This is a genomic window from Agarivorans sp. D1326, from assembly GCF_056958115.1.
Genome location: NZ_JBTWEN010000007.1, coordinates 114,675 through 172,345, shown reverse-complemented (window position 1 = coordinate 172,345; position 57,671 = coordinate 114,675). Strand labels below are relative to the sequence as shown.

Genomic DNA, 57,671 nt, shown 5'->3' with positions numbered 1-57,671 from the left:
ACTGCCGACGGTAGCGCCGGACCAAGCGGTAAAGCCGGGTTTAAAGCTGAATCTGGGCGCTATCACCTTTATGTTTCCCATGCTTGCCCTTGGGCCAACCGCACCATGATATTTCGCAAGCTTAAAGGCTTGGAAGAGATGATTGATTACTCGGTGGTGCATTGGTTTATGGGCGAACACGGTTGGACATTCGCGCCTGGCGAAGGTGTGGTTGCCGATCCGATTAACAGCGCCGAGCTGTTACATCAAGTGTATACCGCAGCTGATGCTAACTACTCTGGTCGAGTGACGGTGCCAATTTTATGGGACAAGCAACAGCAGACCATAGTGTCTAACGAGTCTGCCGACATCATCCGTATGTTCAATTCAGCCTTTGATGATCTTGGTGCCAAGCAAGGTGACTACTACCCAGAAGCGCTACGCGAAGAGATTGATGCTGTTAATCAGCGTATTTACGACACCGTTAACAATGGTGTGTATAAAGCGGGTTTTGCAACTAGCCAAGAAGCCTACGAAGAAGCCGTATTCCCCTTGTTTGAGAGCTTAGATTTTTTAGAGCAAACTTTGTCAAACAATCGCTATTTATTGGGCGAACAACTCACCGAGGCAGATTGGCGCTTATTCACCACCTTGATTCGTTTTGATGCGGTGTATGTGGGGCATTTTAAGTGCAACTTAAAGCGAATAGTTGATTACCCAAATATTGATGGCTACATGCGCGAGCTTTATCAAATTGAAGGGGTTGCAGATACCATTCATTTTGACCATATCAAGCGGCACTACTATGAAAGCCACAGTACGATTAACCCCACTGGAGTAGTGCCTGTTGGTCCTATCTTACAATTAGATAAGCCTCATAATCGTGGCTAAGTTGAGCAAGATCTAGTGAATAGTCAGTGCCTTAAAAGGGCATTGACTATACTTAGCCAAAGCGTTTACGAATGAGACAGTTGGTGAGCATTTTAGGTCGATTTTTCTGTGTGTTTTTGTTGCTGCTAGCGCCCGCTGGGGCTCTCGCCAAGCAAAAGATTCTGGTGATAGAAAGTTATCACCAAGAATATGCATGGGATAAAAGTTACATAGAAGGCTTAGAGTCGGTACTTGGCGAACATTATCAACTCACTTATTTTCAAATGGATACTAAGCGGCTTCCGGTTACCCGTCACCGCAGTCGTGGCGAGTTAGCTTGGCAGCGCTACTTAGATGTAAAACCCGATCTAGTTATTTTAGGTGACGATAATGCGCTAAAGTACCTCGGTTCGCGGTTTGCCAAAACCTTGGTGCCGGTGGTGTATTTAGGCATTAATAATAATCCTCGCCGTTATCACGTTCATCAGCGGCACAATATTACCGGTGTTTTAGAGCGACCCTTAATCAAGCGCTCAATCTCTAGCATTAAGCCGTTATTTCCGAATGACTTAAATCGCATGCTTATTCTGTTTGATGACGGCACCACCGCTAAAACGGTACTGCAGGAGATGTTTGGCGGCGATACGCAATTGCGAGTGTCTGGAGTTGATGTAGAGTTGCGATTAATTAGCCGTTGGGACACATGGCAGCAAGCGGTTATTACTGCAAAAGATGAAGGCTTTGATGCAATAGCCTTTGGCCTTTATCACACCTTGAGAGACGAGCGAAACAAATATGTAGATGCAAATGAAGTATTGAAGTGGTCGTCGCAGCATACACCGCTGCCTCCTTTCGGCTTTTGGGATTTTGCCGTGGGCAAAGATAAAACCATTGGCGGCTTAGTACTGTTTGGTTACGAGCAAGGACGCATTGCCGGCGAGTTGGCCCATACAATATTAACGACCGATGTAGAGCCACACACCCTTGGGCCTAAAACCGCTGAAAAAGGCCGGTATTTGTTTAGCCGCAGCGAGTTAGAGCGCCATCAAATGACCTTACCGAGAAAAATGGCCAATAAAGCCAACTTTGTTGAATAAGCCCGTTGCTTCACAATTAGTTTAGCTATTGGAATAAAAAATCAGAGATAGTTAACTCTGACCATTTGTTCAGTTTGCGTTAGTTGTTATTTGATATTATGTTTAATTTTTGTGCGTTATGTTAACGAGAGGCTAAGTGGTTAGCTTATCCATTGCTTGTTATGTGGTTTCAGTATTTACAAGCAAGATACTTTATCAATGTGAATACTCTTTACATCCATTGCTCAAATAGTAAAAAAGGAACTTAACTATGAGAAGACTCAGCACATTAGCTGTTTTATGTACTACTAGTTTGCTTTATGCCTGTGGTGGCTCAAGTGATTCTGGTACACCAGATCCTGCTCCTGCGCCCGGTCCAACCACCGCATTTTCTATTAGCGTAGATGCCCCACCCAGTTTAGTGACAGTAAGCACTGGCGGATTTAGTTTATTCTCTAAGGCCTATGCAGACAGTGTTGATAACTTAGAAAAAGACAACTTTGCGGTAGCGATTATTGATGCAGACGGCAATGTGATTGAAACGGTAGAGCTAGCCGATGACCAGTGGTCTAGAGAGCCTGATGGCACTTATGTGATTACTTTACCAGGTGGTGAGCGTTTAGATTGTGTTGTACTGATTGACCTTGATGGAACACCAGCCCTGCAGCTTAATCAGCCACTACCTAGCGATAACTTGTTTGCGCCAACTACTTCAGAGGAATTCCAAGTAGATTTAAGCTCAACAGCCGCCTACCGTGCAGTGGTGGAACAAATTGCCGCTGCCAGTACCTCTGCCTCCGACTGGGGGGAGTTTGCCTCGGCAGTGCCGTCTGGTGATGAGCTGGCCAGCAATGTAGACATTGCCCAACAATTAGTGGCCAGTGTGATTGAGGAAGTACGTGAAGAAATCAATCAAGCAATTATTGATTCTGGCAATGATTTTACGTTAGAAGACATTTTGGAAGACCCGGCGATTCTAGAGCTTGCCGATAATGTTGTTGATCGCATTGAAACTGAAACAGAAGCTGCCGACACCAATGTAGCCGAAGTGCTTCAACAAGGTGTGTGGTGGGTTTATGCTGAAAAGTTTGATGGCGACTTAGAGTTTGAGGCTGGTAAAGTAAGCTTTGACGGTTTAACTACTTCAGAGCAGATTTATCTATGGAATGTGAATAGTGATGAAGCGCTAGACTTAACTACGCCAGATGATAATTATTCAAACACTATCGACAATACAGATAGCAGCCAGTATGAAGTAGATCGCTGGATACTGGGTAGTGAAGGTTGGTTAGAAGACTTTGACATGCCTTTGTTCCGCAGCGCTACAGAGAGCGCAGCTGTTATAACTAACGCTGGCCTGCAATCTGATACTAGCCTAGACCGTGACATCTCCTTAAAGCAAATAGACCTAGCGGATAGCCCTATTCGAGCCTTTGCGGCAACTGAAGATGCTAGTGACTTACTGTTGTTAATTCCAAGTAATGCAACCTTCAGTGACGGTGCAACAGCTTACCTTGGCTCAGAAACTTTAACAGAAGATCGCTACCGCATTTTCAACTGGGGCTGTGATAATCAAGAAGACGAATTCTGTAACCGTATTTATCGCAATATGGGAGGCGGTGCAGAAGAAAGTGCTCCAACGGAGATCTCAGCGCTGTTTTCTGCAGAACCTGCTGAAGCCAATGATTATGGCATGCAAGGTGTGTGGATGACGCCTACCCAAGAGGGTAATACCAGTGTTTTAGCCGAGTTCGTACAGGATGAAGCTAATACCGTTAACTTCTATAAGATTTTCCATAACGATCAAACTACAGAAAAGCTCGCTTTTAGCACTACTTGGTCTTTGCAAACGGTTCACGGGCAAGAGTTAGTTAGAGTTAGCTTACCAATCGCCTTAGTTGCTTTTGGTGCTGATATTGATGACTTAGAGATTTTTTATACTGTAGCAGAGGGCTTGGTTCGTCGAGGTAATGTAGAAACAGCTGGAATGCCTAACTTTTATTTGTTTAATCAGCAAGCCATTGAAGAGATGGCGGCAGCGCTTGACCGAGACACTTGTGATGTTGAACAGATAGAAGAAACGTTTACCGAACAACAGTTTGGGAGCTTCTTTAATACTTGTGACTATATTTCGGCGCAACAAGTTTCCCCCATTTTATATGCTGGGCGTATCGTTCGGGTTAGAGGGAGCGATGGAACAACCCGAGCTTACGAGTTTAATCAAGATGGAACTGTCAATTTCTACAAGGCGGGTTTACTCAGTGGTGAGCTGAGTTACAGCATTACCGATCAAGATTTTATTAAGTTGAGTTACAGTGAAAACGACTACGATTTATTGGTGTTAGTAGAAACGTTTGACCAAGTGGATGAAGTGTCGGTAGCAGTATTTTCCAATGAAGCTGATATAGGCACCGAAGCATGGTATTACAAAGGCAAAGTGGTAGAGCGTAACGCAGGTGTTGAGTATTGTACCTCTGGTGATTCTGACTGGGATGATGAGAATGAAGTGCCGTTTGAAGGCACCGAAAAAGTGTTCAGCGACTACCTAGATGCAGTATCAGAGTGCATTGAAACGATTGGTGGTCGAAGTGCTAAATTTAGCGCAGACTCCTTAATGGGCAATGCCTTGGCAGCAACTGATGATGATGAAGAGTCTTACTATATCTTCGGAGATACAGAGAGTAGTAATGCCGGTTGGTACAATGGTGAACTTCGCGAACTGGTTGAAGAGTTTAGTGTACCAATGGAATGGCAGGTGAGTGAGGACGGAGAACTAAACTTACGCCTGAATGCTGAGGCTCTATTTGGCTTAACTGTAGAAGAAACCACTACCATCATTGCCACCGATGGAGTTGAAATGGCGCTTAAGATCTTTGCGCAACAAAGTACTTGGGCTGAAGACTTTCCATACATGAGTGAAGATGAAGGAGAAGTGTGGACCGATATACGGACACTTATTAGAGCCAGCGATGTACCTGCTTTACCATAAGGTAGCAGCTTGTTAATAAAAAACGGCCATAAAGGCCGTTTTTTATTGGTTTAGAAAAGGCAGCTTCCAGCGGCTTTGACTACGCTCAATAGATAACCTGAGCTCTGGATAACAAGCCGGTTTCTAGCGGCTACTTTTACTTATTTCGGTGTTGAAGCTACTTGCAATAGGCTAGCTATTGGCGCGCAGCTTCGCCTTGAACTAAGCAAAACTATCTCGCCAGAAACATTAAGCTAGATTAGGTACTAGGTTGCGGAGTAATCCTCACTTCCTTATCCCAAGTTCAGGTTAAATAAGCGGCTGGGGCGCTATCTACTTGCCGCCGGATAGCGTAGAATCCTGCTGGTTTTTCAGCCTGTTGGCTGTAGGTTTACTTTATTTGGGATCTATCCATGACTAATAACGATATTCTTCGTCGTCTTCGCTACTGTTTTAATTTTAACGATAACAAGATGATTGCCATTTTTGCGCAAGCTGAGTTAACAGTGAGCCGCGCAGAAGTGAGTGATTGGTTGAAAAAAGATGATGACGCCGCTTATCGCAATTTGAATGATAAAACCCTAGCGATTTTTCTTAACGGCTTAATTAACGAAAAACGCGGTAAGCGCGAAGGCCCGCAACCCGAGCCAGAAAAGCGCCTTAACAATAATCTCATTTTGATGAAGTTAAAGATCGCTTTAAACCTGAAAGCAGAAGATATGTTAGAGGTACTAGGGCTAACCGGTTTTCAGCTAAGCAAACATGAATTAAGTGCTTTTTTCCGCAAACCCGATCATAAGCATTACCGCCTGTGTAAAGATCAAATCATGCGTAACTTCTTACACGGTATGCAGCTTAAATACCGCGCTAATCCAGACGAAGCCCCTGATTTTGAGTGGGACGAAGAGTAGTCTTCAGATAAATAAAAAAGCCGAGCTTAGCTCGGCTTTTTTGTGAGTAAATATTGGCTTAGTAGTAAGTATCGCTTTCGCTATGAAACTGCTCATCATCGGGAAATAGGTCGTGGTAGGCGCGGGTATGCAAGTTGCCGGTATGCTGGTCGCGAACCAATGCGACATTGTTTCTTTCATCTAAGGTGTCTATTAGGGCTTCACCGTTGTCGTAAATACAACGCATGCCTACTTTGAAAATATGCTGGCTCATGGTGCTGACTCCTCGTTCAAAGGTTCAGCTTATATAACGTTGCCATAAGACGTTTCGATCGACCTATTGGTGATTTTTGCCAATAAAAAGGGCGAGCCTTGGCTCACCCTTTTTGGCATAGACAGTTTGTTTATGCGGTTTGTGCTTGATTTAGCTCGGTGTCTTGGTTAGCTAATTGTGGGTCGTCTCGGTCGGTTACGGTTAAGGTAACCAAAGCCGCTACTACCATAGATGCACCACCTAATACCAAGGCCATCATTGAGTCGCCACCAAAGAATTCGCGGGTGAAGTAACCTAAGATACCGGCCGCCAAAATTTGTGGAATAACAATAAAGAAGTTAAATACGCCCATAAAAAAGCCCATTTTTTTGCTAGGTAAAGAACCCGCTAAAATGGCGTAAGGCATACATAAAATACTCGCCCAGGCAAAACCAATACCTACCATGTTAAGCATTAACATTTTTGGATCGTTAATAAAGTACATGCCGGCTAAGCTTACGCCGCCCAAGGTTAAACATAGGGCGTGCACTACTTTTCGACTGCTGCGTGCAGCTAACCAAGGTAGCGCAAAGGCAGCCAAAGCACTAACACCGTTATACATGGCAAAACATAAGCCTACCCAGTCTGCACCTTCGTTATAAAGGGCTGAAGAGGTATCGGTGGCGCCGTAAACGCTGCTAGTTACCGCCGAGGTGGTGTAGATCCACATGGCAAATAGAGCAAACCATGAGAAGAACTGCACTACGGCTAATTGGCGCATGGTTGTAGGCATTTTCTTCACATCGGCCCAAACTTCGGCAAAGCCTTCGCGCGTTTCTTGATCTTGTTCTGGCTCTGCGCCTTCAAAGCGCTCCATTTCTTCTGGGCTGTATTCTTTGGTTTTGAGAACGGTCCATAAAACAGCACCAAAAAATACCACGGCACCAGCATAAAATGAGATTTTAACCGATGGCGGAATAACCCCTTCTGGGGCAGTGTTGGCAATGCCGAACCAGTTCGCCAGTACATACGGCATGGCAGAGGCAATTACTGAACCCACACCAATAAAGAAGGTTTGCACCGCAAAGCCTTGAGTGCGCTGTTCTGAAGGAAGGTTATCAGCAACTAAAGCGCGAAACGGTTCCATTGAAACGTTAATCGAGGCATCAAGTATCCACAACATGCCTGCTGCCATCCAAAGATAAGGCGAGTTAGGCATAATGATTAATGCGAGAGAAGACATGATCGCGCCAGCTAAAAAGTAGGGGCGACGACGACCTAAACCATTCCATGTTCTATCACTCATATAACCGATAATCGGTTGAATAAGTAATCCTGTTACTGGCGCAGCTAGCCACAAAATTGGGATTTGATCGATGCTAGCGCCTAGGGTTTCAAAGATTCGACTTACGTTGGCATTTTGTAAACCAAAGCCAAATTGAATACCTAGGAAACCGAAACTCATGTTCCAGATTTGCCAAAAGTGTAATTTTGGTTTGTTTGTATTCATGGACTTACCTAATGGTGAGAAGGGTTTTTATCTGGTCTAACCAGACGGTTCGAAAGTTGCCGAGATTGTGAATACAAAAGGTGATTTAATCCACAAAAATTAAGTGATCTGTGTCACGTTAATGGTTGAAAGTGTTTTCAAAATCACATTTTTAGGTGTTTTTAGCTAATTTTTATTGGCTTTTCGAATCAATATTCTGGGTTTGGGCTTCTACTTAGAGGCTTATCACGGCATTTGCTCGGTATCTGCTGTTTTCTTGCAAGCTGGCTCACAAAGCAACCACTCCTTTTTAGAATATTTACTCAAACTCTGTTTAGCTAATAAATGTTAATAAAATGTAACCGTTAAAGGTTTGGTAAATGCGAAACTCCCAACAACTAATCTCAGCTCCTAATAGCTTAATCGCGGCGAATGGAGAACTTAGCTTTGGTCACTTTAACGGTCCGGTTAGCCAGTTGGGTTTGGCAAATTTTGTATATACCAATGTGATGGACAAACCTGCGTCGTTTTGGGCAAAGCATTTTCATTACAAGCAGTTTCAGTTTGTGAGCATTAATTGCGATGAATACATTTTGGGCTTTGCCTTGGCAGATATTCGCTACCTGGGCAGTGGCTTTTGTTACGTGTTTCATATCCCTAGCCAAACCTTGCAAGAGCACACCTGGCTTAAGCCTTGTGGCATGGGTTACGGCACCCAGCCAAGCCCGGTAAATAGTTTGGCTTATCTAAAAGGTAAACATTCACTACAGATTCAAATAGTTGAGGGGCAATGGCACATCCGCGCCAACACACCGTTTTTAGAAGCCGAGTTAACAATAACTCCAGCCAATCAGCAACAATGCATGGCCATGTGCGGCCCTACTGGCTATTCCGGTTGGACTTATACCCAAAAGCAAAATGCTTTACCGGTGGCTGGCCATTTGTTGGTAAACGGTAAAACACAGAATTTAGCGACAGCTTTAGGCGCTTATGATTTCTCGGCGGGCTATATGCGCCGAGAAACCTCTTGGCGCTGGGCCAGCTTTTCTGCTCGTTTAAACCAGACCTGCATTGGCTTAAACCTCGCCGCAGGGGTAAACGAAACCGGCTGTAATGAAAATGCCTTATGGATTGATGGAGAGAAGCACTTGCTTGACCCGGTGCATTTTAGCTTTAAACGCAGCCTAGCAAGTGAAACTAGCAAGCCACATCAGCCTTGGCACATTTACTCAGCCGACGGTCGAGTAAATCTTAGGTTTACTCCCTTAAATTGCCGCCAAGAACGTTTAAACCTGTGGTTGCTTAAGAGCAACTTTCGGCAATATATGGGGCATTTTAGCGGCACACTAGTATGCCAACATGGCCAAACACACCAACTACAAGACGTATTAGGCTTAACCGAAGATCACTTTGCTCGTTGGTAGCGATATAAGGAAAGTAAATGGATTTTGCTATGTTAATCGCTCACCCCGAATACTTGTTAATGGCTTTAGCACCGCTGTTTTTGTTGTGTATGGGGCTAGAGTGGTATTGGGGAAATGTGCGGCAAAAGCTGCCATTGTCGGCTCAGTATCAGCCTAAAGAGTTGTTGTGTAATCTGGTGTTGGCGGGCATGCATCAACTCAGTGATATTTTAATGGGTTTGCTGGTTAGCCAAATATACTTAAGCCTGTTTGGCTGGCGGCTGTTCGATATAAATATGACAGCGCTAAGTTTTGTTGGCTTATTTATCGCTCAGGATTTTTGTTATTACTGGTTCCACCGCGCTAGCCATCGAGTACGTTGGATGTGGGCGGCCCATGTGGTTCACCATAGTTCCGAGAATATGAATTTTAGCACCGCCTTTCGCCAAAGCTTAATGTACCCACTAGCCGGAATGTGGCTATTTTGGTTACCGCTGGTAATTATTGGGTTTGCGCCGCATTGGGTAGTGTTTGTTGTACTGCTTAACTTGGGTTTACAGTTTTTTGTTCATACTCAAGCAGTTAAGAAGTTGGGCCCCTTGGAATGGATATTTAACACTCCATCTCATCACCGCGTACACCATGGGCGCAACCCGCAATATATAGATAAAAACTATGCGGGAGTTCTAATTATCTGGGACAGGCTGTTTGGCAGTTTTGAGCCAGAACTTGAAACCGTTGACTACGGCATTACACAGCCAGTGAACAGTTTTAACCCCATCGTAGTTACTTTTAGCGAGTGGCGCTGCATGTTTATCCAAGCCAGTGCGCCGGGCTTAAGCATCGCTCAACGCTGGCGTTTATTGTTTGCGCCACCGGCCAAACAAAGCAAAGAGTAATTTTTTAACAACTCGGCTTGATCTTAAGTTTCGCTTAACTATAATAAGTTTCGATTCGAAACTTAGCTAATGGCATTATGATCAAACGAAACACTCAGCAGCGCCGTCGCCTTATCTTAGATCGCCTCGCCGACCTCGGCGAAGTGAAGGTTGATGAACTTGCTCACGCTTTTGAAACCTCAGAAGTTACGATTCGAAAGGATTTAGCTAGTCTAGAAGCTAACGGCTTGTTACTAAGACGTTATGGCGGTGCAGTGCCTATTCCTAAAGAATTGATAAACGAACCGCACGACGAGCAAGTATCCAAGCAAAAACAGGCGATTGCCCAGTCTGCTGCAGGCTTAATTCGTGATCATAATCGAATAATTATCGACAGTGGCAGCACTACCGCTGCGCTACTGCCAGAGCTTTCAGAAAAAGAAGGTTTGGTGGTAATGACGAATTCTTTGAGCATTGCTGGCGCCTTACGAGAATTAGAAAACGAGCCGACACTTTTGATGACCGGTGGCACCTGGGACACTCATTCAGAAGCGTTTCAGGGCCAAGTGGCCGAGCAAGTATTACGTGCTTACGACTTCGACCAATTGTTTATTGGCGCAGATGGCATCGATGTAGCGCGAGGATCGACTACCTTTAATGAATTAGTCGGTTTAAGCCAAGTAATGGCCGAGGTCGCCCGCGAAGTCGTGGTACTGGCCGAGTCCAATAAAATTGGCAGAAAAATTCATAACCTAGAGTTGGCATGGTCGAAGATCTCAACTTTAGTAACAGACAATCAGCTAGAGCCTAGCGTGGCTGAGCAAATCCGTGCTCAGGGCGTTAATGTGGTAATAGCCCAATAACTTTATCGACAAGGAAATAACTATGTGTGGAATTGTAGGAGCGGTAGCTCAGCGTGATGTAGCAGATATTTTGGTTGAGGGACTACGCCGCCTAGAATACCGTGGTTACGACTCATCGGGTGTGGCAACTATCACTGCCGATGGCGAATTAAGTCGAGTGCGCCGCTTAGGTAAAGTGCAAGAACTCGCCGATGCCTTAGAAGGCAACCCTGTACTTGGCGGCACCGGTATTGCACATACCCGTTGGGCCACCCACGGTGAGCCTAGTGAGCGTAATGCTCACCCACATGTTTCATGTGAAACCATTGCTGTTGTGCACAATGGTATCATTGAAAATCACGCCGAGCTTCGTGAGCAGCTTATTGCCAAAGGTTACACCTTTGCCTCAGATACCGACACCGAAGTGATTGTTCACTTGGTTGAACACAAGATTAAACATCACCAAAGTTTGGTAGAAGCGGTGCAATCGGCAGTAGCCGAGTTAGAAGGTGCCTACGGCATGGTGATCGCCGATAAACGCGATCCAAGCCGTTTAGTGGTAGCACGCTCTGGCAGCCCACTGGTTATTGGTTACGGTGTTGGTGAAAACTTCATTGCATCTGACCAACTAGCATTACTACCGGTAACTCGCCGTTTTGCCTTCTTAGAAGAAGGTGACGTAGCCGAAGTTACTCGCCAAGGCGTAAGTATTTTTGATGAGAATGGCGAGCCGGTAGAGCGCGAAATTAGTGAGTCTACTGCATCACACGATGCCGGAGATAAAGGCCAATATCGCCACTACATGTTAAAAGAAACTTACGAGCAGCCAATTGCGATTCAACGTACTTTAGAAGGTCGCTTACAAGCAGGCAAAGTGCTAGACAGTGCTTTTGGTCCTAAAGCTGCTGAGATTCTACCTACCATTGAGCATGTGCAAATTATTGCTTGTGGTACTTCTTACAACTCAGGCATGGTAGCGCGCTACTGGTTTGAAGAATTGGCCGGTATTCCATGTAACGTAGAGATTGCCTCAGAGTTTCGTTATCGCAGGTCATTTACGCCTAAAAACAGCTTGCTGGTTACCCTTTCGCAAAGTGGTGAAACGGCCGATACGCTGGCAGCATTGCGCTTAGCTAAAGAACAAGGCTACACCTCTAGCTTAACCATTTGTAATGTTGATGGTTCATCTTTAGTGCGTGAATCAGACATGGCTTATTTGATGAAAGCCGGCACCGAAATTGGCGTTGCTTCAACCAAAGCCTTCACGGTTCAGCTTGCTGGATTATTAATGCTGGTAGCGGCGATTGGTCGTAACAAAGATGTATCAGCAGACTTGGAGGCGCGCATTGTGGGTGCACTGCAATCGCTACCGGCCAAAATTGAACAAGCATTAACGCTAGATGGTGCCATTGAAGAGCTAGCCGAAGATTTTGCCGACAAGCACCACAGTTTATTCCTTGGTCGCGGTACTCAATACCCAATTGCCATGGAAGGTGCGCTTAAGCTAAAAGAGATTTCTTACATTCACGCCGAAGCTTACGCCGCGGGCGAGTTAAAGCATGGCCCACTCGCGCTAATTGACGCAGAAATGCCAATTATTGTGGTGGCGCCTAACAACGAATTGTTAGAAAAGCTTAAATCAAACGTTGAAGAAGTTCGTGCTCGTGGCGGTATCTTGTATGTATTCGCCGATAAAGACGCGAAGTTTGAAAGCGACGAAACCATGCGCGTGATTAATGTTCCACATGTCGATGAGCTAATTGCACCTATCGTGTACACCTTGCCAATGCAGTTGTTGTCTTACCACGTAGCCCTGATTAAAGGCACCGACGTAGACCAACCTAGGAACTTAGCTAAATCGGTAACGGTTGAGTAAAGCTACTTAAACTGAGCTTAAAAAAGCCCCGCTATGTTAATGCTAGCAGGGCTTTTTTGTATGGGGTGAACAATCAAGTTTGAACGTTTCGAGCGAGTTAGCGTGGTTGTCATTAACGTGAGTAGTGGTTGATGCGTAATAAGGAATTTATGCCAAAAGTAACATTGAAAGGCTTCATCATCGTTCCTGAATCGGAGCTTGAAATCGTTAAAAGTGAGTTGGTAAATCACAAGCGCCTTAGCTTGGAAGAGCCTGGTTGTATTAGGTTTGATGTTACTGAAAGCTTGGAAAATCCACTTCGCTTTGATGTTTACGAAGAGTTTCGAGATAAGTCTGCATTTGAGCACCATCAAGCCAGAGTGAAAGCATCTCACTGGGGTAAAGTGACAGTAAATGTTGAACGGCATTATCAGATGGTAGAGTAGAAACGTAACCAAGTATTTAGGAGCGCCTGCGCAACGCGTGCCGGTTTCGCTTCGCCCAAAGTTTGAATAAAAGAGGTTAGAGTTATTATAAATAGCGCAAGCTGCTCTGGCTTATTATCCGCTCCTTTTCAAATGTCCATTCGTGCCTAAGGTAGGTAACTGGCCATGAAACTGTCGTTTTTTTTCAATCTTAACTCTGCCGTAATGACTAATATTTGTGGCATCCGAAAGCGAGACATTTCTTAGGAAATGGATTACGGCTTTCATGTATATCAGCAGACGTTAGGCAAAAACGATGTTAGAAATTAAACCAGTTGAAAACCAACAACAACTTAGCAAACTAAAGCAAGATTATTTTGCTCAATCAACGGCTCCGCTCGATGGTATGTGGCACTTTGGCTTTGCGCCTATGGCTGCTCATTTTGCGTTTTATGAGCATGAGGCATTAGTAGGCTACTGTTGCATTAATGGCGAAGGCTATATGCTGCAGTTCTATTTAGCACCAAACGCTAACAGCGATGCTAAAGAGCTATTTACCTTAATTGCGGAGCAAAATAGTGCAGTAATTGGTGAAGTAAAAGGCGCATTTGTGAGTACTGCAGAGCCTCAATACTTGTCGCTTTGCTTTGACAACTCGTCGGCATTTACCGTGAATGCGCTGATGTATCAGCAAGTGCAGCGAGGCACCATGAGTAATCAGAGCGCGCTTAAGCTCACATTGGCTCAGCCAGAGCAACTTGATCAGTTTGTTGAATTTGCAGCAAGCAATATTGGTGCTCCAGAGCAGTGGTTGAGCGGATACTTTGGCAACTTAATCAAGCGTAATGAGCTGTTTGGTTACTGGCTTGAAGGCGAATTACTGGCAACGGGTGAGTGTCGTTTGTTTGATGAATACCAAACTGATTACGCTGACTTAGGTATGATTGTTGCTCAATCTCAGCGTGGAAAAGGTATTGCTACCCAAGTACTTAGCAGCTTGGTTACGATTGCTAATGAGCGCGGTTTAAGCCCTATGTGCTCCACCGAACGTGTTAATACTGGGGCACAAAAAGCAATTAAACGGGCAGGCTTAACACCGCTAAACCGTATTATTCAAATTGAGTTTGACCAACAGTAAACCAACAAACCCTTGCAGGTAGTTAGTAAGGGTATTTGTGATATGTGGCTACCAAGCTTATATTGTTGTGAGCCCTTTAAAATAGGCGGAGAGCGGCATGATTCATTGGTTACAGCCACCACAGTCGTTAATTGTTGCTAAATATGTTGAATGCTATTGGTTAATCGAAAAAACGCCAGACTCTACTGCTTACCAGTATCCTAAACTGAATCCAGATCCTTCGGCGCATTTAATCATTTCCCCGCCGAGCCAAACGTATCATTACGATCTAAACCCAGGTATCGCTGTGGGTGAAGGCAGTCATTGCTTGTATCCACACCAACAAACCTTGGCGTTAGATCACTCAAAACCCTTTGTTCACCTTGGAGTAAAGTTTCATGTTGGTGCGCTATATAGTGCGCCTCATTTCACTGCTCATCCGCTGGCACTTGATAAGGTGGAGCCTGTTAAAGACTCAAGGTTGTTCAAACAGCTAGGTATAGATGAGAACGCATTGATTGAATTGGCGCGAGATAATGCAGAACGATGCGGTAAACACTTAGATTCTCTGCTTGAGTCATGGCTAGCAGGGAGCAATGAGGATCAGCACAGTAAAATTACCCGTAAAGCCCTGCAATATCTGGATAAAAGCGCAATTTCAGATCTAGGTGAGCAACTTTACTGCTCGCAGCGAACCTTGGAGAGAAGCTTTCAGCGGGTAACTGGGCTAACGCTTAAACAATGCCAATCGATGAATCGCTTGGAGGCGATGTTGGAGTATGTATACCAGCGTGAATCAGCAGAGCTAGATTGGGTAGATATCGCGTTTAGGTTTGGCTTTAGCGACCAACCTCATTTGATTCGACATCTCAAAAAGCAGTTAGGCTTTACGCCAAAAAACTATGAAAAAGAGCGTGGCTTAACCATTGATGTTTATGGTGGGGTGAGTTCTGCTGCTAGTTCTGAACAAAAGGAATAAATAATAAGGAACTGAGTTACTTTACATCGCTTGGTGAGGGAGCCAATTTTGTTGTATCCCAAGCTGCGTTTCCTTAGCCTAGTTTAATGGCTTGCAACACCTGCTTTATTAACCCTCAGGCTTTACCTAAACTCAATCTAACAGTTGTTCTCAATATGACGCTCTCGCCCTTTCTAAATATATATAATACAATTTAAGTCTTTGTTTTATAATAAATTGATCGCTTGTCTTAATTAGTATAGAGTTCCGCTCACTAATATTAAAAGTAATAATAATGAGAGCGCGTGGTGCAAAGGAACTTATCAAAAACAGGGATGTTAGTGGCGTTATTAGCTGTGTGTTTTCCACTTAGTGCAGCTAATTATTATGTTGCTACTAACGGCAACGACGCAAACGCAGGCACCTTGGCCAGCCCTTTTTTAACGCTTGCTAAAGCCGCTGAGCTGGCGCAAGCCGGTGACGTGGTAAACATTAGAGCAGGTAGTTACCACGAAGTATTACGCCCTAGCCATTCTGGCACTGCTGATCAGCCGATTGTATTTCAGCCTTATCAAGATGAGAAAGTGATTATTACCGCCATGGAAGCGGTGAATGGTTGGTCACTAGACGCTGAAAATATTTACGTTGCCGACGTAGGCTGGGATTTAGGCCAGTCTAATTTTGTTATGCAAGGCAACACTGCAATGGATTTGGCGCGTTGGCCAAATAATATTGATGGTGACCCTTTTACCCAAAACTCTTTAAGAAATACCGGTGGTAGCGGCAGCGATGTTGCCAATAACGCCTATCTAGATTACGCACCGGGCATCCCCGATGCGGATTGGTCGAAAGGCGGTTCGCTATATTTTTACGGAGATAAGCCGGGCTCTGGTTGGACAACGTGGCGCGCATTTATTACTAGTAGCACTCCTACCCAAGTGAGTTTTGAACTGGATAAAAACCCTACTTGGATCCGCACTTTTCATGCCCCTGACGACGGTGGCGACTTTTTTCTGCAGGGGATTAAACAAGCCTTAGATTACCAAAACGAATGGTACTTTGATGCTGATACTAAAAAGCTGTATGTGCAGCTACCCAATGGTGAAATGCCTAGCGAAAACCAAGTACAGATGCGTAAACGTGAACAAACCATCGATTTATCTGCGCGCAGTTACATTCATATTAAAAACTTGGCGGTGTTTGGTGGGTCTATCGAGATTACTAATGGCGCATCCAATAACCATATTTACGGTGTAACTAGTTTGTACGGTAACTATACCTTGGGTGTAGTTAGTGGATTTTCTTCGAATAATCAGAGCATTAATATCCGTAGCGATTGGGGAAAATATAACTCGCTAAACAATGTTATCGAAAAAAGTGAAATTGGTTTTGGTTCGGGCACTGGCATTTATGATTCGGCTGAAAATACCCAAATTATTAACTCTTACATTCATGATTTTAATTACTTGGGTAACTACGACGCGATTATTAATGCCCGTGGCGGTAACAATACTAAGGTACTTAACAATACCATTACTCGCGCTGGGCGCGATGCGATTCAAGCTTTTAATAACAATGCTGAGTATGCCTATAACGATGTGTCGCGCAGTAACTTGATTGCTGATGATTGTGGCTTGTTTTACACCGTGGGTGGCCCAAGCAACAGCGAAATTCACCATAACTGGCTGCATGATGCTTATTCATCGGGTAGTAAAAGCAAAGCGGCGGGTATTTATTTAGATAACGACGCGGCCGGTTTTGAGGTTCACCACAACGTAATTTGGAATACCGAGTGGTCGAATATTCAAATTAACTGGAATGGCACCGACATTAACATTTACAACAATACTTTATGGAACGGCAGTGCCACCATGGGCGCGTGGCATAAAGAGGGAACTGAGTTTTCTAATGTAAATGTATGGAATAACTTGTCGGATAAAAGCTCGTGGGAGCCGCAATCGGATAAACAAAATAACCTAACGGTGGCTGACTCGCCGTTTGAGGATTATGAAAATGGAGACTTTCGCCTTAAAGCTAACGCTAGCCCCATCGATGTGGGCAGGGTGATATCGGGCATTACCGACGATGTATTAGATGGTAAACCCGATGTAGGCGCTTATGAGCGTGGTGGCGACAATGCTAATTGGGTGGCCGGTATTGATTGGGATCGTAAGCTGGGCCCTACAGGTAATGGCTGTTACGGCCTGCCTGGAGAAGATTGCCTTGATCCCGAAGTGAGCCTGCCTTTAGTTAACTTTGTTGTTTCAAATGTTGAGCTTAACGAAGGCCAAGAAATAACGCTAAGGCTTAATCTATCTAAGGCCGCAGCCACCTATCCGGTAATGATTCCCTATCAACTAAGCGGCACTGCCGACAGTAACGATCATAACCTAAGCGCTGGTGATATCACGATTAATGCTGGAACCGAAGGTTTGTTAAAGGTGCAGGCTCTTGCCGATGCATTGCTTGAGGGTGATGAAACCTTGGTGATAACTTTGCAAGCACCTAGCAACGCACTGTTAGGTGAAAATAATACAGTTGTTGTAACCATTAAGGACCAAACTGTAGACCCAGACCCAGACCCAGACCCAGACCCAGACCCAGACCCAGACCCAGACCCAGACCCAGACCAGCCTAGCCAAGGTTCAGAAAGTGGTGGAGGCAGCAGTGGGTATGAGATGGTATTGTTGTTACTACTGGCGACATGGCGTTTGAGTAAACGGATTAATCAGCCATAGTTAAAAAGAGCTAAGCGAGCATGGCCTGCATGTTGTGTTGGTTAATTAGAGGTTGGCATTGTATGAAAAATTGGGCGTATCTCATCGCAACACTGCCATGCTATGTATTTGCTGCAGATGTGCATATCGATGTAGTGGGGGTAAGTTCGGCAGAAGGGCAAATAGTGCTTAGAGTATGGGACTCTAGTGAAAGCTACTTAAAGCAGCCTATTTTTAGTAAAACCGTGCCAGTAAAAAATGTGGCTAACGGTGAGTTACGCATTAGCGTGAGTGAGCCCCTTCCTGCCGAGTGTGCGATAAACGTTTATCATGATAAAAATGCTAACGGAGTTCTTGATACCAATTGGTTTGGCATTCCCAAAGAGCCGACTGGAATGAGTAACAACCCCAAGGGAAAATTTGGCCCACCAAGCTACCAAGAAGCTAAAATTAAACTAACTGGGCAAGAGCAGGTAATTCGAATTAAAATTGAAGAAATTTGAGCAATTGCTTATTGTTGGTTCATAGCGATTAGCAGATCGCCTCTTCACTAAATTGGGCTGCAGGATGCAGCTTCAACGCAACAAGGATAGTAATGAGAAATCCTCTAGGCTTTTGCCTTGGCATATTTGCCCTGTTTACCTTGGCTGCTTGTTCTAGCAAAACCGTGATTCCAAGTGGTGAGCGAGAGGCTGTGCGACAGCAAGTTGAGCAACAAGCCAAAACGGCTATTGAGCGCTTGGTGGCACTAAATCCCGACCTACAGCAAGAACTCGACCAAGCCGAAGGCTACTTCTCCTCTGAGCTATCTAGCTTTAAGGTGCCGGTGTTAGGCAAGTCCAGCGGCTTGGGTGCTCTTTACAACAAGCAAGACGACAGCATTACCTATATGGACGTGGAGCGCTACGATGTAGGCGTGGGCCTGGGTTTAAGCTCCTATTACATTATTGGCTTGTTCGAAGATCAGCAGAGTATAGACGCCTTTACTCAAGGTGGTTGGGGCACTGGCGTGTCGGCAGAATGGCGTTTGGGGGAAAGCGGCCAAACTTATGCTAGTACCATAGAAGTGAACCAACACAACATTCCAGCATATGTGGTGAACGATAGCGGAGCTAATGTTTCGGGCTCTGCGGTATTGGTGAATTTATCGCGTAATGAAGAACTTACCGATAGCGGCTTAAATAAAACCACTTTACCCATGCGCGATACTAAATCGCCTGGTAGCCAAACTGAGCACTCGCCACGAAAATGGGACCGAGTATTGCCATTTTATGGGCAGCGAGTGATTGATTTGGGCTACGATCTTCCCTTGCCTATTGGCATTAGTTTTATCTATGTTGATACCTATCAGCACATGGATCTCGATGAGTTAGAAGTGGGTGCTGGTGGCAGTGGTGCTAACGTACCCATCGATTTTGTCGCCTTTAGCGATAATGATAACCACACCCAAACGCCACAGATTAAAGTGGATGCTTGGATATTTCCTTTTATGAATGTGTTTGGCACCTTTGGCCGAATTACCGGCGAAGCCAATGTTAATTTTGCGCTAAACGGTGATGATTTACTGGAGCAGCTAGAAATAGACTGTTCCGGCATTATTAGCCACCCTGCTTGTCGCGTATTAGAAGGTAAAGAAACGGTGCCGTTTAATGTGAATGTAGACGTAGACGGCTATAGCTATAGTGTCGGTACGGTATTAGCCGGCGGTTGGCGCTCTTACTTTTTGGCAGTACCGCTTACCTTTACCTATGCCGATATGGACAGAACCAACAGCGACGGTATTGTGTTTAGCGCTGTGCCGCGGGCTGGCAAATTGTTCCAGTTTGAAGATGACCGCAGTTTAGCGGTATATGGCGGCGTAAGTTACCTAGATAGCGAATTACGCATCGACGGTAACCAGCCAATTCCCGGCACGGATCTCTCTATCGACTACAAAATTCGCCAAGAAAATACCGATAAATGGCAGGGTCTAGTGGGCGCTAACTTCAACTTTAATGCTTATTGGTCAGCCATGTTTGAATATGTAGGTTTTGGTGGCGATCGTCGCCAGTTTATTGCTGGTTTAAATCGTAGGTTTTAGTTCGCTTAGCTGAGCGCTTATGCTTGGCAGCGCTGAATTTGGTTGTACTTGATGAACAGCCACTTGTTCACATTGGTTAAACTGCATAAAAACGTTAAGTTCTTTGCTTAAGGCTTCGCTAAACTTGGCTATGTTTTTAAGGCTTGGTTCCAACACCAAGTTGTAAATGTGCAAGGTGCGAGTTTGGCGCTCGGCTTTGCAATCCATTCTTGCGACTAGTTGGCCTTCCCACAAAATAGGTAAACAAAAATAGCCGTATTGGCGCTTGGCTTTTGGCACATAGCATTCGATAAGATAATCGAAGTTAAACAGCTGCTGCAGACGTTTACGTTGAATTACCAGATTGTCGAAGGGCGACAAAATCTTTAGTTTGCTGCGAGCCAGCGGTTTGTTGAGTAAGCTTAAGCTGTTTTCTAGCGCGTAATAAATTTGCCCAGCAACCGCTACTTTAATGACCTCACCGTTTAATAACATGTCATTTAAGCAATGATTCAAGGGGCCTTTTAGGTTCTTAAGTAAATAGCTCATCTCGCTTACCAGACCAATGCCGTTAGCACTCAAGTAGCGCTGGATTAAGTGCCTGCAATATTCTTGCTGGCTAGGAATGCGGGTATCTGTGTTGCTTGGCAACACTTTATCGGTAAGTTGATAAACCTTATGAAAGTTATGGCGATAAGGCACCATTAAGTCGCCTTGCATAAACAAACATTCCAAGGCTTGTTTTGCCGGCTTACTTGCCCAATCAGCAGTCTTTTTTCCCTGATGTTCAAAGTCTTTGGCCATGAGTGGGCCTTCATCGGCAATTCGCTTTAACACCGCATCCATTAAGCCGTGGTTTTTTTGATACCAGTGCTTTTGTTGGCCATTGGCAAAAGCCTGTTTACGTAGCAAGCTAAAGCGATAATCGCGCATCGGCAAATACGCCGCTGCATGTGACAAGTATTCAAATACCTGGTGCTTACGCATTAGGGTATCGAGATGACTTAACTGATAGCGAGGGTTACGGCACCATAAAGTATGGTGATGAGCGCGCTGAATGACCGATATAGTGTCTATTTGCACGTAACCTAGCTGCTCTATCGCCGCTAGGCTGGACTCAAGCGCCGAGCCTTTGGTGTTAGCAGATGGCAAGCGCTGAGAGTGTAAAACCAGTTTTCTGGCTTGTTGTAGTGAGAGCTTTTCGGTCATGGGCAACGCTTAAGTGGTAACAATAGCAACAGCTTAGCCTGCCTTACGTTGCTAAGCTATGGCAAACCAAGCGCTAGCCTTGGTTTATTTTAGCTGAATGTAGCTGCTTATTTGCTTGTCTTCTATCCAGTTTTTGGTGGTTTCGTTGAAAGACAAAAAATGCGCTGAGTTTAGGTGATCGTCAAAGGCTTGTTGGTGTTGGTAAACCTCGTAGAGATAAACCTGATTGGTGTTCTCTGTTGATTGGCACACATCAAACTGCAAGCAGCCCGGTTCTTGTTTCAAAGAGGTAGCTGCATTGGCCAGCATCTCTGGCAAGAACTTGTCTAAATATGCTGGTTTAATTGAGAACAGCACAGTGATCACGTACATGGTTGATCTCCAGATGGTTGATTTATAACTTACCCTTGTAGGCGTTTTGTAAGTACTCGACTTGCTGTTGGCTTAAGTAATTGACTTGCTGTTGGCCCAGCAAGAGTTGTAGTTTGCAGCTTTCTTCGAGCTCTTCCATAGCATACATCGCTTTTTCTGGGCTATCGGCGGCTACTATTGGTCCGTGATTGGCCATTAATACGCCACGGTAATTAGCTGCTTGCTGCTTCAGGGCATCCACCAAATCGATGCTGCCCGGCGGATGATAATCAACCATAGCAATTGCTCCTAAACGCATTCGCAAATAAGGAGTAAGCGCAGGGATTGCGTCACTTTTGTTTAAGCCTTTTAAGCAGGACACTGCCGTAGCGTAAGAGCTGTGCAAGTGCAGCACGCAGCGCATGGCGGACTGCTGTTGATAAAAACATTGATGCAGCAAAAACTCCTTAGATGCTGGCTTGCCACTCACTAAATCTCCTTTGGCATCCAAAACCGATAAGTCGTCGTATTCAAGAAAGCCAAAACATGAATTAGTAGGGGTGACAACAAAACCGTGGTCTAGGGCAATGCTCATATTGGCGGAGGCGCCGCCAGTAAGCCCGCGTTGAAAAATCGACAATCCAAACTTAATAATGCAACGTTTGGCTTGGTCCAGTTGCTGGGCTTGGTTCATGCTTGCGCTCCCAATTGTTGAATTAAGCTCACAGCTTGGTTAAAGAAGTGTTTGTCGCCAAAGTTGCCAGACTTTAAGGCAAGGCTAATAGCACGCTGATCGTTAGACTGCATAACTGGAACGCCCGGGCAAATGGATGGCCCTATGTTAAAACTGCTTATGTTTAAGGCGCCCACCACTGCGCCAGAGGTCTCGCCGCCTGCTACCACAATATTGCTGGCTTTAGATTGCACCGCCGTTTGCGCTAGTAGGTTCTCAATTTTCTCGGCAATGTTTTGCTGGCCCAGTAACTGTTGAGTTTGGCTTACTTGTTCTGGTGCTTGCGAGGAGTAAACCAATACTGCTGGAGCCTGTTGCTGGCGTATCCAGTCCAATATGTGCTTTAGCTTAAGTTCACCTTTGGCCAGCTTCACGGGATCAACACAAAATTGCGGTAAAGCGTTGGCCTCGGCAATTTGTTCTCGAGTTGCCTTGGAGCATGAGCCTGCAATTATCAGCACCGGTTGAAGTAAGGGTTTTACCGCGCACTGATGTTGCTGGGAAAGCGAGTGTCCTCGCGCTGTTAATAGCTGCGCCATGTATTCAGCTAAGCCAGAACCGCCAGTTAGCAGCATTGCTGGTTGTTGGGCGATGAGTTGAGCTATTTGCGATAAATGTTGTTGATTGATGCAGTCACAAATTAAGTAACGTGCCTGTTGCTGGCTTGGGTTTAGTTGCTTTGCATTTAAATCATCAATACTTAGGTGTTCAATGGCTTGCTGATAAGCAGTGGAAACTTGTGGCCTAAGTAGCTCGGCTACCCGCGAATCGCCCATTGGCGTGAGCGGGTGGTCTTTTAATGGGCTATCACTAAGCAATTGCTGATAAACAAACAAATGCCCCTGATAAACGGTTCTGCCATTCGCTGGTAAGGCTGGGCAAATAATGGCTTGAGCTAAGTTTAGTCGCGCTAACAGGGCATCGATGACTGGGCCAATGTTACCTTTTGCCGTGGAGTCAAAGGTGGAGCAATATTTGAAGTAGAAGTATTGGCAGCCCTGTTCAAGCAAAAAATCTAAGGCTTGCAGGCTTTGCTCGAGCGCTTGTTCCACCGCTACGGTGCGGGTTTTTAAGGCTAGCACAATCGCGTCACTATTAAGGGTTTGCTTGTGAATGCTGGCTAAGTTATTGATTTGAATGCAGCTCATGCCACCTTTCACTAAAAAGCTGGCCATGTCGGAGGCGCCGGTGAAGTCATCAGCAATAACGCCGAGTAGCGGTTTTGTTGCCATTGCTTAATCCCTTAAGTACAAAAACTAATCGCAGTATAGATTGATGAATAACTTAATGTATACATTAATTTGTGTAATAATCCCAAAATCAATAGAGAATTTGGCTCTAACTAATCACTTACTGGAAGAGTAAATCGATGTCTGTAACTACCAAACGCCAAGACCTACCGCTCGCTCAGGTGGCTTATCAAACCTTGCGCGAGTTAATTTTGAACAATGAGTTTAAAGTGGGAACTCAATACCTAGAAAAAGTATTGGTAGAGCGTTTGAATATTAGTCGAACCCCAGTGAGGGAAGCTTGCGTGCGCTTAGAGCGGGAAGGTTTAATTGAGATTCAGCCGCGCCATGGTATTCGGGTTAAGCCTATTTCACCTGATGATATGCGTGATATCTACGAAATTCTCACCGCTTTAGAGTCGCAAGCGATTGGCACCTTGGCGAGCAAGGGTCTAAGCGAGCAACAATTACAACGTTTAGAAAAAACTACTGCAAGAATGGCCGAGGCTCTGCAGCAGGATAACTTAGAAGCTTGGGCCGAAGCGGATGAAGAATTTCACCACACCCTATTGGATCTCACCGACAACCAACGGCTAAAAGATGTGGTATTACAGTTTTGGGGGCAGGCACACCGAGTACGCTTTGTTACCTTGCACCTGCGTGATACGCCACATGATTCAACCAAAGATCATAGTGAAGTGGTGCAGGCTATTCGCGAGCGCGACCCAATTAAAGCAGCCGATATTCATCGTGAGCATAGGATTAAAGGCGGCAAAGCCATGGTCGCCCTGTTAGAAAAACTGCGTTTAGCCAATATCTAAGCTGACTCACTGGGTTGCTCGTTATTCCAAGCCGCTTCTAGCGGCTTTTTTAATGGCTGCAGTAGCTGTGCTTCATTATTCGCTGGTCAAATATTTGTTAATTAAATGTTGACAAAGTAAATCATCGGTATACATTTATGTACAAATTAATGTATACATTGATTGTTGGCAGAAACTTCACTTGCCCAATTCACAAGGAGTGAATGCAGCTTATGAGCAAACAGATATTTGAAATCACTGTGTTTCCTGGCGATGGCATAGGTATAGAAATTACCCCTGCGTGCTTAACGTTGATTCAGGCGGCAATTGATAAAGTTGGTGGGCTAAAGCTTAACTTCACCAGCTTTGAAGCAGGTGCGAACTACTACCAACAGCACGGCATTGCACTTCCTGAGCAGGCCATGCAGCACGCCAAAAATTCTGACGCGACCTTGTTGGCGTGTATGGGAATGCCAAGTATTCGTTATCCCGATGGCCGCGAAATTGCTCCCCAGTTAGAACTGCGTGAAACCTTAGATTTATTTGCTGGCGTTCGCCCGGTAAAAACCTTGCCCGGTATTCCGCTGCCGTTGGAAGACGCCCGCGGTAAGCAGCTGGATTTTGTATTGATAAGAGAGAGTACCGAAGGCCTATTTGCGAGCCGAGAAAGCTTTAGCATTAACGGTAGTGGTTCGGAAGAGTTTGCCACAGACACCCAAAAAATTAGCCGTAAAGGTTGTGAGCGGCTATTTGAGTTTGCCTTCAGCTTAGCCAAGCAGCGCAAGCGTTTAGGTTACAAGGGCGAAGTGACTTGTGTCGATAAAGCCAATGTATTGGGCTCGTTTTATTACATGCGACAAATCTTTGATGAGGTTGCCGCCAATCACCCTAGTTTAACGGCTTCACATATCTATGTTGACGCTGCCGCTTTGCAGTTAGTGCGCCAGCCTTGGCAGTTTGATGTGATGGTTACCGAGAATATGTTTGGCGACATATTGTCGGATTTAGGCGCTGGGCTAATGGGTGGTATGGGCATGGCGCCATCGGCAGATATTGGCGAGCGACATGCGGTGTTTCAACCTTGTCACGGCAGCGCCCCAGACATTATCGGTCAAGGCAAAGCCAACCCCACTGCGATGTTTATGTCGGCAGCGATGATGCTGAATTGGCTGGGTTTGCAACACCAAAATAGCGATATTCAACAGGCTGGAAGGTTTATCGATAAGGCCATTGAGCTGGCCTATGCCAGCGAAGAAATTCTGCCATATGAGTTAGGCGGCAGCGATGGCACAGAAGCCATCACCAATAAAGTATTTAGTAGTTTGGCGTTACTTTAAGTTTATAAAAATAAAGAACTAATTCACGTTCAAATCTGCGTAGTAATCAGCCTTGAATGTCGATTAAGCAGAAACAATCTATGATTCTGAAGAGGGCATAACATGAAAGCTAATTATAAATCTAAAATCGCATTATTTGCGGCAAGCGCCACCTTAGTGCTGGCGAGTATCAGTCAGCCGGTTATGGCGGCAAAAACCTATCCGTCTCGCACCATTACAAATACCGTGGTGTGGGGTGCTGGCGGCGGCACCGACAGCATTAACAGAATGATTATGGCTGAAATGGCCAAAGCCTTGGATGTGAGCATTAAGGTGACGAATAAAACTGGCGGGGTGGCTGGTTCGATTGGCATGAGCAGTGTGTTTAGCAAGAAAGCTGATGGCTACAACCTAGTGGGCTTATCCGAGTCAAATGTTACCGCGGCGGTAAATGGAGGTTGGGATCAGCGCTTTAATGTGTGGTCGCCCTTTATTGTTGGCGGCTCACCTGATCTTATCTCGGTGAGTGCTAGCTCTCCTTACAATAGTCTGCAAGAGTTAATTGATGCAGCTAAGCAGCAACCAGGCTCTATAAAAGCGGGTGCTGGTGGCGCGGGTTCTATTCATCACCTTAATTTGTTAGCGCTAGAAAAAGGCACCGGTGCGGCATTTAAGTTTGTTCCTTACCCCGGCTCTGCTCCTTCGCAAACTGCTGCGGCTACTGGAGAAATCACCGTTGTGGTTACTTCTGCTGCAGAGCAAGTGGCATTATTGCGCGCCGGCCAATTACGCCCCTTAGCGATGTTGGTTGAGCAAGATTTTACCATTCCTGATGTAGGCACGATTCCTTCGGCATTTAGCAGTTATGCGAGCTTGTCTGACTACTTACCGATTAGCCAAGCCATTGGTTTTGCAGTGCGAGATGATGCGCCGGAAGAAGTAAAAGCTAAGTTAGGTGAAGCGTTTGAAGCGGCCATGGCCTCAGACACCGTCAAGCAATGGGCCGATAAAAACCTCTATTCGCTCAGTGGCGCACATGGCGCGCAGGCGAAAGATATTTTCTCTAAGCTTGAATCTAATTTCTCGTGGACCTTGTGGGAGTTAGGTTCGGCTAAGGTTGAACCCAGCCAATTTGGTATTCCTAAAATTTAAGTTTGTACTGGCTTTGCTCTCTTTCCCACGGGGAAGAGAGCACCAATAGTGACATTTAAGTATTTGACTATACTTGGTTTTCAATACTTTCTTAGGTATACCAAATGAATCGCAATAATCCTGAAGGTGCCACTCGTTTACGTCAAACTGACTTTAAGGTGTCGGTTGTATTATTGGCTCTGTGCGCCTATTTAGCTTGGGAAACCTTGTCTTTTCCTATGAGTGGTAGTTTCGGCGGCGTAGATAGCCGCTGGTATGTTTCGCCAGCCTTGTTCCCGTTTATTTTGCTCTTGGTGTTAAGCATTGCCAGTAGCATATTGCTGTTTAATGCGACTAAAAATGCGGGCCATGGTGAGTTTTTTAAGCTGAGCCGCTGGATTGGTGATAATCGCAAAGTGATAAATCGAGATCGCTGGTATGTGATTGCTGCACTGTCTCTTTATATCTACTTATACATTCCTTCATTAGATTTTTACTTAGCGACAGTAATGTTCTTGCTAAGCCTATGTTTGCGATTTTATGTGGACAACAACAAGCTCAAAAACGTGATTATTCAAGCCAACTTGGCCTTGAGTATATTTATATTGGCGATGCGTTGGATGTTTGCCCCGCAGTTTTATTGGTTGGCTATGGAAGCAACGGTTGATGAGCCACTAATACTTGCCTGTGATGTTGGCGCGATCATCGCGATTGTAGTGTGTTTACTGTTGCTATGGCTAAGCCCTGTGAATCAACAAAAACGTCATCACATTCTAATAACAGCGCTAGCTGTACCCTTGTTACTGGTGTTTTCTTTCAACTTTCTATTACAGGTGCCTATGCCGGTGGAATATGGCTCGGTCATCAAATTAATGGAATATATCTGGTATGAAATCTTAGCTTTGTAGCGGCCTCTGCAGGCTAAATAGGACAACAATAATGATGGACCAGTTTGCTCACTTTTTTGGGATTTTGTTTGAGCTTTGTACAAGGCCAAGTAACTTGTTGGTATTGTTTGGCTCAAGTTTGCTCGGCATTTTATTTGGCTCTATGCCAGGTTTAACTGCTACTTTGGGCGTGGCCTTACTGACAACACTTACCTACAACCTGGATACTAGCACGGCGCTTATATCGCTATTGGGCATGTATGTAGGGGCGATTTATGGTGGCTCGTACCCAGCGATTTTAATCAATATTCCAGGTACGCCTGCTGCTGCAGCAACCGCCATGGACGGTTATCCTTTAGCGCTAAAAGGTGATGGCGGGCGAGCCTTAGGTTTAACCACTACCGCTTCGCTAATTGGTACGGTAATTGGGCTTATTTGTTTGGTAGTGTTATCGCCACTTATCGCCAGTTTTGCCTTGCAATTTACCTCTTGGGAGTTCTTCTTACTGGCGTTATTTGGCATTGTAATTAGCGGCACCTTAACCAGCAGTGATTTGGTGGTTAAGGGTTGGATAGCCGGATTTATTGGCTTGTTTATGGCCACCATCGGCCGCGATACCCTGCAGTTTTATCCCCGTTATACCTTTGAGCAAAGCCAGCTAGATAGCGGCTTAGAGATTGTGCCAGTGTTAATTGGTGCTTTTGCTATACCGCAAATTATTAGGGTGCTAGCCGAGAAACAAACTCTGCGAAAAGCAGAAAAATTTGGTCGAATTTTGCCAGATTTCCGCACCATTGCGCGCAATATTAAACATATCGTTCGTTCCTCAATGATCGGTGTTGGCATTGGCTCGGTACCTGGTGTAGGTGAAGATATTGCTGGTTGGGTTTCGTATAGCACCGCAAAAAACACCTCCACTAAACAGCAACAAGAGGAGTTTGGCAAAGGCAGTGCAGCGGGTTTGGTTTCTTCTGAAACCGCTAACAATGCCAGCATTGGTGGGGCACTGATCCCATTGCTTACTCTGGGTATTCCGGGTAGCCCGCCTGCAGCGATGTTACTGGGCGCACTGCTGTTACATGGGGTGGTTCCTGGCCCTACTATTGAAGCGGAACATCCCGGATTTTTACTAGAAATCACCGCCATTATGGTGATGGCTTCGTTTGCTATGTGGGCAAACGGTATGCTGCTAGCTAAACAAGTGATAAAGATTTTAAGCATCCCTAGCCCACTGTTTATACCGGTTGTAGGGGTGTTATGTATTTTGGGCTCTTACGCCTTGGGTCTTAATTTGTTCAACCTGTATTTGATGTTACCGGTGGGCATTGTGGCTTTTGTGTTGAGCGAGAATAAGTTCCCCATTTCACCGCTTGTGATTGGCTTGGTGTTAGGTGGAATGGCTGATGAAAGCTTACGCCGTGCCTTGATGATCTCCGACGGTAGTTTTTTGCCAATGTTGCAACGGCCAGTATGTTTAATTTTGGTGTTGTTTATTTTGTATTTCTTGTTATCACAATTTGGCCCCGTAAAGCGTTGCACTCAGCGTTTGTTTAGCCGATTTAAACCAGCCGTGGGAGGCTAAACATGAGCTCTAAAAACCTTAAAGTTGTGGCGGTGGGCGCGGGTTACTTTAGCCAGTTTCATTATGAGGCTTGGCAGCGGGTAGTTGGTGCTGAGGTGGTGGGAAATTGCAATCGCCACATAGAGGCCGCAAATGAGATTGGCAAACGTTATGGCATTGCTCAGCAAAGCGACAACTTAGCGCAGCTTATTGAGCAAACTCAGCCCGATATTGTAGACATTATCACTCCGCCACATACTCACCTCCAACAGCTAGAAATTGTTTGTGAAGCTGGCGTAGATGCAATTATTCAAAAGCCTTTTGGCGAGTCTTTGGCGCAAGCTAAACAGCTCACCGCTATGGCGAAACAAGCCGGTATCAAGTTAATTGTGCACGAGAATTTTAGGTTTATGCCATGGTATCGAAAAATTAAACAGTTGCTTGATGACAAAGTGCTTGGGCGGCTACTCAATGTGCAATTTAATCTGCGCCCCGGCGATGGCCAAGGGCCGGAAGCTTACTTAGAGCGCCAACCTTACTTTCAGCAAATGGAAAAGTTTTTAGTGCACGAAACGGCGATTCACTTAGTAGATACTTTTCGTTACTTGTTTGGTGAAGTGGAAAACGTTTATGCCAGTTTGCGTAAGTGTAATCCGGTTATTGCAGGCGAAGACGCTGGCCTGATTGTGTTTGGTTTAGCAGGCCAGCTACAAGCAGTGTTTGATGGCAATCGCTTACTTGACCATAAGGCTGACAATAAGCGCACCACTATGGGAGAAATGCTGATCGAAGGTAGCCAAGCTAGCCTGCGCTTAGACGGTGATGCCAATATTTTTCTGCGCGACTTTGGCGACAATAACGAGCAACAAATTGATTACTCATGGCAAGCGAAAAATTTTGGTGGAGATTGTGTTTATAAGCTTATTGAGCATGTGGTGGCGCATTATCAGCGTGGAGCTGAGCTAGAGAATCTCGCTCAGCAGTATTTGCGAAATATCGAAATTGAGAATGCGATTTATCAATCTCATCAACAACAAAAGCGAGTGAGTATTTAATGTCGCAAATTAACCTATTTAACCAGCCCTTAGTTAAGCTGGGCCAGCAGCTTACTCGGCCAGAATGCGTATTGACCAATGCCTTTGACGATGTATTTGTCTCGGATTTTAGAGGGGGTGTAACTCGTATCGCGGCAAATGGTGAGCAAAGCTACTGGGGGGGAGAGCATCCAGAATTTGGCCCTTTGCAAACCAATGGCTTTGCCATGCTAGCCGACGGCAGCTTTCTTATTGCGCATTTAGGGGCCGAACAAGGCGGAGTATTTAAACTCACTAGAGACAATGCAATTTATGATTGGCTGCTGGAGGTGGATGGCGTGGCGCTGCCTCCCACTAATTTTGTTTATCTAGACCATCAAGGACGCATTTGGATTACCGTGAGCACTCGCACTCAACCTAGAGCAGATGCTTATCGTAAAAGCTGTGATGACGGTTTTATTGTGCTGGTAGATGAGCAAGGTGCTCGCATTGTTGCCGACGGTTTGGGCTACACCAATGAGCTTTGGGTAAACCCCGAAGGGACAGAGCTATATGTAAATGCAACCTTCTCTCGCGAGCTGATTAAGTATCAAATCGTAGATGACCAGCTGCTCCAAGCACAAGTCATTACCCAGTTCTCTGCCGCGACCTTTCCTGATGGATTAACCATGGATATTAGTGGCAACTTGTGGGTAACCAGCATTGTGAGTAATCGGGTGATTCGAGTTAGCCCAAATGGTGAGCAGCAAATATGGTTAGAAGATTCCGACGATGAGCACCTGAGGTGGGTTGAACAAGCCTTTCAGGATGATGTTATGGGAAGGCCACATTTAGATGGCAACCCGGCTAAGCTGCTTCGTAATATTTCATCTCTCGCGTTTGCCAAGGATGGCATTCTTTTAGGATGTTTATTGGGCAACAGCATCACTAAAATTAAAACAGATATTACAGGGATTAAACCTGCACATTGGCGTTTTAAGTAGCTTTTACTGGGCTAAAGCGACTAAATTACGGGTTTATTTCAAGCTGCTAAAAGCATCGCTTCGAGCTACAATTAACTGAGAGAGTATAACTAAGCTTCTGATAATTCAGGCGCTATGCTCAGTGTATTTGTAATATAGCAAGGACCGCTAAATGATTGACCAAGAACTCGCCCAACTTGAATCGGTATACCAAACCATTGTCGACTTTTTAGTGAGATACAGCTTCCAACTGGTGGGTGCAATTATCATTGTGCTACTGGGTTTATGGTTTGCCGGCAAAGTTGCTAAGTGGTTATTTAATACCCTAGAGCACAAAGGTTTAGACATCACCCTTGCCAACTTCATTGCCAATGTGGTGAAAGTGCTGTTAATTAGCATTACGGTGATCATTGCCTTAGGCAAACTGGGTATTAGCATTACCCCCTTTGTGGCCGCATTGGGTGCTATTTCTCTAGGTGCTGGCTTGGCGATTCAGGGCACTTTGTCTAATTATGGTGCGGGCTTAGCAATTATTCTCACGCGACCGTTTGTGCTTAAAAACACCATTACCGTAAAGGGCTACACCGGCATTGTTGAAGAAATTAATTTAGCTACCACGGTGCTAATTAATGAAGATAACGAGCGGGTGACCATTCCTAATCGCCATATTGTCGGCGAAATACTTAAAAATACCGAACAAAACAGCTTAGTTGAAGGCGAGGTAGCGATCGCTTATGGCAGCAATCCAGAGCAAGTTATTAGCCTAATCGAAGAGACCTTGGCAGCTATTGCCGAGGTTCAGCAAGCCCCTGCTACCAAGGTGGGCATTGATGCCTTTGCCGATAGTGGCATTAATATTAGTTATCGCTTTTGGGTGCCAACACCGTTATTTCATCAAACTAAGTTTGCCGCCAATCTGGCGGTGTTTAATGCCTTGCAACAAGCGGGTGTGCAAATACCTTTTCCACAACGCGAAGTACGTATGCTATCGGGTGAGTAATCTGCTAAGTGATTTAGTGCAAAGGAAAAAATACAGTAAATAGCCTAGAATAACTTACTAACTTAGTTCTCATTAAGCTCGTATGGCTCTATGATTAATTTTTGACAAGATGTTGACCATGCAACCAGCATCAAAAAATCAGGGATGATCAATGAACATGCGTGAAGTGATATGGATGTTAAGTAAAAGTAAGCTTTGGGCTTTGCTGATTGGGGGGCTAGCTAGTGCCTCAATTAGTGCCACCCCACAGTTACACTGGCAATCAAATAGCCAAGACTATTGGCAACTGTCTCGTTATCAAGATTTGCAATTTCAGCTGAGTTACCTGCCCTACTTTTCTAGGGTGAAAATGCAAACAGGACCGTTAATTATTAACGGAAACAACGGTGGCTTGTTAAATATTGACCAAGCCCTTCCTGCAAATTTAAACATCAATTATCAGGTGTGTGGTGAACAAGTTGAAACCGACAGTATTCGTCAAGCTGTTGTGTGTACCGTTAATGATGGTAGTCGTGGCAATGTTAACCCTGAGCGAGTAGGTACATCCACTCAAGGCCGTGATCTGTTGGCTATTCGCATGGGCAACCCTAATGGTACTCGAGTAATGGTGATTACTCAGCAACATGGTAATGAGCCGGCGGGCACCGAAGCAGCCCTGAGCATTGTTCGTTGGTTAAGCACCGGTTTTGGCCGCAAAACTAAAACCATCTTAGCTAACTTAGATCTGTTGGTTTTATTGCGTGCCAACCCTGATGGCGGCGAACCGGATCCAGATAATTGCAGTTTGAATCCTATTCCGGGAACGGTGATCGATAATGACTGTGCGCTAATTCGCCAAAATGTTGATCCCATGGCAGGCGGCGCCTTTGCCGAGAATTCAGAAGCAGACTTTGTGGGCATTGTCGGCCGAGGTTACGATTTAAACCGCTATCATCATGTGACTTTAGATAAACCCATTCGCCCGTTAGAAAGCCAAGCCATGGTTGCTGCAGCTTTAGCCTTTCAGCCGGAAGTTGTTCTTGATTTACACGGCGACTTACAAAAAACCGACTGCCAATTAGATTTCACCTCCATCAAACCTGCCCAAGTATTGGGGCAGTTACCCACTGTTAACTGCTTACATGGCCAAACCGCCAATAACTTTCGATTGTTAAGTCCCTTTGCTGATGCACTTCCGGGCTCACCGCAACAGTTTTTAGCGCAAAGCTTGGCGGTGAAAGTGATGAAAAAAATTGACCGGGTATTTGTCGGTTCAACCGGGCGCTTTTCTCAGGTTCAACTTGGCGCCGGAAATATTAGCAGCGGCGCGACAGCAAATTATCAACATATTGGAGCGGCGGCTGGTGGTTGGGAGACAGTAAATTTTGTACAAGATTTGCGTGCCGACGTTACAGCTGTGCACCTTGGCCAGCCGCAAATTGGTGTTAATCCAGGCCTACCAGACCCAAGCTTTTTGAGCAAACAAATCTGGATAAACCGAGTGGCCTTATTTGAAGCGCTCGCCACTTTAGCCAACTACAGCGATAATGCGCCAAGTGACAGTAGTGGGTTTTGTGATTACCCCTTAGCACAAGGCTTACAGGCAAGCTTACCGGTAGAATATTGGGGGGCTCAAGCCACCAATGGCGCCGTGCTAATACCCATAGAGCCCAGCATTGGCGTACCTTTGTACATTAGCGGCAACTGCCCCGATAATCCTTTGTAAGTTCATCATTTGTTTTAGCTTTAATGCTTGTTTTTCTTAAAGGCTTATCAAGTGCTGCTAGTTTAAATAGCGGCACTTTTTTAAACCATTGCCAATCACTCAATTGCGGTAAATCATCTTTCTGTGGGTTTATTTGTCTTATTTTTTGACATAACGCTAAATAACAGCATTTTTCCTTTTTGTATGCTTGTTAACTCATTTCTTATTTGTAGCATGTTGATGTTAATGGCCTTTTTTTAGGCTAAAAACTCTAATAAAAATTACTACTTACAATAGCAAGTTTTGGAAAGGACTCTAAATATGAAGTATGCCAAGTCGAAGTTGGCTTCGCTGATCGCTGTCTCGCTTTCGCTAACCGCGTGTGGTGGAGGTGGTGGAGGCGACTCAACCCCTATAAATGTAGCTCCCAATATTGGTGGTACGCCGCAAACGAGCATAGATGAGGGGGTAGCATTTACGTTTACTCCAACTGCCAGCGACGAAAACAACGATGAACTAACATTTTCGATTACCAACAAGCCTGCTTGGGCAAGCTTTGATGAAGCAACGGGTCAATTATCAGGAACACCCGCTCGGACAGATATTAGCGCCTATTCAGATATTGTTATTAGTGTAAGTGATGGCAGTGAAACTGTTTCTCTTGCGCCGTTTGAGCTTACGGTAAACCGGGTAATGGCTCTTAGCGGCAAAGTGATTGATGGTTATGTAGCTGGTGCGGTTGTTTTTCTTGACCTTAACCTAAATGGTCAACTTGACGAGGATGAGCCTAGCGCTATTAGTGATAATACCGGTGCATACACCTTAGCTTTAAAAGGCGCCGACATCAGCAGCTTAAAATCGGCACCTATTCGTGCATTGTTAGGCGAAGGGGCTACAGATTTAGATACCGGTGAAGATTTCTCTGAAAACCCAGTCGTGCTTTCTGCTCCTCCATTGGTTGATTTAGACGAAAGCATTGACCCAACAGGCGCTGCGATTTCCCCGTTTACCTCTTTGGTTGTTGATGAGTTAAAAGAGAGCCTAATTTTGTTAGCTAGCGGTTCTGTAACCAGCGAACAAATTGACCAGGAGCTAATGGCCGCAAAAACCAAGGTGATTGGTGACTTAGGCTTAGATGGTGGCGTTGATGTAATTTTAGGCGACTTCTTGGCTGATGATGTTGGTGAAGCGATTAAAGAAGTATTAGCGAAAGAGGCGATAGAGCGCACCACCGAACGCCAAGAAGCAGCTAAAAAAGAGCAAGAACTTAAACAAGATTTGGAAGATAACCAAACGGTAGAAGTTACCACTCAGCGAAGCAGTCGGAAAAACTGGATTACTGGGAAAGAAGATTACTTCCTAGTTGAACAAAGCAAAATTACTACCTTATTAGACGATGATACGAAAAAAGTAGAAGTTGAGTCCGTCAGTTACCTCACTGATGCTAACTATAAAAGGAAGCTAGATGAGGATCAGGAAGCACTGATTTATGAAAAAGAGTCTTGGACAGAAAACTATTTAGCTGATGGGGTTTATACCGCTCATTTTTATTGGGAAACCGATTTAAACCAAGACAACCTTCGAACTTTTAAAGGGCGAGTTTATCGAGTTGGAACCCATGATGAAGCTGGTCAGCTTTCATACCTAGCATATCATGATGAGTCTTCTTCAATTGACGAAGGTGGCTATGACGATGATGAAAGCTTTGATGATATAGATATTGAAGCAGCTGTTAATGCTGGAAACCTTTCTCAAATTGAATGGGTTCAAAGAGTTACACATTCTTCTGAGACCTTAGAAAGCGGTGAACAGGTAAAAACTAGAATCAGTGAATCTTTAGATAAAGAAGAGCTAGAGCCTTACTTTAGAAGAACCCAAGTGACCACCTCTTTTGCTGACGGCTCTGTTTCGAATGAGGAGCTGAGAGATTCTTCAGCAGATGGAACGATAAATGACTATACCAAAGAAACGCTAACGCCAAACGGTGAAAGAGAGTTCACTCAACGAGGTAGTGTTTATACTTGTTGCATCAATGGTGTATTTGAAGAGTATGCGCAATACCGTTGGGATAGAGGTGAGCTTACTAATTATTGGGAAGATTACCAAGAATCAAGCAAAGTAGTTGATGGCTTAAAGGTATCGGAAGGTTCTGGTGGGCGTTATGTATATAGCAATGACACCAGGATGGCTGAACTAGGTTCTGATGGCCAAGCTATTAAGTTTCAGGATTGGAAATATACGACAACAGATCTATCTGACACCCTAAGTTTAGAGTTTAACGAGTATCACCACTACGGCTTGGATAACTATTCATTTACTAAAGAAGAGCCTGGCCAAGCAGTTAAAGTTTGGGAGAAGGGTGATTCGGGTTTATGGCTTGGTCACGACTATCCAGAATGGAACTCTGCCGAAATAGAAGGTCTCGATAGTAAAATTAAAGCCGCCTTAGATAGTGGCTTATCTTACGCTGAAATTGATGAAAGTGTGGTTGTAGGCTTGAGTGCTTATAACGTACTGCGTTTTAGCGATAGTTTTGTTTACCAAGAAAATGGCGATGTAAGAACGTGGTTCTTAGTCAACCAGTTTGAAGGGGAGTGGGAGCTACAAGAGACAGGTTTAGAACAGCTACCGAACGGCTGGCGCTTTAACGTTGTCCCTGGTGGAATGATCGTTGAGCTGGATACCAGTGGTAACGATTATTCACGTAACAATTATACCTCAGTGCCGTTGGTTGATGCTGATGTTGATACGGGTTATTTCGAATCTCAAATGTATTGGGATCCGAATCAAACGTTTTATGGCTATTTAGATCAAGCAGAAGCTCAAGCTAAATTAGATGCGCTTATTGCTGAAGAGATCGCCAGAGAAGCTGCCATGCCGCGTGAGCAAGTGAGCGTGTTATTTACTCTTCCTAGCGAGCAAACCGCTGGCTTAAACCAAGCTGAATTAGAGGCGCTATATGCAAGCTATAGCCTGCGGGTTGAAAATACAGGCATATGTAATAGCTTAACCAAAGCTTATTCCGACAAAAGCGCTGTAGGTGAGACTATATCGCTTAGCTCGGTTGACGTGCAGGGCGCAGTGTTCAATGTTGATATTTATACGGAAGTGGGCGATGGCTGTTTTGAGTTTGATGTAGTAAAAGAAAACGGCTCGGTATTTGCTGTAAGTCCATTAACCTTTGAGCGTGATAAGTACGCCATAGCGGAAACTACCGTAGATAGTGAGGTTGTTGATTTTGTTGGCCGATATGTAAACCATGCAAGTTGTGATTTGGAGCCATTGGATGAATTGGGTCCGCTTCAACAGGAAGTGCACATACGAGGGACGTTTGATGGCGGTGAAGATGCCACTGCATTTCTTGATAGCCACAAACTGAACTATGTTGGTAACAATACTTATCAAGCTAAAGTCTTTGCTGATGTTTTTCAATATTTTGACTTTAAAATTTCTACATTAGATGAAAACCTAGAATTTACTTCGCTGTTTCATTCATCTGATTATCGTGGAGATGGCAGCCCTGAACAAACTGAGTTGCATTTACTAGCTTCTCCTGAAGGACTAAGTTCAATGTCTTTCGGCAACAGCGATATTCCGGGTGTTTATTTAGTCGCTATTGAACTAAATGCTAACTTGGACAAAGGAGCTATCTCAGTTTCAGCTTGTGAAGACGGTACGCTGTCAAATGTAGAAAGCACTACTGGCCCAATGTTGATGTCGGATACGGAGAACTTTGAAGAGTATTCGCATTATGTTTATAGCTCACCATGGCAGCTTACGGACTATTGGTCAGAGAATACCCTAGCCAAGAAAGTTGAAAATGGAGAAGTTGTTACAGAGCAAAGTGGTAGACGCTATGTTATTAACAGTAGCAAAGATGCTGCAGAACTAGATGCTTCAGGGGAGCGCATAGAGTTTAATAATTGGCAATCTACTGAGACTCAAATAAGCGAATCGCTATCCATCAACAGAACCATTTATCAACATTTTGCTTTGGATGACTATAGCTTCACCTTGTCGGCTGATAACGCTGGGCAATCGGTAAGAGTATGGGAGAAGGGCAACATTGGCATTTGGGTTGGTCACGATTACGGAGAGTGGAATAGTCAAGATGTAACAGACTTAGCTGGTAAAGTGAGAGCAGCCATGGATGAGGGTAAGTCTTATGCTGAGATTGATAGCTCGGTGATTCCAGCTTTAGATGCATATAATAATCTGCAGCTGAATGAGAGCCTTATTGTTGATGAATTTGGCCTAGAGCGAACGTGGTATCTAGTGAATGAGTTTGATAACCAAGGCTGGGAAGTTACCACTACTACCTTAACAAGCTTGCCAAATGGCTGGGAGTTTCATGCGAAAGCTGGCGTTTTATTCCTCAAGCAATCTGGTTTCCAAAATATCATTCCAATCACTGCTGCTGATTCGGATAACGGTTCTTTTGAAGCGAAAACGGGTTGGGATGCCGGAGATACTACTTTCTATGGTTTCTTAGATTCAGCCAGTGCCGACGCCAAGTTGTTGGAGTTAAGTCCTCCTTAGGTTTTAGGTTTCATATGACCCGTCCTGATATGGGTTGACACGTGATTGACAAAAGGCGCTCACCAGCGCCTTTTTTATTGGCAAACAGCATTGCGTTCATTGACGCTCATCCGCTTATGAGTCAGCTGTGTAAGCGCAGTACTGTGCAAATAATGGCTTTGCGGTGACTAAGAGGAAAACGCATTGGAGGTGGGTTGATATCATCAAAAAACAGCGCTTAAAAGAGCAAGCTTAGTTACTTGTACTAGCTCTTAACTTGCCGCAACTACCTTATTGCGGCCACTTTCTTTGGCTTGATATAAAGCTTCGTCGGCACGTTTTATCCATTGCTCTAAGAAGCCAGAGTTTATTTCGGCTACGCCAAAAGAGCTGGTTATGCGTGTTTCTTCGCTTAGGATGGTGTTTTCGATACTTTGGCGAAGGTGTTCAGCAAGTGCGCAGGCTCCTTTTAGCCGGGTATGGGTGCATACCACCAAAAACTCTTCACCGCCCCAGCGGGCTAAGTAATCGCCTTCTCTTATTTGCTGGCGCACCAAGTTTGCTAGATTAACCAGTACTTTGTCGCCTTCGTCGTGGCCGTATTGGTCATTGATTTTTTTGAAGTGGTCTATGTCGAATAAGACGATACTAGCAGGCATACCAATTTCAGCGTATTCGATAATGATGTCGCCAAAAATGCTGCTCAAACCGGCGCGATTAAAGCAGCTGGTAAGCGGGTCGGTTTTGGCCATAAATTCGTAGTTATCGCGCTCAATGCTCAGGTAGCTATTGATTTTATTTAGCTCTAGCGCGTGTTTATTTGATTGCTGGTGTTGCTCTTTTACCCCACGGGTCACACTGAAAAAAGCGTAAGTAATACTGACTAACCAGATCCCCAACAAGGCTAAATACAAATCTTTGGCTTGCAACCATTTGCCAGAAAACTGGACTGAATGGAGCGATAACTCGATATTTTTATCCAGAGTATTGTCACCAGTGAGCAAGCTAATGTAGGTGATCCTAGCATCTTGCTGCGAGTGTTGATTTTCACCCTGAGCAAACTGCCACCAAGAGGGCTGATATAAGCTATCTACATCTATGCTGTAACTCGCGCGCCCTTGCTTGGGCAAAATACTTTGTTGGTATAGGTGTAAATGTTTTGCATTGTGTTGAGTAAACACCTGTAGCCAAATGGAATCTGGTGCAGTGCTTTGAAAGGACAGGTTTAGTTGGATGTTTTCAAAGTTGGCCAGAGTGATGCCCGCTTGATTATTTTCCACTAACTTTAACTGCAAAGCACAGGCATCGGGTTGCTGGCTATTGGAGATATTGCAAAATAGCGTGGCTTTGTTTTGTTGGCGCAATAACAAGCCTTTGCCAACACGACCATCGGCGAGCTGAGTAGAAAGAGAGATGGGGGATTCTTCGTTTAGTGAGTAATTAAGGTGTCGCTCCATGCCAAGGTACTGCCAAAGCACCAATCCCAAAGAGATCAGAAATAGTACTGGGTAATAAATGTCGCGTTGTTGCTGATTCATAGTGTGCTTTAGCGTGGACAGAACAAAAACTTTACCTTGGTATTATTCACTAAATCCATGCTTTATAAAGGGTTGTACTACGCAATTATAAGAATATCTCTATTTGCAAATTCCATATACAGCACAAATTTAGGGTTTTAGTTCTCAAGATTTATACAACGCGACGCCAAAATGGGATTGTTATTTTGTTGAGTTTGCGCAATCAGCGTGGCTCTTTGGCATTCTTGAGCGGTAACTGGATGAAGCTTGTCCCAAGCTTGCATTAACTTGTGTTGACTGCTGCTCATGGTAAATCGGCTATAGGTGGCATCCATATATAAATAACTGCGTGCTATTGGCCCTCGCGCGGATTCCGGCGGCTGTACTTTACGCTTCTCTATACGCATATCGCAGCTACCAAAACTAGATTGCTGAGTACTTAACATAGTGAAGTTGTAATTAGAGCGCGCCGCATTTACCGCGCCAATAGCCGGATACAGGTTGTACATGTCGGCTTGCATTAAGCGGTATTCTGCATTGGTTTTTTCTGCACAGCGCCTGCCCTTGTAGGCTTTGCCTTTTGAGTTGACACATTTGGGGTGGCCTTCACGCCACTCAATAAAGTTGCGGCCAAAGTTCTCTGCTGGCACAACGTGCTCGGTCTCGTAACGTCTTAATCGATTAAGATATTTGCCTGTAGCAAAACCAGAATTAAGCGTAACATTTTTATTCTCATCAAACTTAGCTTCGCAATATAGTGTTTTACGGGTACTTGGCTCCGCGTATACCTGTTGCAATAAAAGCCGCTTGGCGGTGGTGAATGACTCAATGCTTTGATTGCCATTAGCAAACGCTAAAGAGGGTGAAGAAACGGCAAACAATAAGGCATAGCTAACTAGGCTAGATAGGGCTGTTTTTAAGTACATCTTAATCTTATAAATAACCACAAAAAACAGCCCAAAACTTAGCATGCAGCTAGGACGTACAGCTAACTATCAATAACTGTGTTCAGCTTTGTTTGATTGCTGGGGATTTATTGATAAAAAAAGTAAAAAAACTTACTTAGCTTTGAAAGCGTTTTCTATCAGGCACTGCCTAGCTTGGGCGTATTTGGCTGATTTTCTGGCTTTTTTGCAAAGTTTCAAAGGGCGCGCTAGGTCACAAAAATCTCATTCAGGCTGAACTATCTTTGTGCCGTTTTGCCCTTGTTAGGGCAGCTAATCTGCCAGAGCCCATTAAGTAGTAGGAAGACTTACTGGCAGCAAACCAAACACAACAAGGATATGTTGTAGATGATTTTATTCAGCGGGTGGACCAAGCATTCAGCAGTAGTGGCTGGATCGCTTCTCTTAACGGCGTGTTATAACGTTGGCGGAGAAGTAGAGGGCTTAAACGGCAAGTTAAGCCTACAGTTAAACGAGAAAAAACCATTGGCCATCACTCAAGATGGTCCTTTTGTATTTAAAACCAAATTACCAGCGGAGCAAGCCTTTACCGTTGCGGTTGTTGACGAGCCGATGACGCAATCTTGTACGGTTACCCCCGAACAAGACGTAATGGCCGAACAAGACTACATGCAGCTTGTTGTTGCCTGTGTCGACAAGCCTTGGGAGCCGCATTTTCCACCTGTTGCTAACCCCAACATTGACCTTACACCGCCAACTGAGTTAGCACTGGCTGGCCCAAATCAGCTGCGTTTGAACTATATTGACCCAGCAGCGGCCACTCGTGAAGATGCTGCTGCGGATTACGCCTCGTGGTCGCTTCATTTATGGAACAACGCTGCTTGTGATGCCATTGCTGAGTCGGCATTAAATGCCGAATGGGCCGATCAATCTCTGGTACCAGCAGGTTATGATCAATATGGTCCCTACTGGGAAGCGGACTTAAATAAAGAGTCTGGCTGTGCCAACGTGATTATTCGTGACGGCAGCCTCTCGAAGTTAATTGATGCCGATTTAGCTATTTCTATTGACCAGTTCACCGATCGCAGCGTGAGCGTTATTCAAGGCAATAGCCAGATATTTGATAGCCGAGAAGAGGCTTGGAGTACTAACCCTCCTGGTTTGGGCATTATTAATGCCTCGGCCCACTTGGTTGATGCAAATACCTTGGTGTGGTCAGACGCTATTGCTGCAGATTATGTACGTTTGTACTCATCTGCCGATGGTAGCTTTACGGTTAACAGTAATGGCACCGTAGATGGCGCATACCAAATGGTGATGCTAGAGCCGGGTCAAGTGAGTGATGAAGCGCAAGCCGCTTTCCCTCACCTAGACTTTAGCTCTGCTTATCAACTACCAGATGATGCAGACCTAAAGAGCTTGCTGAAAGGCGAAGTGGTCGCGATGGCACTTACCGCCGAAGGTTATGTGTATAAAACTACCGAGGTGCAGTTTGCTGGCGCGTTAGATAGCTTATATGCCGCAGCCGATGATGATGCTGTTCAGCTAGGCGTAAGCCCTAGTCAAAAAGGCTATCAATTCCAACTTTGGGCACCAACGGCTCAATCGGTAACTCTGCAAACTTACAACAAACGTAAAAAAGCCAAGCGTGCTTATCCCATGGAGTGGCAAGCTGACTTAGGTACCTGGTTGGTTGATACGCGAGTTAAACACGGCCAATATTATCGCTACGTGGTAGAGGTTTATCACCCAGCTTCTGGTGAAGTAGAAACGCTAGAGGTAACCGACCCCTACTCGCTAAGTTTGGCGACTAACTCTCTGTATTCGCAAGTTGTTGATTTAGAGCACCGTAAAACCAAGCCAGCCGGTTGGGATTCTCACGTAGTACCCGAGCTGCCGATGACTAACATGAGTATTTACGAAGCCCACGTACGTGACTTTAGTGCTCATGATCTATCAACTAGTGAAGAAAACCGTGGTAAGTACCTAGCCTTTACGGAGCTAGATTCTGCGCCAATGCAGCACCTTGCTGAGCTAAAACAAGCTGGCCTTACCCACCTTCACTTGTTGCCTGTTTTTGACATCGCCACCGTTGAAGAAGATGACGCTCGCCGTGTTGAAATTAGCGACACTGTAGGCAAGTTATGTAGCATTCAGCCAGACAATGCCTTGTGTGGCGTTGAATCTAATGGTGCAGTGATTGCTGACTTATTAGAAGCCTGTGACCCTAGCACCCAATGTGCCGACGACATTGTTGACTCATTACGCTGGTTAGACGGCTTTAACTGGGGTTACGACCCATTCCACTTTGGCGCACCTGAAGGCAGCTATGCCAGTAACCCAGATGGTTTTGCGCGAATTAAAGAATTCCGCGCCATGGTGCAGTCGGTGCACGAAATGGGTTTACGGGTAGCTATGGATGTGGTGTATAACCACACTAATGCCTCTGGCCTAAACGATAAATCGGTGCTTGATAAAGTGGTTCCTGGTTATTACCAGCGTCGCAATGCCATTACTGGTGCGGTAGAAACCTCTACCTGTTGTGACAATACTGCCACCGAACACGCCATGATGGCCAAGTTAATGAAAGACACTTTGGTTATTTGGACGCGTGATTACGGCATCGATGCCTTCCGCTTTGACCTCATGGGTCATCAGCCTTTAGCGACCATGGAAGAGTCGTTAGCGGCGGTTAAAGCGGCAGATCCAGACAACTACTTCTACGGTGAAGGTTGGAATTTTGGTGAAGTACAAAACGATGCTCGTTTTGTTCAAGCAACTCAGCTTAACTTAGCGGGAACCGGCATTGGGTCATTCTCAGATCGGATGCGCGACGTAGTTCGTGGCGGCAGCCCATTTGATAGCGCCGAAGCGATTCGCGGTTCTCAAGGTTTAGCCAATGGTTTGTTCCATGATCCCAATGAGCTAAATGCCAGTGATGATGCTACCAAGCTAGTATTGCTACAGCATACCGACATAGCACGGGTAGAGCTGGCAGGCTTGTTGTCTAGCTTTAAGCTAATCGATGCCAATGACCAAGTGGTTACAGGTAGTGAAGTTGACTATAACGGCCAACCAGCTGGTTACACAGCCTCTCCTTTAGAGGCTGTGTCTTACGTGTCTAAGCACGACAACCAAACACTGTGGGACATTAACCAATACAAATTGCCAAGTGGTATGAGCCCTAGCGATCGTGTGCGTGCGCAAAGCTTTGCTTTGAGCTTCCCGCTATTAGGCCAAGGCGTACCATTTATTCACATGGGCTCTGATGTTCTTCGTTCTAAATCTATGGAGCGAGACAGCTACGACTCGGGTGATTGGTACAACAAGGTAGATTTCACTGCTCAAGACAATAACTGGAATATGGGGCTTCCACGCTACGGCAAAGATGGTCTTGATGGTAATTACCCATTAATTGGCCAGATTATCGCAGACCCAAGTACCGACGTAGCGGCTGGTGATATTGCCCAAGCTAAAGCGGTATTCAACGAGTACCTAGCACTGCGTAACGCCACACCATTAATTGGTTTGGGCAGCGCCGATGCGATTAATACTCGTGTGGATTACCACAACACCGGTAGCGCGCAAACGCCGGGTCTAATTCTTATGTCGGTGAATGACGGTGCCGGCCTTGAAGATCTTGATGCTAACTACGACGCTATCTTAATCGCCTTTAACGCCGGCGCAGAAGTGCTTGGTTTTGATACTGGCATTGCTGGTTTAGAGCTACATCCTAGTCAGGTACAGTCTGTTGATGCTGTACTAGCCTCGGCAAGTGTTAACGGCACCGCGATTAACGTACCCGCCTACAGCACAGTAGTATTTGTTCTGCCGCAAGGTAATGAGCAAGGAGTGGGTATTCCGGTTACTGATAAGTACGACCCAGCCCAACCTACCTTTGGTGACACCGTGGTGTACCTGCGTGGAGGCATGAATGGCTGGTCTACCGACAATCCACTAGAGTACGTCTATGACGGTGAATACAGTGCATTAGCTGACTTAGTGGCGGGCAGCTACGAGTTCAAATTTGCCGATGCAGATTGGGGCGGGCAAGGGGTTAACTACGGTGGCTTTAGTGCTGTGGTTGCTCAAGGTTCGTTGCCAATTGTTACCGGTGCTGACAACCTAAGTGTGACCATTGCAGAAGATGGCCAATACTTGATTAGCTTTGCTGTAGACAAGGCTGACCCAAGCATCGCAACGGTAAGCATTACTTCCCAAGTTGAAGAAGCACCCTATGGCGATACCGCGGTATTACTGCGCGGTGACATGAATGGTTGGGACGAGAGCTTACCATTTAGCTACATTGGCAGTGGTATTTACAGTCAAACCGTTAATCTTGCTGCGGGTGATTATGGCTTTAAGTTAGCCAGTGCCGATTGGAGTACGGTTAACTTGGGCGGTGGTTTAGCTTTAGCGGCTGGTGGCGAAAGCGTAACCCTGCAGCCGGGTAGCAACGACAACCTAAGCTTGAGCATAGCTACAAGCTCAGATTATACCTTTACGCTTAATGCGTCTGATATTGCAGCACCTAGTCTATCGGTAAGTTTTGCAGATGTTGGCGCAGTGTGTAGCGAGCTAGCTACCGTGGCGGAAGACGGTCCACTTGCTGAAGCCTTAGCCATTCGTGGTGAAAACTCCGATTGGGCTTGGGACGCAGCCTACGCCTTTAGTCATAAAGGTAATGGTATTTATCAGGCGGTGGCTGACTTTAGCGGCACCTTCATGTTCAAGCTGGCCACCGACGATTGGGGCACCCAGTATTTTGTGGTGGAAGATGACAGCTTGATTGAGCTTGAAACCGATGTTGAGTACCTTGCAGTAAGTGGTGACGCAGGCTTAAGCAATAACAGCATTACTCTTAGTGAAGGTCGTTACGCCTTTAATCTAGATGTATCGGGTGACCAAGCCACTTTAAATGTGTGTGAAATTGGCACGGTTAAAACCGAGATCCCAGAGCCAGTAGTGGCCGATGGAAAAGCGGTAATTAGCTTTGTTGATGCCGAGTCGCCAGTGGCTGCCCCTGCAACTAAATACGCTAGCTGGTCACTGTACATTTGGAATGATGCCAGCTGTAGCGCAGCAGATCCAAGCATGACACTAGACTGGGCCGATCAAAGCATCGCACCCGCGGGTGTTGATGAATACGGCCCATACTGGGAAGTAGACTTAGCCACACTAGACGGTTGTTTCAACTACATCATTCGTGATGGCGCGTTAAACAAAGTTGTAGAGGCTGATTTACAACTCAACCTCACTAACTACCCTGAGCGTGCTGTTGCGGTTATTGCCGATGGTCGCGAATATGCTACTCGCCAACTAGCGTTCCAAGGTTATAGCGAAGAGCCAGAGTATGACTATCTTGCTTTCCAATGTGCTGTCGAAGACCAAGCTAAGTTCAACGACTTGCGGATTTACCAAGTAATGACCGAAGCCTTTATCGACGGTGACAGTAATGCAGATTATGGCACTGGTTATGGCAGCAGCCATCACAAAGGTGACTTGCAAGGCATTATCGACTCGCTAGATTACATTCAATCACTAGGTATGAATGCCGTTTGGCTCACGCCTGTGTTTGAGACAGTAGCGGTTGATGGCCAAGAGCACTGGATAGATCGCTTAGATGCAACGGGTTACTTTGCTACCAACTACTTCAATATCGACCCTAATTTTGGTGATATGCAGTTAGCTAAAACCTTGGTTGATGAAGCTCACGCCCGCGGCATGTATGTATTCTTCGATGGTGTATTTGGTCACTTTAAATCAAATGCTCAAGACTACGCATCGCCAAACGGCCTAGCAGTTACCGAAACAGGGCCTGCACAAGGTAGCCTTGGCCGCCGATCTGAGTATCCAGAAGATTTAGCCTTCTTTAAAGAAGTCGCCAAGTTCTGGATCGAAGAGCTAAAAATTGATGGCTGGCGCTTAGACCAAGCCTATCAAGTACCGGTAGGTGCGTGGGGCGAGATCCGCCAAGCGGTGGCTGAAGCTTCGCAAGGCGTAAGCTACCAGATGAATGGCGAAACCGTTAACCCACTGGGTTACATGGTTGCCGAAATCTGGTCAGGCGAAGACCAAATTGCCGAAACCGGCTACGGAACCAATGAGCAACACGGTTTATGTAGCGCCTTCGACTTCCCTGGTCGTTACCGCGTAGTGCAAAACTTTGCCGCTCAAGAAGATGGCTTCTTCTTTACCGATGCCTCTACACTTGCAGGTATATTTGATACCCATGCAGTATACCCAGAGCACGCCATCCCTAACTTAATGATTACCAACCACGATGTAGTTCGCTTTGGCGATTTACTGCAACGTGCTGGTATTGCCGAGCCTAGTGATGCCGAGTACTGGCAACGTCACAAAGCGGCTTACGCCTTCTTAGCTGCGTACACTGGCCCTATTACCTTGTATTACGGTGATGAGATTGGTGATGAAGTGGCTAATTTTGCAGAAAGGTTAGATTGTGCGAGTGACGGCGGCGTTGGAGCAATTGCAGGTTTGTGTGATGACCACGTATCTCGTTCTAGCGGTAAAGTGGAAGGATTAGCCAGCGAGCAAGGCGGTGAAGCTTTCACCGCTAATGCCCAACAAGCTGAGCTTCGCGACTATATCGCCGAACTTATGCAGCTTCGCGCTAATTATCCTGCGCTTAGCCAAGGTGAACGCCTGAGTGTGTTGAGCGTTGGCGAACTATACGCCGATATGAAGAGTCTAGGTGAACAGCAAGTTCTCTATATTGCTAACATGACCGCGACAACTCAATTGGCAGTATTGCCACCTGAGTACATGGGATTGGGTAATCACAATACTTTCCAAGATCTGCAAAGCAATGAGCAATACGCATTTGCTGCTGGAATTGTTGAGATAGAGCTAGCGCCATTTGAAGCTAAGTTCCTATTAGTGGGTGGCGAAGAGCCTGCTCAGCCTTACAGCGAAACCGTATATCTACGCGGAGATTTGAATGGCTGGGATACTAGCCTCGCCTTTGAATTTAAAGGTGCAGATACCTACGATGTTAGCGTGACCTTCCCTGCTGGAACCACTGAGTTCAAGTTAGCTGATGCTAATTGGGCAAATCTCAACTTTGGTGCGGGCGTAGATGGCGCTGAGCTAGAGGCTGCAAGCTTTAAAACACTTGCTTCTGGCGGTGGTAACCTAAGTATTACACTTGAAGAAGCCACTCCATTAGTGTTTATTTTACAAGCCGATGACCCTGCTAATCCGGTACTGATTGTAGAAGCTGATCTAGCTTATGCTCCTTACCAATATACACCGGTTTACCTGCGTGGTGATATGAATGGCTGGGCCGCAGGCCCAGATAGCCAAATGCTTTATCACGGTAGCGGTAAATACGAGATTACGGTGCAACTGGACGCGCAAACTTACTTGTTCAAGTTAGCCGATCCAGATTGGACTAGCATTAACCTCGGTGGTGGTACCGAGACTCTGGTAAACCCAGAGTTACCGCTGCAACTGTTCGACGGTGGAGCAAACTTAAGCTTTACCCCAGCAGCGGCAGGTAGCTATGACTTTGTGTTAGATGCCTCCGACCCAACGGCAATAAGCCTAACAGTGCGTTAGTGCTTAGCATGTAAAAACTAAAAAGCCGCTTTTAAGCGGCTTTTTTATTTGCAACAACTGCAGTGGTATCAGCGTCTGTGTTTAACCGTATATAAGCACTAAACACCGCATTTCCGTTTTCTAGAGAGCCAAATTTTACTCGGCGTCTTTATCTATTTCTTGCTCTGCGCTAGCGATGATATCGTCAAGGTCTGACGATTCTTCCACATCTGGCCTTTCTGGGCGATTGGCGGGTTTTGCCATAATCTCTAAGTAAAACGATGGCAATTGCTGCTGCTCGGCTTTATCCATACAAGCATTAATTTGCGAAACGTGGATCTCTTCTGCTTCTTCTTGAGTAGGCCCGTACTTACAATCAAAGGCCCAAAAATCGGCACCGGCAGGCAAGGTTTTGTTCTTCTCGCGGCGAATATATTTTTTAGCATCATACTTAGCGGCTTCAACAATGCGCGCCAATTTAAGCTTGGGGTGAGTAAGCGGATAAGTCTTTTTCATAATAATCCTAGAAAACTGCCGAAAGTAGCAAAGGGAGGCACACTGTAATGATTCTAGGCTATAGAGCAAGGTTTAATCGAGAAAGATTGGCAAAACATCGCAAACAAAGTATTGAACGTAACTGATGTATATAGCTTTAGAGCTAGCTAGTAACTCCTAGCGAATCAATAAATACTTTAGCTTCCTTTACACCCTCTTCAAGCGAGAATACCAAGCCGCATTCAAGCTCGTTGTTACCTTTAACCACTGAGTATTCGCAACCGCCGCGATATTGGTCAGCGTTATTCTCTATGAAAAAAGTGTATCCCTTATATGTATCTTCAAAGCTTAACTCTGGGTAGCTGTCTTCTATCATGCTCAATCCTCCGGTTTACTGTTGTTATTATCTAGCGAGCAAAAGGTGATAGTCCACCGACTATGAGTCACATGAGTACAGTGAATAGATATATGCTTATATTGCTATGCACTGCTCGATACTAGGAAGTGGCAATATAGTTACATTTTTTAAGGATTGCCTGGTATGATTGCCAAGCTTTTTTATTGGTAGCTGTGGAAAAATGAAAACAGGTGAAGTTCTTGTAATCGACCTATTCGCCGGGCCTGGTGGGCTTGGTGAGGGCATATCATCAGTTGTTGATGGAAATGGTAATAAGCCGTTTAAAATTGGTGTTTCTATTGAAAAAGAACCGTCAGCCCACAAGACCTTAACAACAAGAGCTTTCTACAGAAAAATTCAAGATCTTGAGAGTGGTCTAGCGAGTTATAACGCTTACTTAAACGGCGAGTTAACACGTGAAGAGCTTTTCGAGTTATTTCCACTACAAGCCAATGAAGCTCAACAAGAAACCTTATCCACTCCTCATGCTTTAGGTGAAGATAACCAAGAGATCCACTCTCGAATTAAACAATTAGTAGAAGCCCATGGCGACCGCCCTAAGGTAGTAATTGGTGGTCCGCCTTGCCAAGCATATTCTATGGCTGGTCGTTCCCGCAATGCTGGTATCAAAGGCTATAAGGCGGAAAAAGATCACCGTAATTTCTTATACAAAGAGTACTTAAAAGTACTCTCTATTGCTCAACCAGACGTTTTTATAATGGAAAACGTACGAGGCATATTGTCTACGAAAATTGATGGGGAAGTGATGTTTCCCCGTATTTTGAAAGACTTGCGAGCTCCGGGGCGAATCACAAAAATTGCTACCCCTAGGTATAAAGTTTTTTCCTTAGTGGTAGACACTGAAAACGTAAATAATCCTACATACGACGACCCTACGGACTTTTTAATTAAAGCTGAGAACTATGGTGTTCCTCAAGCTCGGCACCGCGTGATCTTGTTGGGTGTTCGTGCTGACGTTAAAGGAGCTCCAGGGACACTTGCGCGCAGAGAAAGGCAAACGACAGTAGAGCAAGTTTTATCTGATTTGCCTAAATTGAGAAGTGGTTTTTCTAAGCGAAAAGATGAAGTTCAAGAGTGGCAAAAAGCCGTTTCTAAAAATGGAACACTAATAAAAAGGTTGCTTAAAAAGCAATTTGAGCAAGCAAAATACTTAGATCTTAAACCGATTAAACAGTTACCCAGAAAAGCTACTCAGCCGATTAACCAACCAGAACTCATGCCTGACCATTTGATTCAGTGGTATCGCAACAATGAACCAACTTGCGTGCTTAACCATGAAACTCGCGGCCATATGGAAAGCGACTTGCTCCGTTATGCTTTTAGTGCAGCATTTACCGAATTAAGTGGAGGGATATCGCCCAAAGCACGAGATTTTCCTGCTGAGTTAGCACCAGCGCATGAAAACTGGACGTCAGGAACTCATGCAGATCGTTTTAGAACCCAAGCTGCGAATAAGTGCTCTACAACAGTAACCAGCCATATCTCAAAAGATGGCCACTACTTTATCCATTATGATCCTCAGCAGTGCAGAAGCTTAACTGTACGAGAAGCTGCACGACTACAGACATTTCCGGACAATTACATATTCGAAGGGAACAGAACACAACAATATGTACAGGTAGGGAATGCTGTACCACCGTACTTAGCTCAGCAGATCGGTATATTAGTGACGGGTTTATTGTCCTGAACTTTACTCTGTTCTAATTGTTTCCTTTACTTTTAAGTGAACTTATACATTTAACTATCAAGTTGCTAAATAATTCATTTAACTCTAATACGTTCAAAGCTTCTAATTGTTTTGTTTTTATTATGATGCTTAAATTTTTAGCGATTATTTTGGATAAATCATCTTTATTTGAAACATTAGGAATATGTTGAGATAAGGCATGCAGCCAACATATTCTTAACCTCAAGTTACTTCCAAATAAGCGCTCCATAACATCTTGAAAAATTTGTTGTTGGGACAATAGTACTCTCGTAAAAACAAACCTATCACTTACTTTATATACTGCTAATTCAGCGTCTTTCTCCCATGGTGCAACTGTCAAGTGAGCTGCCCACCAAAGCCTAGATATGGCATTTCTTCTCAATGCAGCCAAACCTCCCTTTCTACTATCAAACCAGTGCTCTAAAACATACCTGTCAGTTTTATTGTCGCTATTCCACCTGTATAAGCAATATTTCCAAAACTCTCTATGGGCTAATGTAGCCCAAAGCCTCATATCTGCGGCTTGTGTGGGATTTAGTTCTCCAATATATGAATATAATGCGATAGCATTATCTGCTTCATTATCAGTCTTTTTCTCATTAACGCTCAAACTTGGCGGCAAGTCTGTTATATTAATTTGGGTAACTAGTAACCGTCGATCATCTATTTCAAGTGCATTACTGTTTATAGAATATTTTTCTTCAATATACTCTTTATTTATAAGTTTTTGCTTTAGCTCGGTAATTAAGTCATTGGAAAAAATTTTTAATTTAGCCATTGTACTATTCCTTTAAGTTATCTAATACCGAATTGAGATTTTTAAACGTTCGCTCAATAGGGGAATCTAAAAGAAATTGTGCTGTTTCAAACGGCTTATCAATATCTAGTTTCTTTTCGGCAATGAGTGCTTGTAGTCTTGAAGACCACATAGAGTCATTATGTTTTTCTATTTCACGGATAGCTTCCGCGAGCACTGGAAATATTAGTGAACTATGAAGTACGCTATAAGCTCTATCTTTAATACCGGCATATCCATTCCAGTCTTGCTTGGATAACTCTACATATATTAAATCATCATCAAGAGTTATTTCGCATGGCCCTGATTGGAACTCTCCAGGCATAATACGGATAAATGAGGACATAGGGGCTTTAAGCGGATCAAACTGCTTATCTATTTGAACTTTAAAAGAAGGTCCAATAGCTAAAACACTTCTGTTTTCAACAAAAAACTGCTGGTTTCCATAGTCTTCATTCATGAATTTAGGCGAATAATTTTCAATATCTTTCATGGCTATTATAGATACATCTAGATTTACCTCGCCTTCAAGGTTAGAGCTATCAAAGATTTTTTCCCATGCTTGACTACTTACTATATCGATAACTCTGAAGTAAGTTCTTGAGCACATTATCCTGATGAGCCATGCAGCTTTACCATTTTTAATGAATTCAGATATATCTGGGTGTGTGATCTTTAATTCAGGTAGTTTTAAAATCAAACGGTTTTCGACGGCCTTACTATCTAAATCACAATCGATAATATCTGCATCGATGTCATCTCTATTTCCTAGGACTGGATATGGATATGAATAAATATTGCTAGCCAAAATTAACCTCCAACTGTTAAGCAAAGCTCTTCAGGTCCATCTAATACAACATTAACCACCTTTCTAACATCTGGTTCTAATGAAATCCCCTGAATTTTAGAACCTGAAATTTTAAAAGACTGACCTGAGTTTTCATCTTTTGCGCTTAACACATTAATTGAATAGCTGTTATCTTCACCAACAGCATTTAGGATTAGATCCCCATTTAGCGCTTTTTTCGATTTGATTATTAGCTTATATTCGTCGTTGCTTTTAAAGCTTCTAAACTCAATCTCGTTGATAGATAGGTTTTTTGGGGGCCTACCTTCTCCTTTTTCTCTTGTATTATCTGAACTGCTTGATTCACTTCCTACTATCTTTTCTCCACGTGAACCTATTCCAAACTTAGATTTCTTCTTTTTCTTCTTTTTCTTCTTTAAAGAGGTCGTATCTTCTACTCGTGCACCTGGTGGCTTCTGCTTCACAGTCTTGCTTGATATTATATCATTGAATGGTTTGGTTACTTTGGAGCCAGTTTCAATGTCCACTTGTTCATTGCTTGGGAAAATATTACCATCCTGATTTTCTTCTACATCTTCAATTTCAGCCGGTAAATAATTACCTAGAAATGGCACGTCTTCTTGGTCATTTAAGTCCATTCCTCTAATGTCTTTCAAAGTCTCTTTTACAAATTTATTTATATCGCTCAGTACTTTCTTAGCTTCTTTTTTTTGTTCATCTGACCAATTTCGAGTTTGTTCTTCACTCCACTTTTCATGAGTTGCATCTTCTAACTGAGCTAAGTACTTATTACCTAATTTATTGTCACAAATTAGGACTCCTGCAAACCCATTTAATAAACCACTGCCAAAGTGCTGAACAATAATTCGGGGGCTTCTCATCGTGGCCCACCTATTAGGCATATCTTGATTTTTAGCATCTCGATATACATAAAATTCAACTTTACCAATTTTAGGGATTATTTCCTCAAATGGTTTTCCGTTTACAGGGTTAGTCAGTGCTTTATGAAAATAGACAGTAGCACCAAGGCTTTTCATATGCTCACGTCTGCTGTTTTTACTAGAGTCTTCATCGGCGGCTAAAGAAATTTGTTTTTCCAAATTATTATGATCAATTCTTGTTGATATATGGCCATCATTTTTAATTTGTACAATTAATTGCTTATTTTGAATTGCAGCAAAAAAGTGCTCTAATATCGAATGCCGAATAGTCTCATTCCAATTTTCTTCGTGGTATCCCGATACCCATATATCAGTTCCAACTTTATCTCTTTGAAATTCCTTCGGAATATTAGAGTCATCACGACAAGCTTCCCAATCTTGTCCTTCATTTATAGGGGTGCACCACCAACCAATATTTTGGCTTTCTGCACCAGTTGATGGATCTGGAAATGTAGCCAAAATTGATTTACCAACAAAAACGTTACCTTCCTCAGTCTTCGATGAATAAAAAATAGTCCTTAATGGTGAGTGTGCAAACGGAGCCCTTTGTCCAATTCCATATGTTCCACCTACATTAGCCTGCTCAGAACTTGAACCTGATAAACGAATTAGTTTATAAAATGATTTTGTGTCATCAGAGTCGCTTCCGACTAATCCTGTGGTATTTTCATCACTTATCTTTAAGAAGTTTATAGTTGGTTGCTCTAAAATATCTAAACCTGTTTTAAAAAATGAAGCCTCATTAGCTGTTCCATTCTTTACATGCTTAGCGCACTGTTCAAAAATAGAAAATAGCTCATCTCTTCCTGGGAAAGAAGATGTAGATAGCTTTACTAGTTCAAATGTTGCAATAACAGGTTTTCCCGAGTCATCAGGGTTATCTCCCATATTTTGAGCTGTTTCTCTAGCAAGAGATTTCTTATGACTAAATTGGACTATTCCCCCATCATTAAGTCCTTTTCTCTCACCACCCCATAAAGGAGGAAAGTACCAGTTAGGCATATCTATAGTTCCTTATTAAAGCTTAAAAATTTCATCATCACTGCTACCTTTAGAATCAAATCTAGCTTTCATTTCTTCCAGCGACTTTTTTAGCGTCGAATAGATTTTTTTTACGTCTTGGTCACTATAATCATAGTTGCTCTTGTTAGAGAGATTACCAATCAACTTTATATCTTTTAATGTCTTAGACACTCTTTTTTCTGCAAGTTCAACGAACTTGGCTCTATCTTTTTCACGTGCCATTTGATTACCCTGCACTTTTATTGATTATATATTCCAAGAGTACATATTATATCTGTTTTTTGTCAACATTTTGGAAGTACATTTTTCATATATACGTAAAAATGTATCGTTTTTGGTTTGATCTAGTGGGTTGGAAGTGTCGTAATGGCTAGATTTTTTTAGTCACAGGGTTCGTAAATATGCAAAAAATCTCAACATATCGGCTTGTAATAAAGTACTTTAATTCATTTTTAAAGTAGCGGTATCTATCCATTATCCTAGCCTCTTCCAGATTCCTATAGAGCATTTAGCCCTAGTGCTTTCGGCTAGTGTCTGTGTTAATGCGATTAGGCTTCAAGGGGTGGAAGGATTTTGTACTATGAAGCATAAACGCTATAGAGTCATTTTTAAATCGCGAGTGCACTGTAAGTGCTTAACTTATTTGCCCTTTTTAGTTTTAAGAATATGATTACTCTGAATCTTGAGTTTGCTCTCTTGCCTGCTTCATAGAATCCAAGCGGCGGCCAAAGGCACTGCCTTCTTAACACAAGATAACCGCTTAACGATCTCACTTTGCGGCTTAGTTTTCTTACGCTTAACTGCAAGTCTTCTGTTTAAACCGTTTTTTGTTCATCGAAATGCGCCTATCGATATTGTCTTTCTAAATACATTTAAGCGATCTTCTGAACGCTTTTGTAAAACTTGCCTATTGTTAGATTTGCGAAGATGAGGTGCTGCTTGGCGGGGGACACTGATAAGAGCACGATATTTACTAAGTGTTAATTTGTTGGCCTAAATTCGTGCTGTTTTAAGCCAACAAGTTACAAAAGGTCGAGCTTGAGCTTTAAATTAGCAGTTACTCTAAGTTTTGGATCTGCTCGCGCATTTGCTCGATTAAAACCTTAAGCTCTACCGCAGCTTGGGTGATGTCGGCGTTAATCGATTTAGACGCTAGGGTATTCGCTTCGCGGTTAAACTCTTGCATCATAAAATCGAGGCGTCGGCCGCAGGCGCCGCCTTTTTTAAGGATTTTTTGCGTTTCACTTACGTGTGAATCTAGGCGGTCTAGCTCTTCAGCCACATCAATTTTTTGCGCTACCATAATCATTTCTTGCTCGATGCGCTGCGGGTCTAGCTCGTCAATCACATCGGCTAGGCGGGTTTTTAAGCGCTCGCGCTGCCATTGCATCACTGCTGGCATTTGCTCACGTACAAAGGCCACTTGCTCGGTAATTTTATCAAGGCGGGTGGTAATCATTACCGCGGTATTTGCCCCTTCGCTGGCGCGGCTTTCGATAAACGCCGTTAGCGCTTCTTGCCAGCCTGCGAGTAGCTCTTTGCTAATGGCGTCAGCGTCTTGCTCGGGAGTTTCCATTACGCCAGGCCAGCGCAGTATGTCTACTGGGTTAATTTGCCCGCCCGCTTGCTGCTGTACCCATTCGGCATTTTGAATAAGTTGCTCGGCTAAGGCTTTATTTAGCTGCAGTTCGCCACGGTTGGCTTGGTCGGCCTCGAAGCGCAGATTACATTCAACTTTACCGCGCTGTAGGGCCTTGCGGATTTTGTCACGCAGCACTGGCTCTAGGGAGCGAAACTGTTCTGGCATGCGCCAGTAAGTTTCTAGGTAACGTTGGTTTACGCTGCGAATTTCCCATGTTGCACTGCCCCAATCGCCTTTAAGTTGGTGGCGTGCGTAGCCTGTCATGCTGTGGATCATAGTTGAATGCCCTTAATAAATTTGCTCGATTATAGCGGCTATTGGGCGCTTAGTCAGTCTAGGCGTGACCAAGTGCGATAAAAGCCTATATAATAGCCGCGAATTTTAAATTACAGGGTTATTACCATGCGTCCGAACGGAAGAGCTGTTGAACAAATGCGTCCAATTACTATTACTCGAAACTACACGGCGCATGCCGAGGGTTCTGTTTTGGTCGAGTTTGGCGATACTAAAGTGCTATGTAATGCCTCGGTAGACGATGGTGTGCCACGTTTCTTAAAAGGTAAAGGCCAAGGTTGGATTACCGCTGAATACGGTATGTTACCGCGCTCTACCCATAGCCGTATGGGCCGCGAAGCTGCTCGTGGTAAGCAAAGTGGTCGTACTCAAGAAATCCAACGTTTAATTGGTCGCTCACTGCGCGCTGCGGTTGATTTAGAAGCGCTGGGCGAATACACCATTGTAGTGGATTGTGATGTTATTCAAGCCGATGGCGGCACGCGTACTGCGGCTATTACTGGTGCTTGCGTAGCCTTGCAAGATGCCATTTGGTGGATGATGGAGCAGAAGAAACTAAAAGTTAGCCCTCTTAAGCAGCTTATTGCTGCAGTATCGGTAGGTGTGGTTGATGGCAAAGTAGTGTGTGACCTTGAATACACCGAAGACAGCGTAGCCGAAACCGACATGAACGTTGTTATGTGTGAAGACGGCAACATGATTGAAGTGCAAGGCACTGCAGAGGGTGCACCGTTTAGCCACGAAGAATTATTAGAAATGCTGGCCTTTGCTAAAGAGGGTATTAGCCAAATTAACATTGCCCAGCGCGAAGCCCTAGCTAAGTAATTGAGAGAGAAAAATGAAAGCTTATCAACGAGAGTTTATTGAATTTGCTTTAGCCAAAGGCGTATTAAAGTTTGGCGAATTTACCTTAAAGTCTGGCCGAACTAGCCCGTACTTCTTTAATGCTGGTTTGTTTAACACAGGTCGCGATTTAAACCGTTTAGGCAAGTTTTACGCTGCGGCGCTACAAGACTCAAATATTGACTATGATTTGGTGTTTGGCCCTGCGTATAAAGGGATTCCTATTGCTACCACTACCGTGGTTGCTTTAGATGAGCACCACGGTAAAGATGTGCCTTACTGCTTTAACCGCAAAGAAGCCAAAACTCATGGCGAAGGCGGCAGTTTGGTTGGCTCTGAGTTGGCTGGCAAAGTGATGTTGGTGGATGACGTAATCACTGCTGGTACGGCGATTCGTGAATCTATGGACATTATTAATGTCCATAACGCTGAGTTAGCAGGCGTGCTTATTGCCTTAGATCGCCAAGAGAAAGGTAAAGGCGAGCTGTCGGCAATTCAAGAAGTTGAACGCGATTACAGCGCTACGG

At 44.5% G+C, this 57,671-nt stretch carries 43 protein-coding genes (2 of these 43 cut by a window edge); 28 read left to right on the top strand and 15 right to left on the bottom strand.

What is annotated here, in order from left to right:
* The 4 genes from ACYFDN_RS14740 to ACYFDN_RS14725 all read left to right on the top strand — a co-directional run.
* Nucleotides 1–870: the 3' portion of a glutathione S-transferase family protein gene (locus ACYFDN_RS14740; RefSeq protein WP_472589605.1), read on the top strand. 102 nt of this gene lie to the left of the window's left edge; only the last 870 of its 972 coding nucleotides appear in the window; its start codon lies off the left edge, out of view; its stop codon occupies nt 868–870.
* Nucleotides 871–941: 71 nt separating this feature from the next.
* Nucleotides 942–1,946: an ABC transporter substrate-binding protein gene (locus ACYFDN_RS14735; protein WP_152785157.1), complete on the top strand. Its 1,005-nt coding sequence runs from the start codon at nt 942–944 to the stop codon at nt 1,944–1,946.
* A 250-nt stretch (nt 1,947–2,196) separates the two neighbouring features.
* Nucleotides 2,197–4,914, top strand: coding sequence for a hypothetical protein (locus tag ACYFDN_RS14730; RefSeq protein ID WP_483511729.1), 2,718 nt, complete (start codon nt 2,197–2,199; stop codon nt 4,912–4,914).
* Between the two features lie 392 nt (nt 4,915–5,306).
* The gene (locus ACYFDN_RS14725; RefSeq protein WP_016400198.1) at nt 5,307–5,804 is read left to right on the top strand and encodes a YehS family protein; all 498 of its coding nucleotides are present in this window, start codon (nt 5,307–5,309) and stop codon (nt 5,802–5,804) included.
* A 58-nt stretch (nt 5,805–5,862) separates the two neighbouring features.
* Here the strand turns inward: ACYFDN_RS14725 and ACYFDN_RS14720 are convergent, their stop codons facing one another.
* Complete coding sequence (locus ACYFDN_RS14720; RefSeq protein ID WP_152785159.1) at nt 5,863–6,057, bottom strand: hypothetical protein; 195 nt, start codon at nt 6,055–6,057, stop codon at nt 5,863–5,865.
* Between the two features lie 130 nt (nt 6,058–6,187).
* Nucleotides 6,188–7,546, bottom strand: a complete 1,359-nt coding sequence (locus tag ACYFDN_RS14715; protein ID WP_406609940.1) for an MFS transporter — start codon at nt 7,544–7,546, stop codon at nt 6,188–6,190.
* A 359-nt stretch (nt 7,547–7,905) separates the two neighbouring features.
* On the opposite strand from ACYFDN_RS14715, the gene ACYFDN_RS14710 reads away from it, so the two are divergent.
* From ACYFDN_RS14710 to ACYFDN_RS14665, 10 genes are all read left to right on the top strand, one after another.
* Complete coding sequence (locus ACYFDN_RS14710) at nt 7,906–8,949, top strand: DUF2804 domain-containing protein (protein ID WP_483511728.1); 1,044 nt, start codon at nt 7,906–7,908, stop codon at nt 8,947–8,949.
* Between the two features lie 17 nt (nt 8,950–8,966).
* The gene (locus ACYFDN_RS14705) at nt 8,967–9,827 is read left to right on the top strand and encodes a sterol desaturase family protein (RefSeq protein ID WP_483511727.1); all 861 of its coding nucleotides are present in this window, start codon (nt 8,967–8,969) and stop codon (nt 9,825–9,827) included.
* 77 nt (nt 9,828–9,904) lie between these two features.
* A complete protein-coding gene (locus tag ACYFDN_RS14700) occupies nt 9,905–10,669 on the top strand; it encodes a DeoR/GlpR family DNA-binding transcription regulator (RefSeq protein ID WP_152785165.1) in 765 nt (254 codons plus the stop codon).
* A gap of 22 nt (nt 10,670–10,691) precedes the next feature.
* On the top strand, nt 10,692–12,524 hold the full coding sequence (gene glmS, locus ACYFDN_RS14695; protein ID WP_016400192.1) for a glutamine--fructose-6-phosphate transaminase (isomerizing): 1,833 nt from the start codon (nt 10,692–10,694) through the stop codon (nt 12,522–12,524).
* Between the two features lie 149 nt (nt 12,525–12,673).
* Nucleotides 12,674–12,949 carry a putative quinol monooxygenase gene (locus tag ACYFDN_RS14690; RefSeq protein WP_483511725.1) on the top strand — a complete coding sequence of 92 codons (276 nt, stop codon included), beginning with the start codon at nt 12,674–12,676 and terminating at the stop codon, nt 12,947–12,949.
* 295 nt (nt 12,950–13,244) lie between these two features.
* Entirely contained in the window at nt 13,245–14,066 is an 822-nt protein-coding gene (locus tag ACYFDN_RS14685; protein WP_483511724.1) for a GNAT family N-acetyltransferase, read from the top strand.
* Between the two features lie 97 nt (nt 14,067–14,163).
* Nucleotides 14,164–15,024 carry a helix-turn-helix domain-containing protein gene (locus ACYFDN_RS14680; RefSeq protein ID WP_483511723.1) on the top strand — a complete coding sequence of 287 codons (861 nt, stop codon included), beginning with the start codon at nt 14,164–14,166 and terminating at the stop codon, nt 15,022–15,024.
* A gap of 314 nt (nt 15,025–15,338) precedes the next feature.
* Nucleotides 15,339–17,741 (top strand): right-handed parallel beta-helix repeat-containing protein, encoded by a 2,403-nt coding sequence (locus ACYFDN_RS14675; RefSeq protein ID WP_483511792.1) that lies wholly within the window; start codon nt 15,339–15,341, stop codon nt 17,739–17,741.
* Nucleotides 17,742–17,803: 62 nt separating this feature from the next.
* Nucleotides 17,804–18,223 (top strand): DUF2141 domain-containing protein, encoded by a 420-nt coding sequence (locus ACYFDN_RS14670; RefSeq protein WP_483511721.1) that lies wholly within the window; start codon nt 17,804–17,806, stop codon nt 18,221–18,223.
* A 92-nt stretch (nt 18,224–18,315) separates the two neighbouring features.
* A complete protein-coding gene (locus ACYFDN_RS14665) occupies nt 18,316–19,800 on the top strand; it encodes a porin family protein (protein WP_221075353.1) in 1,485 nt (494 codons plus the stop codon).
* On the opposite strand, the gene ACYFDN_RS14660 is transcribed toward ACYFDN_RS14665, so the two are convergent.
* From ACYFDN_RS14660 to otnK, 4 genes are all read right to left on the bottom strand, one after another.
* Complete coding sequence (locus tag ACYFDN_RS14660) at nt 19,783–20,988, bottom strand: winged helix-turn-helix domain-containing protein (RefSeq protein ID WP_483511720.1); 1,206 nt, start codon at nt 20,986–20,988, stop codon at nt 19,783–19,785. The genes ACYFDN_RS14665 and ACYFDN_RS14660 overlap by 18 nt on opposite strands.
* Before the next feature lie 84 nt (nt 20,989–21,072).
* Nucleotides 21,073–21,360: a putative quinol monooxygenase gene (locus tag ACYFDN_RS14655; RefSeq protein WP_483511719.1), complete on the bottom strand. Its 288-nt coding sequence runs from the start codon at nt 21,358–21,360 to the stop codon at nt 21,073–21,075.
* 22 nt (nt 21,361–21,382) lie between these two features.
* The gene (locus ACYFDN_RS14650; protein WP_483511718.1) at nt 21,383–22,033 is read right to left on the bottom strand and encodes a class II aldolase/adducin family protein; all 651 of its coding nucleotides are present in this window, start codon (nt 22,031–22,033) and stop codon (nt 21,383–21,385) included.
* The gene (gene otnK, locus ACYFDN_RS14645; RefSeq protein ID WP_483511717.1) at nt 22,030–23,304 is read right to left on the bottom strand and encodes a 3-oxo-tetronate kinase; all 1,275 of its coding nucleotides are present in this window, start codon (nt 23,302–23,304) and stop codon (nt 22,030–22,032) included. Before otnK ends, ACYFDN_RS14650 begins: the two co-directional genes overlap by 4 nt.
* 137 nt (nt 23,305–23,441) lie before the next feature.
* Here otnK and ACYFDN_RS14640 point away from each other — a divergent pair, with 137 nt between their 5' ends.
* The 10 genes from ACYFDN_RS14640 to ACYFDN_RS14595 all read left to right on the top strand — a co-directional run bounded on the left by ACYFDN_RS14640 (nt 23,442) and on the right by ACYFDN_RS14595 (nt 38,215).
* Entirely contained in the window at nt 23,442–24,122 is a 681-nt protein-coding gene (locus tag ACYFDN_RS14640) for a GntR family transcriptional regulator (protein ID WP_016400179.1), read from the top strand.
* A gap of 212 nt (nt 24,123–24,334) precedes the next feature.
* Nucleotides 24,335–25,438: an isocitrate/isopropylmalate dehydrogenase family protein gene (locus ACYFDN_RS14635; protein WP_483511716.1), complete on the top strand. Its 1,104-nt coding sequence runs from the start codon at nt 24,335–24,337 to the stop codon at nt 25,436–25,438.
* A gap of 102 nt (nt 25,439–25,540) precedes the next feature.
* On the top strand, nt 25,541–26,569 hold the full coding sequence (locus ACYFDN_RS14630; protein ID WP_483511715.1) for a Bug family tripartite tricarboxylate transporter substrate binding protein: 1,029 nt from the start codon (nt 25,541–25,543) through the stop codon (nt 26,567–26,569).
* Nucleotides 26,570–26,673: 104 nt separating this feature from the next.
* The gene (locus ACYFDN_RS14625) at nt 26,674–27,456 is read left to right on the top strand and encodes a tripartite tricarboxylate transporter TctB family protein (RefSeq protein ID WP_483511713.1); all 783 of its coding nucleotides are present in this window, start codon (nt 26,674–26,676) and stop codon (nt 27,454–27,456) included.
* Between the two features lie 31 nt (nt 27,457–27,487).
* Nucleotides 27,488–29,017, top strand: coding sequence for a tripartite tricarboxylate transporter permease (locus tag ACYFDN_RS14620; RefSeq protein ID WP_215426324.1), 1,530 nt, complete (start codon nt 27,488–27,490; stop codon nt 29,015–29,017).
* Between the two features lie 2 nt (nt 29,018–29,019).
* Nucleotides 29,020–30,051 (top strand): Gfo/Idh/MocA family protein, encoded by a 1,032-nt coding sequence (locus ACYFDN_RS14615; RefSeq protein ID WP_483511712.1) that lies wholly within the window; start codon nt 29,020–29,022, stop codon nt 30,049–30,051.
* Nucleotides 30,051–31,013 carry an SMP-30/gluconolactonase/LRE family protein gene (locus tag ACYFDN_RS14610; RefSeq protein WP_483511710.1) on the top strand — a complete coding sequence of 321 codons (963 nt, stop codon included), beginning with the start codon at nt 30,051–30,053 and terminating at the stop codon, nt 31,011–31,013. Before ACYFDN_RS14615 ends, ACYFDN_RS14610 begins: the two co-directional genes overlap by 1 nt.
* Before the next feature lie 151 nt (nt 31,014–31,164).
* Nucleotides 31,165–31,992: a mechanosensitive ion channel family protein gene (locus ACYFDN_RS14605; protein ID WP_016400172.1), complete on the top strand. Its 828-nt coding sequence runs from the start codon at nt 31,165–31,167 to the stop codon at nt 31,990–31,992.
* Between the two features lie 151 nt (nt 31,993–32,143).
* Nucleotides 32,144–33,697: a M14 family zinc carboxypeptidase gene (locus ACYFDN_RS14600; RefSeq protein WP_483511709.1), complete on the top strand. Its 1,554-nt coding sequence runs from the start codon at nt 32,144–32,146 to the stop codon at nt 33,695–33,697.
* Nucleotides 33,698–33,997: 300 nt separating this feature from the next.
* The gene (locus ACYFDN_RS14595) at nt 33,998–38,215 is read left to right on the top strand and encodes a putative Ig domain-containing protein (RefSeq protein ID WP_483511707.1); all 4,218 of its coding nucleotides are present in this window, start codon (nt 33,998–34,000) and stop codon (nt 38,213–38,215) included.
* A gap of 251 nt (nt 38,216–38,466) precedes the next feature.
* Here the strand turns inward: ACYFDN_RS14595 and ACYFDN_RS14590 are convergent, their stop codons facing one another.
* Nucleotides 38,467–39,732, bottom strand: a complete 1,266-nt coding sequence (locus ACYFDN_RS14590; RefSeq protein ID WP_472589582.1) for a GGDEF domain-containing protein — start codon at nt 39,730–39,732, stop codon at nt 38,467–38,469.
* 137 nt (nt 39,733–39,869) lie between these two features.
* Nucleotides 39,870–40,637: an endonuclease gene (locus tag ACYFDN_RS14585; protein WP_483511706.1), complete on the bottom strand. Its 768-nt coding sequence runs from the start codon at nt 40,635–40,637 to the stop codon at nt 39,870–39,872.
* A gap of 366 nt (nt 40,638–41,003) precedes the next feature.
* Between ACYFDN_RS14585 and pulA the strand changes: the two genes are divergently transcribed.
* A complete protein-coding gene (pulA, locus tag ACYFDN_RS14580) occupies nt 41,004–48,197 on the top strand; it encodes a pullulanase-type alpha-1,6-glucosidase (RefSeq protein ID WP_483511704.1) in 7,194 nt (2,397 codons plus the stop codon).
* 135 nt (nt 48,198–48,332) lie between these two features.
* On the opposite strand, the gene ACYFDN_RS14575 is transcribed toward pulA, so the two are convergent.
* Together ACYFDN_RS14575 and ACYFDN_RS14570 are read right to left on the bottom strand one after the other, a co-directional pair.
* Entirely contained in the window at nt 48,333–48,692 is a 360-nt protein-coding gene (locus ACYFDN_RS14575; RefSeq protein ID WP_483511702.1) for a DUF6172 family protein, read from the bottom strand.
* Between the two features lie 142 nt (nt 48,693–48,834).
* Nucleotides 48,835–49,047: a hypothetical protein gene (locus tag ACYFDN_RS14570; protein WP_483511701.1), complete on the bottom strand. Its 213-nt coding sequence runs from the start codon at nt 49,045–49,047 to the stop codon at nt 48,835–48,837.
* Nucleotides 49,048–49,216: 169 nt separating this feature from the next.
* On the opposite strand from ACYFDN_RS14570, the gene ACYFDN_RS14565 reads away from it, so the two are divergent.
* Nucleotides 49,217–50,776: a DNA cytosine methyltransferase gene (locus tag ACYFDN_RS14565; protein ID WP_483511700.1), complete on the top strand. Its 1,560-nt coding sequence runs from the start codon at nt 49,217–49,219 to the stop codon at nt 50,774–50,776.
* A gap of 13 nt (nt 50,777–50,789) precedes the next feature.
* Here ACYFDN_RS14565 and ACYFDN_RS14560 read toward each other — a convergent pair whose 3' ends face one another.
* From ACYFDN_RS14560 to ACYFDN_RS14540, 5 genes are all read right to left on the bottom strand, one after another.
* The gene (locus ACYFDN_RS14560; RefSeq protein ID WP_483511698.1) at nt 50,790–51,575 is read right to left on the bottom strand and encodes a DUF6339 family protein; all 786 of its coding nucleotides are present in this window, start codon (nt 51,573–51,575) and stop codon (nt 50,790–50,792) included.
* A gap of 4 nt (nt 51,576–51,579) precedes the next feature.
* Nucleotides 51,580–52,401: a hypothetical protein gene (locus tag ACYFDN_RS14555; RefSeq protein ID WP_483511697.1), complete on the bottom strand. Its 822-nt coding sequence runs from the start codon at nt 52,399–52,401 to the stop codon at nt 51,580–51,582.
* A 2-nt stretch (nt 52,402–52,403) separates the two neighbouring features.
* Complete coding sequence (locus ACYFDN_RS14550) at nt 52,404–54,344, bottom strand: hypothetical protein (RefSeq protein ID WP_483511696.1); 1,941 nt, start codon at nt 54,342–54,344, stop codon at nt 52,404–52,406.
* 15 nt (nt 54,345–54,359) lie between these two features.
* Nucleotides 54,360–54,587 (bottom strand): hypothetical protein, encoded by a 228-nt coding sequence (locus tag ACYFDN_RS14545; RefSeq protein WP_483511695.1) that lies wholly within the window; start codon nt 54,585–54,587, stop codon nt 54,360–54,362.
* An 835-nt stretch (nt 54,588–55,422) separates the two neighbouring features.
* Nucleotides 55,423–56,283, bottom strand: a complete 861-nt coding sequence (locus ACYFDN_RS14540) for a YicC/YloC family endoribonuclease (RefSeq protein WP_483511694.1) — start codon at nt 56,281–56,283, stop codon at nt 55,423–55,425.
* A 126-nt stretch (nt 56,284–56,409) separates the two neighbouring features.
* Between ACYFDN_RS14540 and rph the strand changes: the two genes are divergently transcribed.
* Nucleotides 56,410–57,126, top strand: a complete 717-nt coding sequence (gene rph / locus ACYFDN_RS14535) for a ribonuclease PH (protein ID WP_152785282.1) — start codon at nt 56,410–56,412, stop codon at nt 57,124–57,126.
* 13 nt (nt 57,127–57,139) lie between these two features.
* Nucleotides 57,140–57,671: the 5' portion of an orotate phosphoribosyltransferase gene (gene pyrE / locus ACYFDN_RS14530; RefSeq protein WP_472589578.1), read on the top strand. The gene runs 113 nt beyond the window's last position; the window shows 532 of its 645 coding nt (coding positions 1–532); it begins with the start codon at nt 57,140–57,142; the stop codon falls past the right edge of the window.

Bases quoted from the DNA above. Each gene is read 5' to 3' on its own strand.
- ACYFDN_RS14735 (WP_152785157.1), top strand. From the start codon at position 942: ATGAGACAGTTGGTGAGCATTTTAGGTCGATTTTTCTGTGTGTTTTTG.
- ACYFDN_RS14730 (WP_483511729.1), top strand. From the start codon at position 2,197: ATGAGAAGACTCAGCACATTAGCTGTTTTATGTACTACTAGTTTGCTT.
- ACYFDN_RS14725 (WP_016400198.1), top strand. From the start codon at position 5,307: ATGACTAATAACGATATTCTTCGTCGTCTTCGCTACTGTTTTAATTTT.
- ACYFDN_RS14720 (WP_152785159.1), bottom strand. From the start codon at position 6,057: ATGAGCCAGCATATTTTCAAAGTAGGCATGCGTTGTATTTACGACAAC.
- ACYFDN_RS14715 (WP_406609940.1), bottom strand. From the start codon at position 7,546: ATGAATACAAACAAACCAAAATTACACTTTTGGCAAATCTGGAACATG.
- ACYFDN_RS14710 (WP_483511728.1), top strand. From the start codon at position 7,906: ATGCGAAACTCCCAACAACTAATCTCAGCTCCTAATAGCTTAATCGCG.
- ACYFDN_RS14705 (WP_483511727.1), top strand. From the start codon at position 8,967: ATGGATTTTGCTATGTTAATCGCTCACCCCGAATACTTGTTAATGGCT.
- ACYFDN_RS14700 (WP_152785165.1), top strand. From the start codon at position 9,905: ATGATCAAACGAAACACTCAGCAGCGCCGTCGCCTTATCTTAGATCGC.
- glmS (WP_016400192.1), top strand. From the start codon at position 10,692: ATGTGTGGAATTGTAGGAGCGGTAGCTCAGCGTGATGTAGCAGATATT.
- ACYFDN_RS14690 (WP_483511725.1), top strand. From the start codon at position 12,674: ATGCCAAAAGTAACATTGAAAGGCTTCATCATCGTTCCTGAATCGGAG.
- ACYFDN_RS14685 (WP_483511724.1), top strand. From the start codon at position 13,245: ATGTTAGAAATTAAACCAGTTGAAAACCAACAACAACTTAGCAAACTA.
- ACYFDN_RS14680 (WP_483511723.1), top strand. From the start codon at position 14,164: ATGATTCATTGGTTACAGCCACCACAGTCGTTAATTGTTGCTAAATAT.
- ACYFDN_RS14675 (WP_483511792.1), top strand. From the start codon at position 15,339: ATGTTAGTGGCGTTATTAGCTGTGTGTTTTCCACTTAGTGCAGCTAAT.
- ACYFDN_RS14670 (WP_483511721.1), top strand. From the start codon at position 17,804: ATGAAAAATTGGGCGTATCTCATCGCAACACTGCCATGCTATGTATTT.
- ACYFDN_RS14665 (WP_221075353.1), top strand. From the start codon at position 18,316: ATGAGAAATCCTCTAGGCTTTTGCCTTGGCATATTTGCCCTGTTTACC.
- ACYFDN_RS14660 (WP_483511720.1), bottom strand. From the start codon at position 20,988: ATGACCGAAAAGCTCTCACTACAACAAGCCAGAAAACTGGTTTTACAC.
- ACYFDN_RS14655 (WP_483511719.1), bottom strand. From the start codon at position 21,360: ATGTACGTGATCACTGTGCTGTTCTCAATTAAACCAGCATATTTAGAC.
- ACYFDN_RS14650 (WP_483511718.1), bottom strand. From the start codon at position 22,033: ATGAACCAAGCCCAGCAACTGGACCAAGCCAAACGTTGCATTATTAAG.
- otnK (WP_483511717.1), bottom strand. From the start codon at position 23,304: ATGGCAACAAAACCGCTACTCGGCGTTATTGCTGATGACTTCACCGGC.
- ACYFDN_RS14640 (WP_016400179.1), top strand. From the start codon at position 23,442: ATGTCTGTAACTACCAAACGCCAAGACCTACCGCTCGCTCAGGTGGCT.
- ACYFDN_RS14635 (WP_483511716.1), top strand. From the start codon at position 24,335: ATGAGCAAACAGATATTTGAAATCACTGTGTTTCCTGGCGATGGCATA.
- ACYFDN_RS14630 (WP_483511715.1), top strand. From the start codon at position 25,541: ATGAAAGCTAATTATAAATCTAAAATCGCATTATTTGCGGCAAGCGCC.
- ACYFDN_RS14625 (WP_483511713.1), top strand. From the start codon at position 26,674: ATGAATCGCAATAATCCTGAAGGTGCCACTCGTTTACGTCAAACTGAC.
- ACYFDN_RS14620 (WP_215426324.1), top strand. From the start codon at position 27,488: ATGATGGACCAGTTTGCTCACTTTTTTGGGATTTTGTTTGAGCTTTGT.
- ACYFDN_RS14615 (WP_483511712.1), top strand. From the start codon at position 29,020: ATGAGCTCTAAAAACCTTAAAGTTGTGGCGGTGGGCGCGGGTTACTTT.
- ACYFDN_RS14610 (WP_483511710.1), top strand. From the start codon at position 30,051: ATGTCGCAAATTAACCTATTTAACCAGCCCTTAGTTAAGCTGGGCCAG.
- ACYFDN_RS14605 (WP_016400172.1), top strand. From the start codon at position 31,165: ATGATTGACCAAGAACTCGCCCAACTTGAATCGGTATACCAAACCATT.
- ACYFDN_RS14600 (WP_483511709.1), top strand. From the start codon at position 32,144: ATGAACATGCGTGAAGTGATATGGATGTTAAGTAAAAGTAAGCTTTGG.
- ACYFDN_RS14595 (WP_483511707.1), top strand. From the start codon at position 33,998: ATGAAGTATGCCAAGTCGAAGTTGGCTTCGCTGATCGCTGTCTCGCTT.
- ACYFDN_RS14590 (WP_472589582.1), bottom strand. From the start codon at position 39,732: ATGAATCAGCAACAACGCGACATTTATTACCCAGTACTATTTCTGATC.
- ACYFDN_RS14585 (WP_483511706.1), bottom strand. From the start codon at position 40,637: ATGTACTTAAAAACAGCCCTATCTAGCCTAGTTAGCTATGCCTTATTG.
- pulA (WP_483511704.1), top strand. From the start codon at position 41,004: ATGATTTTATTCAGCGGGTGGACCAAGCATTCAGCAGTAGTGGCTGGA.
- ACYFDN_RS14575 (WP_483511702.1), bottom strand. From the start codon at position 48,692: ATGAAAAAGACTTATCCGCTTACTCACCCCAAGCTTAAATTGGCGCGC.
- ACYFDN_RS14570 (WP_483511701.1), bottom strand. From the start codon at position 49,047: ATGATAGAAGACAGCTACCCAGAGTTAAGCTTTGAAGATACATATAAG.
- ACYFDN_RS14560 (WP_483511698.1), bottom strand. From the start codon at position 51,575: ATGGCTAAATTAAAAATTTTTTCCAATGACTTAATTACCGAGCTAAAG.
- ACYFDN_RS14550 (WP_483511696.1), bottom strand. From the start codon at position 54,344: ATGCCTAACTGGTACTTTCCTCCTTTATGGGGTGGTGAGAGAAAAGGA.
- ACYFDN_RS14545 (WP_483511695.1), bottom strand. From the start codon at position 54,587: ATGGCACGTGAAAAAGATAGAGCCAAGTTCGTTGAACTTGCAGAAAAA.
- ACYFDN_RS14540 (WP_483511694.1), bottom strand. From the start codon at position 56,283: ATGATCCACAGCATGACAGGCTACGCACGCCACCAACTTAAAGGCGAT.
- rph (WP_152785282.1), top strand. From the start codon at position 56,410: ATGCGTCCGAACGGAAGAGCTGTTGAACAAATGCGTCCAATTACTATT.